Source organism: Mesorhizobium sp. M0954 (genome assembly GCF_040319155.1).
Classification (GTDB): Bacteria; Pseudomonadota; Alphaproteobacteria; order Rhizobiales; family Rhizobiaceae; genus Mesorhizobium.
Genome location: NZ_JAMYNR010000001.1, coordinates 225,761 through 283,431, shown reverse-complemented (window position 1 = coordinate 283,431; position 57,671 = coordinate 225,761). Strand labels below are relative to the sequence as shown.

The following is a 57,671-nucleotide window of genomic DNA, read 5'->3' as shown; positions in this document are numbered from 1 at the left end:
TTTCCCTGATATAGCGGTTGACGTCGTCTGAGCGCACCGGATGCCTGTTTCCGTCCTCGTCGAGATACTGGAACAGTTTTTGGCCCGGCAGGTCCTGCGCTCCACGCACGACCTTGGCAATCCGGCGATCGACAAGTTTCAATCTCCATTCCTTGCCGGATTTACCGATGAAGGCAAAGCGCAGGCTCGAGCCCTTGATGTCGACATGGCGGTCACGCAGCGTGGTCAGCCCAAAACTCTTGTTGTCGCGGGCATAGGCGGCATTGCCGACACGGATCATCGTGTTGTCGAGCAGCCAGACGATAGCCGCAACGACGCGTTCCAGCGGCAGGCCGTGACGGCGCAAATCGACCTCGATCTGCCGCCGCAGTTCGGGCAGGCTTTCGGCGAAGGCAATCAGGCTCGAATATTTGACGCCGTCACGCTCCTCCGCCCAGTGCGGGTGATAGCGGTATTGTTTGCGGCCGCGCTGGTCCCGACCGGTCGCCTGGATGTGACCGTCGGCATCCGGCGAGATCCACACATCCGTCCAGGCCGGTGGAATGGCGAGCGCCTTGATGCGTGCCAGCGCCTCCCCGTCGACAATCCGCCCGTCGGGTCCTTTGTACGAGAACCCCTTGCCCGAACGCAGCCGGCGAATACCGGGTTCAGTGTCGGTGACATAGTTGAGCGAGGCCCGAACGGCCGAGGCTTGCGCGCCGTTCTCCAGCGCTCCGTTGTGCGGCACCGCGTTTTTTGGTGCAGCTTTCCTCACAGCCGATTGGCCAGACGACGACCCGGATTTGTCCAGCATGTCCTCTCCACGGAATTTCCGTAGATAAGCCGCTTGCCGGCTGCGGGTTCCAACGCCTCTTGATCTCTTGGTCCCAGAACAGCCTATCGACGTCGCCGTGCGTCGAAGACGTGCGTCGTCACGCCTTTTCGAGCACGACCGGAACGACGTCGACCGCCTGCTCGCCGACCTGTCCACCGGTGGTTTTCAGCACGCCGACGATCGGCGCCACATCGGAGTAATCGCGGCCGTAGCCGACCGTGATATGGTCGTTGCTAGCCCGCATGCCATTGGTCGGATCGAATTCCTGCCAGCCGGCATCGCGCCCGCACCACACCTTGACCCAGGCGTGCATGGCGTCGGCGCCTTCGAGCCGCGGCTTCCCGCGCGGCGGGATGGTGCGCAGGAACCCGCTGACATAGCCCGCGGGAATACCGAGGCCGCGCAGGCCGGCGATCATGATGTGGGAGAAATCCTGGCAGACGCCGCGCTTCAGGCCAAAGGCGTCGCTGGCCCGCGTCTGCACGGTGGTCGCCTCGCCGTCATAGGTGAAATCGCGGTGAATGCGGTTGCACAGAGCCATGGCCGTGCCGACTGTCGAACCGCCGGCACTGCCTTTCGCATAGGCAGTGATTGCCGCGTCGATGCCGGCATGATCGCTGGCGGCCAGAAAGTGATGCGGCGAAGCCGGCGCCAGCGAGTGCACTGCGCCGAGTTCTTCCCTCAGCCGGCGTATGTCCGGCGATACGTCGAGCCCGGGTTCGGGCCGCGACACTGAAACACGCGCGCTCATCCTGATGTCGAGCGCATCATGCGCGTCACGAAAGGCGATCGAGGTGACACTGTTGCCGAAAAAGTCGGAAAAGTCGGAACGTTCGCTGGGCGCCGGCACAAAAGACAGTGAAGCGGCGATGACGCGCTGCACGCCAGGGATGGTCGGCGGCAGCACGCGCACCTGATGGCGGCCACCGCCGGCCGCCGCATCATAGTCGTAACGCAGGTGAAGCCTGATGTCGTAGAGCATGCTGTCTCTACCCGAAATAGGCTTTGGCGAGGCTGTTGTAGAGCCCGCCGATTTCATTGGCGAGATCGCCGAGGGCCTTGGCCGTCATGTCCGAGGGCTCCTTGATGGCGATCGACGTGTTGAGCTGCAGGATTTCCTTGGCCGCCGGCGACATATGGCCTTCAGCGCCGACAGCGGGCAGCAGCGCGATTTCGGCCTTCAGCCGTTCGAGCTGGAAAAGGATTGAGCGCGGGTTGAGCGGATCGAGCGCCAGAAGGTCGACCACGGTGCGCCGCCCCGCCTGCACCGGATACTGCCGACGGTGGGTCATGACGCTGTCGCCGATCTCCAGCACCATGTCGAGCGCACCTTCCGGCGCCTGGGCTCCGGTCAGCCGGGCGAGCGTGCGGGCGATCTGGATGCCGCGTTCGAGCCTGCGGCCGATTTCCAGGAAACGCCAGCCGGCAAAGCGGTACATGTTCTCGTGCAGCAGGCCGGAAAACCCGGCCAGCTTGCGCAGGATGACCGTCATTGCCCTTGTCGCGTCGTCGCCCGGCGCCACGGTCGCGGCAAATTGATGGATGGTCTTCGACAGATCCTTCAATGCCAGCCAGCCATCGGGCGAGAAGCGGTCGCGGATCTGCCCGGCGCTGTAAACGGCGCTGTCCAGCGTGCCGATGAGCCCCAATGGGATTGCCGTCTCGACGTCGATGCCGAACGGCGCGAGATAGTCGCTGATATCGGCGAGCAGCGGCATCTCGGGATCGGATGTCTCGGCCAGCCGCACATGGTAGGCGCGCAGGATGCGCACCGTGTCTTCCGATCGCTCGATATAGCGGCCGAGCCATGTCAGGTTCTCAGCCGCGCGGCTGGGCAGGCTGCCCGGCAGGGTTCGGGTGAAGCTGTCGTGCTCCTGCGGCAGCAGTGTCTCGCGCTCGACCGGCCTGTCGCTGACCACCCAGACATCCGCCGCCTGGCCGCCGCGCTGCATGGCGATGGCCGTCGGGTCGAGCGAAAAGCCGACACGGGCAAACCCGCCCGGCATCACGGTCCAGCCTTCCGGCGTCCGCGCCAGATAGACGCGCAGGCTTGCCGGCCGCGGCTCCAGCCAACCGCCGACATAGACAGGCGTGGTCGACAGCGTCACCGCTTCCTGGCCGACGAAGTCGCCGCCGTCCCGTTCGATCCTGGCGACCAGTTCGGCCCGTTCCTCGACCGACAGCGCCGACCCGAGCTTGGTCGAGCCGTCGTCCTCGAAGGCAAGCCGCGTCGACAGCGCCGGGCCGATCACCATGCTATCGATGTTGGCGAGCACATGTTCACGCTCCGTCTCCTGCCCGCACCACCATGTCGCGACCGTCGGCAGCAGCAGTTCCTCGTTGCGCAGGGCGCGCGAAATCTTGGGCAGGAAGGCGAGCAACGCGCGCGTCTCCATCAGGCCGGAGCCCAGTGCATTGACGGCCGAAACCGCCCCTTGCCGAACCGCCTCGACCAGCCCCGGCGTGCCGATCTGCGAGTCCGGCCGCAATTCAAGCGGATCGGCGAAGGCGGCGTCGAGCCGCCGCCACAAGACGCTCACCGGCATCAGCCCCGAAACCGTGCGCACCATCAGCCTGCCGCCGGAGACGGTCAGGTCCTCGCCCTCGAGCAGCATGATGCCGAGATAGCGGGCGATATAGGCATGTTCGTAATAGGTTTCGTTCAGCGGTCCCGGCGTCAGGATGGCGACACGGCCGCCGGCTTGCCTGGCCATGCCGATCAGCGCGTCGCGGAAGCGACGGAAGAAGCCGGCCAGGCGGTGCACATGCATTTCGCCGTAGATGTCGGACAGCGCCCTTGTGGTGGCGACGCGGTTTTCCAGCGCAAAGCCGGCGCCCGACGGCGCCTGTGTGCGGTCGCCAAGCACCCACCAGCGGCCGTCCGGGCCACGACCGAGCTCGAAGGCGCAGAAATGCAGGAAATGGCCGCTCGCCGGCCTGGTGCCGACGACCGGCCGCAAATATTCCGGGCTGGCCGCGATCAATCCGGCCGGCAGAATGCCTTTCTCGACCAGCCGGTTCGGCCCGTAAATGTCGGCGATGGTCTCCTCGAACAGATCGGCGCGCTGGACCAGGCCGGCGCTGATGTCAGCCCATTCCTGCTCCTCGATCAGCAGCGGCACATGCGCCAGCGGCCATTCCCGCTCGTTGGCGCCGGCTTTGTCATAGACGCGGTAGTAGACGCCGGCGTCGCGCAGGTACTGGTCGGCGCGGGCGAAGCGCTGGGCAAGCTTTTCCGGCCCCAGGTCCTCCAGTGCCTCGATGAAGTGCCGCCAGGCCGGCCGCGGATTGCCCGACGCATCGACCATCTCGTCGACGACGCCGTCGATCGGCTGGTAGTGCTCCAGCAGACTATGGGTCTGCGGCTTGCTGCGCAGCCTTTTGTGATTCCCCTTCGCCATGGCTGATCAGAGTCTTTGCGGCCGCCGAAGGTCAAGGGTCATCGGGAAATCTTCAGAGGCTTCTTCGTTGCGCAGCACGTAGCTGGACGGCGTATGGCCACGCGGCTCGAAGCGAGCGAGTCGCCGCGCCTCCGCTTCGTTGCCATTGACCGGGAAGGTGTCATAGCTGCGCCCGCCGGGATGCGCGACATGGTAGACGCAGCCGCCGACCGCGCGGCCCGACCAGCGATCATAGATGTCGAAGACCAGTGGAGTGTTGACCGGCAGCGCCGGATGCAGGCCCGACGCCGGCTGCCAGGCCTTGAAGCGCACGCCGGCCACCGCGATCTCGCGGTTGTCGGTCACCTTCATCGGCACGACGCGGCTGTTGCAGACGACGGCGTGACGCTCCGGGTTGAGCCCCTCGGTCTTCACCTGCAGCCTTTCGACGGAGGAATCGACAAAGCGTACGGTGCCGCCGATCGCGCCTTGCTCGCCCATCACGTGCCACGGCTCGAGCGCCTGCCTGAGCTCCAGCTTGACGCCGGCTTGGCTAACCTCGCCGCAGAACGGGAAGCGGAATTCGAGCTGGGCGTCGAACCATTCCGGACGGAATGCAAAGCCGTTCCGCTTGAGGTCGTCCAGCACATCGAGAAAGTCAGCCCAGACATAATGCGGCAGCATGAAACGGTCGTGCAGCGAAGTGCCCCAGCGCACGAAGCGGCCGTCGAGCGGGTTCTTCCAGGCCCGGGCGATGATGGCGCGCACCAGCAATTGCTGCGCCAGGCTCATGCGCGCGTTGGGCGGCATCTCGAAGCCGCGGAATTCGACCAGCCCAAGCCGGCCGGTCGGCCCGTCCGGCGAAAACAGCTTGTCGATGCAGATTTCCGAGCGATGGGTATTGCCGGTCACGTCGGTCAGAAGATTGCGGAACAGCCGGTCGACCAGCCACGGCAGGGGTGCCGCGCCCTTGTCCGGATGCGGCACCTGCGCCATCGCGATTTCGAGTTCGTAAAGCGAATCGTGGCGCGCCTCGTCGAAGCGCGGCGCCTGGCTGGTCGGGCCAATGAACAGGCCGGAGAACAGATAGGACAGCGACGGATGCCGCTGCCATTGCAGCACCAGGCTCTTCAACAGGTCGGGGCGGCGCAGGAACGGACTGTCATTGGGCGTTGCGCCGCCGACGACGACGTGGTTGCCGCCGCCGGTGCCGGTGTGGCGGCCGTCGATCATGAACTTGTCGGCGCCAAGCCGCGTCTGCCGCGCCTCTTCGTAGATCGCCGTGGTCGTCGCCACGCAATCCTGCCAATTCGCAGCGGGGTGGATATTGACCTCGATGACGCCGGGATCGGGTGCGACACGGATGACATTGAGGCGCGGATCGTGCGGCGGGCCGTAGCCTTCTATATGCACCGGCAGGCCGATCGCCCTTGCCGCGTTCTCAGCCGCCGCCACCAGTTCGAGATAATCCTCCAGCGCCTCGACCGGCGGCATGAACACACAAAGCCGTCCGTCGCGCGGCTCGACCGAAAGCGCCGTGCGCACGGCGCCGCCGATCTCGGTGATCTCCTGTTCGACGCGGTCCTGCTGGCCGGTAACGGCCGTAAAGGATACCGCCTGCTGGCGTCGTGCCATCTCGTCGGCGCCCTCCAGTTCGGCCGGAGAAGCAGAACCGGGCAAGATCGCCTCGCGCGCCGGCAATGGTCCGCGCGGCAGCGATGGATCGACCGGGACTATGTAGGGGAACTGCGCCGGCGGCACATAGGGCAGCGTGCCGAGCGGCAGGCGGTAGCCGACCGGCGAATCGCCGGGCACCAGGAACAGCCTGCCGCGCCGCGTCTTCCACTTCTCCGAGCGCCAGCGCGGTCCGGACGCCTGGCTGTTCCAGCGCTGGACAGGCAGCACATAGCCCGACGGCTTGGTCAGCCCGCGTTCGAACACCCGCGCCATGCGGCTGCGCTCCTCGGGGTCCTCCAGCTTCGAATTGGAAGGATCGACGTTGTCCGGCAGCTTGCCTTCCTTGAGCAGCCATTCGGCGGGATCCTCATAGGCTTCGCTGACCATCGTCTTGTCGATGCCGAGTTCGTCGGCGATCGCCGTCAGCAGGCCTTCGGCCTGCTTCGGTCCGACATCCGCCTCGCTCTTTTCATGCGCGATCAGCGACGGGTCGCTCCACACCGGCTCGCCGTCGGTGCGCCAGTAGAGCGAGAAGGTCCAGCGTGGCAGGCTTTCGCCGGGGTACCACTTGCCTTGCCCGTAATGCAGGAAGCCGCCCGGCGCGAAGCGTTCGCGCAGCCGGCGGATCAGGGCATCGGCCTTTTCCCGCTTGGTCGGCCCGACGGCGGCGGTGTTCCACTCTGCAGCCTCGAAATCGTCGATCGAGACGAAGGTCGGCTCGCCGCCCATGGTCAGCCGCACATCGCCGGCCTGGAGCGCAGCATCGACCTGGACCCCCAGCGCGTCCAGCGCCTGCCAGCTCTCGTCGGAGAACGGCTTGGTAATGCGCGGACGCTCGGCGATGCGGTCTACCCGCATGTCGAAGCCGAATTCGACATTGGCGAAGCTCGCCATGCCGGAGATCGGCGCGGCATTGCGGAAATGGGGCGTTGCCGCGAGCGGCACATGGCTTTCGCCGGTGAGCAGGCCGGAGGTCGGGTCGAAGCCGATCCAGCCGGCGCCCGGCAGATACACCTCGCACCAGGCATGGAGGTCGGTGAAATCGGTCGCCGTGCCGGGCGGCCCGTCGAGCGCAACGAGGTCGGGTTTGAGCTGGATCAGGTAGCCGGAGACGAAACGCGCGGCGATGCCGAGGTTCCTCAGTATCTGCACCAGGAGCCAGCTCGAATCGCGGCACGACCCCTTGCCGGCGGCCAGCGTTTCCTCGGGCGAGAAGACGCCGGTTTCCATGCGCACGATATACGCGATCTCGCGCTGTAGCCGCGCATTGAGGTCGACGACAAAATTGACGGTGTTGGTCGGGTGGCGCGGGATGGTTTTCAGGAATGCCTCCAACAGCGGCCCCGCCGGTTCCGGCGTTCGATAGATGGTCAGATCGTCCCGGATCTCTTCGGGGTATTCGAATGGAAACGTCTCGGCCGACGGTTCGACGAAGAAATCGAACGGATTGTAGACCGTCATGTCGGCAACGAGATCGACCTCGATCTTCAGTTCCGTCACCGGCTCGGGAAAGACGAAGCGGGCCAGGAAATTGCCGTAGGGGTCCTGCTGCAGATTGACGAAGTGATTTGCCGGCCCGACCTTCAGCGAATGGCTGAGCACCTTGGTGCGGGAATGCGGCGCAGGCTGCAACCTTATGACTTGCGGGCCTAAGACGACCGGCCGGTCGTATTTGTAATGGGTCAGGTGATAGACGGCTGCCAGAATTGCCATGGTGCCCCTGAAGTCGGCGTTTCAAAAGGAGTTCGCTGAACCCTGACACGAATGCTGACCATTCTCCAAGCAGAGATGTTGCGCTGCACCTAAATCAAGCAGCTTTCATAGCTCACGAAACGGAGCGCCGACCCCGGGATTCCGCAGTGTGGCGGCAAGACGTTGCAACGCTGCAGAGCCGAAGTCCGGCGGGTCAGCACCGGGCGCTTCCCGCCGATATCGATGATCGGCAGCACACGCGATGCTTCGTCGAAAAGAGCGGAAAAGAAAAACCCGCCTCGGCGGGCGGGTCGTTGGAGCCAATTAGCACCATACCCAAATTAGTAGCATAGCTGCCGGCACAAAGCAAGAACAAAATGTGGCATGGTCGACGAAAGTTGCCGATCTCCCGCTTTGCGAGGGGAGATACCAGGCACGGGCATCCTGGAAGCGGAGCCTGAACCCTAAAAGAATGCCTGCAACCCGGTCTGCGCCCGTCCGAGGATCAGCGCATGCACGTCATGCGTGCCCTCGTAGGTGTTGACGGTTTCCAGGTTCTGGGCGTGGCGCATGACGTGGTAGCCGATCTGGATGCCGTTGCCGCCATGCATGTCGCGGGCCTGGCGGGCGATGTCGAGCGCCTTGCCGCAATTGTTGCGCTTGACGAGCGAGATCATCTCCGGCGCCATCTTGCCTTCGTCCATCAGCCGCCCGACGCGCAGGCTGCCCTGCAGGCCGAGCGCGATCTCGGTCTGCATGTCGGCGAGCTTCTTCTGGAAAAGCTGCGTACCGGCCAGCGGCTTGCCGAACTGCTTGCGGTCGAGGCCATACTGGCGGGCGCGGTGCCAACAATCCTCAGCCGCGCCCATGGCGCCCCAGGAAATTCCGTAGCGTGCCCGGTTGAGGCAGCCAAACGGCCCTTTGAGACCCGAGACATTGGGCAGCAGCGCGTCGTCGCCTACCTCGACGCCTTCCATCACCACTTCGCCGGTGATCGAGGCTCGCAGCGACAGCTTGCCACCGATCTTCGGCGCCGACAGCCCGTTCATGCCCTTTTCCAGGACGAAGCCGCGAATCTGGTTGTCATGCGCGCCCCCACTTTCGTCGGACAACTTTGCCCAGACGACGAACACGTCGGCGATCGGCGCGTTGGAAATCCACATCTTCGAGCCGGAGATCCTGTAGCCGCTCGCAGTCTTCTCGGCCCGCGTCTTCATGCCGCCCGGGTCGGAACCGGCATCAGGTTCGGTCAAGCCAAAGCAGCCGATCCATTCGCCCGACGCCAGCTTCGGCAGGTATTTCTTGCGCTGTTCTTCCGAGCCATAGGCATGGATCGGATACATTACCAGCGACGACTGCACGCTCATCATCGAGCGATAACCCGAGTCGATCCGCTCCACTTCCCGCGCGACCAGCCCGTAGGTGACGTAGTTGGCGCCGAGCCCGCCATATTCCTCGGGGATGGTGATGCCGAGCAGACCGGCCTCGCCCATTTCGCGGAAGATCCCGGCGTCGGTCTTCTCCTCGAGATAGGCTTCCTCGATCTTAGGAGCGAGCTTGTCGGCGGCAAACGCCGCGGCGCCATCGCGCACCATGCGCTCGTCCTCCGAAAGCTGGTCCTCGATCAGGAAAGGATCATCCCAGACGAATGCGTTCTTGTCGGCGGCCATGGCTCTCGGTCTCCCAAACTCATGCATGTCGCCCAAAGCTTGCCCGCGGGCCTGACCCGAGGGTGTTCGGCAGCTTGGGGATAACGACATGCATCGAAACAGAAATCTTGAAACGCGCGGCTTATCGGCTCCCGTCCTGAAAAAATCAAACGAAATAGCTTCGCCGATCCATGAGCATTGGTGATGGATCATCAATGTCGAGCGCCGCCGTCTGACCTGCCACAGCCGGCTCGCGAAATTATTTCCGCTTCAACGCATCGGCCAAAGCGGCGCCGAACGCGCCCTGCTGCACCGGCCGCTCCGGCTGGCGTTGGGGCGCGGGCGCGCGCGGCACCGGCCTGCCGCCATTGTCGCGCGGCTTCGGTGCGCCACCGTCACCATCCTTGCGCATCGACAGGCCGATGCGCTTGCGCTTGATATCGACGTCGACGACACGCACCTTGACCACGTCGCCGGCCTTGACCACCTCATGCGCGTCCTTGATGAACCGATCGGCCAGTTGCGAGACGTGCACCAATCCGTCCTGGTGCACGCCGATATCGACGAAGGCGCCGAAAGCCGCGACATTGGTGACGGTGCCTTCAAGCTGCATGCCGGGCTTCAGATCCTTGATGTCGTCGATGCCGTCGGCAAAGGTCGCGGTCTTGAAGCCGGGGCGCGGATCGCGGCCGGGCTTTTCCAGCTCCGCCAGGATGTCGCGCACCGTCGGCAGGCCGAAGCGCTCATCGACGAAGACGCGCGGATCGAGCGCCTTGAGTGCGGCGCTGTCGCCCATCAGCGAGCGGACGTCGCGCCCGCAGGCCGCGACGATCTTCTTGGCAACGCCATAGGCTTCCGGATGCACGGCCGAGGCATCGAGGGGTTCGCTGCCGTTTGGAATGCGCAGGAAGCCGGCGCATTGCTCGAACGCGCGGGGTCCAAGGCGGGAGACCTTCAACAGTTCGCGGCGGCTGGCGAACGGGCCGGAGGCATCGCGATGCGCAACGATCGCCTCGGCCAGCGATGCGCCGAGACCCGAAACCCGCGCCAGAAGCGGCGCTGAGGCCGTGTTGAGATCGACGCCGACGGCGTTTACCGCATCCTCGACCACGGCTTCCAGCGAGCGGCCGAGGCGGTACTGATCGACGTCGTGCTGGTACTGGCCGACGCCGATCGACTTGGGCTCGATCTTGACCAGTTCGGCGAGCGGATCCTGCAGGCGCCGCGCGATGGACACTGCCCCGCGCAGCGACACGTCGAGGCCGGGAAATTCCGCCGCCGCCGTTGCCGAGGCGGAATAGACCGAGGCGCCGGCCTCGCTGACGATCACCTTGAGCGGCTTCGGCCCGGACCCGGCAGGCATGTCAGCCAGCATGTCGGCCACCAGCCTTTCGGTCTCGCGGCTGCCGGTGCCGTTGCCGATCGAGATCAGCTCGACCTTGTGCAGCCGGATGAGCTTGGCCAGTTCGGCCTGCGTGCCGCGCACGTCGTTCTTCGGCGGGAACGGATAGACCGTTGTCGTCGCCAGCAGCTTGCCGGTGCCGTCCACCACCGCCACCTTGACGCCGGTGCGAATGCCCGGATCGAGCCCCATCGTCGGCCGTGAGCCGGCAGGGGCGGCAAGCAGCAAATCCTTGAGATTGCGGGCGAAGACATGGATGGCTCCTTCTTCGGCCCGCTCGCGCAGATCGCGCATCAGATCGAGCGTCAGGTGCAGCGACAGCTTTGTGCGCCAGGTCCAGCCGGCGACCTCCATCAGCCAGCGGTCTCCCGGCAACTGGCGGCCGATGGCGTAGGCGTCGGCGATCATCCGCTCAACCGGTTTCACCGGAGAGGCGTCATCGGCATCGACTTCGATGTCGAGTGACAGAACCTCCTCGTTGCGGCCGCGCAACATGGCCAGCGCGCGATGGCTCGGCACGTTGGCCCAGCGCTCGACATGGTCGAAATAGTCGGAAAATTTCGCGCCGGCCTCCTGCTTGCCGTCGACGACGCGCGAGCGCAGAAAGGCGCGTTCCTTCATGTAGGTCCGCAATCTGCCGACCAGATCGGCATTCTCGGCGAACTGTTCGGACAGGATATCGCGCGCACCCTCGAGCGCCGCCTTGGCGTCGGCCACGTCCTCGCTGATGTAGGCCAGCGCCAGCTCGGCGGGTACAGCCGTACGGTCGGCGAGAATAGCTTCCGCCAGAGGCCCGAGCCCGCGCTCGCGTGCGATCTCGGCCTTGGTCCGGCGCTTCGGCTTGTAAGGCAGGTAGATGTCTTCGAGTTCGGCCTTGGTAGCGGCTGCAGCGATCTTTGCTTCGAGCTCCTCGGTCAGCTTGCCCTGCTCGCGGATCGAACCAAGGATGGTGTCGCGGCGCGCGTCGAGTTCGCGCAGATAGGCCAGCCGCTCGGCGAGGTCGCGCAGCTGCGTGTCGTCGAGGCCGCCGGTGACCTCCTTGCGGTAGCGCGCCACGAACGGCACGGTCGCGCCGTCGTCGAGCAAGCCGATCGCCGCCGCAGCCTGTTCGGGCCGCGCGGCGATCTCGGCGGCTATGATGGTTGCGATGCGCTTGATGTCGGCTGCCATGTCGTACCTGTCGCTAGTCGAAACGAGCAGCGACCATAGGCGCAGAGCACTGCCGCGCCAACCGCGCCATTTTCAACCCGGCGAGAGGTCCACAGGAAAGGTCGGGCTGTCTGGATGGATCAGACCATCCGGCTCAGCGCCTCGAAGAAGGAAATCATATCCAGATCGAGCGGATCGTCGACCGGTACCGGCTGCGACGACATCTTTGCGATTACCATTTCGGCCTTCGGATTGACGTAAAGCCACTGGCCGTGGATGCCGATGCCGCAGAAGGCGCCGCTTGCCGCGCCCGTCTGGTACCATTTGTTGCGATAGCGGCCACGCGGAAACAGGAACGCCATCGTGCCGCGCCGCCAGGCCTCGGCGTCGCCGCCAGTTTCGGTCGTGTCGCGCATCCAGGCTTCCGGCACGACGCGGCGGCCATTGGCCACGCCGCCTTGCCGCATCATCTCGCCGACGCGTGCAAGGTCGCGCGGCGTCACCGAAATGCCGCCAGCGGTGCGCGCCGTGCCTTCCATGTCGACTGTCACCGAGGCGTCGCCGACGGCGCCGAGCGGCTCCCATAATTTTTCGCGCATCAGATCGTCGAAACGCCGGCCAGACGCACGTTCGAGCAGGATGCCGAGCAGGTCGGAATTGGGCGAACGGTAGCGGAACGTCCGGCCATGCGGCTCGGCCAGACCCTGCAGCGTCATGAGGAAAGTGGCCAGGCTCTCGATGCCCCCGCCTGGATTCCACAGCATGGCGCGGCGGTAGCGGGCGAAGGCGCTTTCCGGATCGAGATAGGCCTCTTCGAAATCGAGGCTGACACTCATGTCGAGCACGTGCCGCACACGCGCATCGCCATAGGCCGAGCCGGCGGCTTCGGGCAGATAGCGGCTTACCGGAGCCTGCGGATCGAAAATCCCCTCGCCTTCCAATATGCCGGCAACAATGGCGGTCAGCGACTTGCTGATCGAAAAGACGATGTGGCGCGCCCCAAACTCCATATGCGGCGCGAACCAGTCGCCGACGAATTTGCCGCGTTTCATGATCGTCAGCGCGTCGGTATCGGAGCGCGCGAGAAACGCCGCGACAGTCTCCGCGCCGCCTGCAAGAGCGACTTTTTCGCCAAGTAGCCCGCCGAAATCCTGGGCCGACGCTTCGCTGCTGCCCGGCTGTGCCGCCACGGCAGCGCTCGGCACCAGCTCGCCGACATTCTGGAACGACCACCGGCTGAACGGGCTTTCCCGCCAATTGCCGAGCAGCACCTCCTTGCGGGCAAAGCCATATCTGGTCTCGAACGCGGTCTTGCCGGCCATAGCCGCTTCCTTCCGGGTCTTTGGCGTTCTAGGCGAGCGCCGCGGCGATGGCGTGCACGGCTTTCAGTGTCGCCACCGATAGGCGACGTTAAAAAAATGCGGACAAAACGGACCCGGCCGGCGCCTGCCGCCGGGTCCATCACGATGCGGTCACTTCTGCAGTTCGGTCCAGATCTTGCTGTAGATTGCCTGCACGTCCTCGGAACACAATTTTTGCAGCTCGCCATGCGCCTTGACGTCTTCCGGGATGATGACTTCCGGCGCATCCTTCATATCGGCCGGCATGTACTTGTCGGAACCGGCAATGCCGTTGGCGTAGCGGTGGAAGGCGGATAGGCCGGCGGCATTTTCCGGATCCATGATGAAGTTCTGGAACAGCTTGGCGTTCTCGACATTCTTGGCTTCCTTCAGGACCATGACATTGTCGCTCCAGAGGCCAAAACCTTCCTTGGGATAGAAATAGTGGATCTTGGGGTTCGCCAGCCGCTGGCGCAGGGCTGAGCCGTTCCAGTCGCTGGTCGCCTTGAAATCGCCGGCGCCCATTTTCTCGATGGTATTGTATTCCATTGCGATCCAGTTCGGCTTGGCAGCAACCAGCGTGTCACGCACCTTCTTCAGCGTTTCCTTGTCGCTGGCGCATTGCGCGGCGCCGACATATTTGGTCGCCGCGAACATGACGTCGTTCATTTCCGGCACGACGTTGACCTTGCCCTTCAGTTCGTCGGGCGTGTTGAAGATGATGCCCCAACTGTCCGACGGCCCCTTGTAGACATCGGTGTTCACCACGATGCCCACCGTGCCCCAGGCCCATGGCACGGAATATTTGCGGCCCGGATCGAAATCGGGATTGGCCCATTCCGGCGCCACGTTCTTGAAGTTCTCCATCTTGCCGGGATCGGTCTCCTGAACGAGGCCTTCCTTGATCCAGATCGGCACGAAGGTTTGCGAAGGCACCGCGATGTCGAAGCCGGTGCCGCCCTGGCGAACCTTGGCCAGCGCCGTATCGTTCGAATCGTAATCGGTGATGGTCACCTTGATGTTGTATTTCTGCTCGAACTTCTTGATCACGTCGGGGCTGGTGTAGTTGCCCCAATTGTAGATGTTCAAAACGCCGTCCGCGAAAGCGCCGCTTGTCGAGGCGAGCAGCGCCAACCCGACGGCGGTCGCTGATGTCTTCCAGTTCATGTTTTAGCTCCCATTTTCGATTTTCAGTCCCGTTTCCTGCTGATGAAGAAAAACAACGTCACGATGGCGACCGACAAGAGCAGGAACACGGTCGATATCGCGTTGATCTCCGGCGTTACCCCTCGACGTATCTGGCCAAGCATGTAGGTCGGCAGCGTGTCCTGGCCGCCCGATTTCACGAACTCGGTGATGACGACATCGTCGAGCGAGATTACGAAGGCCAGCATCAATCCGGCCAGGATGCCGGGCCAAAGCAGCGGCAGGGTGATGCGGCGGAACGTCTTCCACGGCGTCGCATAGAGATCGGCGGCGGCCCGTTCCAGCGTCAGGTCCATGTTCTCCAGCCGCGCCCGGATCGGCAGGTAGGCGAACGGAATGCAAAAGGCCGTATGCGCCGCGATTAGGTAGCCGAGTCCGGAATAGCCGGTGAATATCTTGATGCGCGAGAAAAAGATCAGCAGCGCCACGCCGGTGACGATCTCCGGCACCATCAAAGGTTGGTTGATGGCGGCATATTTGAAGGTCAGGCCGGGATAGGGCGGCGTGCGCGTGGTGGCGAGCGCCGCCATGGTGGCGAAGATCGTGGCCAGGATCGCCGCGATGGCGCCGATCTGGAAGGAGCGCACGGTGGCGTCGATGACTTGCGTGTTCTGCCACGCCGACTGGAACCATTTGAGCGAGAAGCCGCCCCATTCCGACGTCGAGGTCGCGGCGTTGAAGGCATAGACGACCAGCACGACGATGGGCAGATAGAGGACGACGAAGCAGGTCGCGGCGATCGCGGTGAATCCCGGCTGATGCTTGATTGCGAAGCTGCTAGCCATGACGCATCTCCGACCGGCCGGTGTTACGCACATAGGCGAGCAGCGCCACCATGACGATGACCATGACGGCGATCGACAGCGCCGAGCCGAGCGGCCAGTTGCGGCCTTGCCCGAACTGCAGCTCGATCAGGTTGGAAAGCATCATGGTCTTACCGCCGCCCAATAGGACCGGTGTGACATAGGCGCCGAGCGCCGGAATGAACACCAGGATGGAGCCGGCGATGACGCCCGGCTTGACCAGCGGGAAAATGATACGCCTGAGCACCTGGAAGCGTGTCGCATAAAGATCGTAGCCGGCTTCGACCAGCCGGAAATCGAGTTTTTCCATGCTGGCGTAGATCGGCAGCACCATCAGCGGCAGATAGACATAGGCCATGCCGATCAGGATCGCCGAATCGGTGAACAATATCTGGATCGGCCCCGAAATGATGCCGAGCTTGAGCAGCACCGTGTTAATCAACCCCTCGTTGCGGATGATCTGCAGCACGGCGAAGGTGCGGATCAGCAAGTTGGTCCAGAACGGTATGGTGATCAGGAACAGCCAGAGATCGCGCGTCTTCTCGCTGCGCGTCGCCATGAAATAGGCAGTAGGAAAACCAAGCGCCAAAGTAGCGATCGTGGTCACGATGGCAAGCTTGATCGAGCGCCAGAAGATAGTGACATGGGCGGCAGCAATGGAAAGCGTGTCGTCGAAGATGTCGCGTTCCATGAACACCGATGTCCAGGCCTCGGGCGAGAATTGCCACTTCACGTCGCCATAAGGGCCGGGCGTCAAAAACGAATAAACCAGCACGATCAGCAAGGGACCGGTTGCTGCAAGGAAGATGATCAGCAGGGCCGGCGCCGACAGCAGCCAGCGGTCGCGGATGTCGCGCCGTTCGGCCGCCTTGGCGACTTCTTCCGCGCTCGCCATCAATCCCTCAGCACTTGCGCGGCGTCGTTGCCGATCGAGACGCCGACCTTGTCGCCCCGCTCGAAACCGCAGCCTGCGCTGCGCGTGTTCTGCTGGCGCACGGTGAAGGCTTCGCCGCTGTCCAGTTGGACATGAATATGCGTGTCGGTGCCGAAATAGACGATGTTTTCGACGGTTCCGGAAAGATCGCCCTTGCCGCCGGTCAGCTTGGCGTGTTCCGGCCTGACCACCAGCGTCGCATTCTCCTTCGGCTGGAAGCCCTCAGCCACCGTCGCGTCGATCGTCGCGCCGGATTTTAGTGTCGCGCGCGCCTTGCCGTTGCCGATGCCGGTGATGGCCGCGGTCAGGAAATTGGTTTCGCCGATGAAGTCGGCGACGAAGCGCTCGGCCGGCTTGTCATAGATGTCCCAGGGCGTGCCGACCTGCAGGATCTTGCCGGCCGACATCACGGCGATGCGGTCGGACATGGTCAGCGCTTCTTCCTGGTCATGGGTGACGAAGATGAAGGTGATGCCGGTCTGGTGCTGCAGCCGTTTCAGTTCGATCTGCATTTCCTTGCGCAGCTTGTAGTCGAGTGCCGACAGCGGCTCGTCGAGCAACAGCACTTTCGGCTGCGGCGCCAGCGCGCGGGCCAGTGCGACGCGCTGCTGCTGGCCGCCGGAGATCTGGCTGGTGCGGCGGCCGCTCAGCGCCTCCATCTTGACCAGCTTCAGCATCTCGGCGACGCGTGCCTTGATTTCGGCTTTCGGCTTGCCCAGCATCTCCAGGCCGAAGCCGATATTCTCGGCCACTGTCATGTGCGGGAACAGCGCATAGGACTGGAAGACGGTGTTGACCGGCCGCTTGAACGGCGGCAGCGGCGCGATGTCGTGGCCGTGCAGCAGGATTTCGCCTTCACTGGGAAAATCGAAGCCGGCGATCAGCCTAAGCAGCGTCGTCTTTCCGCAGCCCGACGGCCCCAGCAGCGTGAAGAACTCGTTCTCGCGGATCGACACCGAAACCGTGTCGAGAGCGGCGACTTGTGCGTCCCCGGTACCGAACACCTTGCGGACGCCGCAGACCTCGATTGCACTCTTACCCGGTTGATCCGGCACGCATTACCCCATTTTCATGTCCGCTCTTGATGGCGGATCCAGTTCCCATTCGATTGTCAGCATATGCCGGTCGGCTTGGCAACCATGCATCTGGATCTCGGTTCAGAACGCAAGCCCCATGCCATAGTCAGCGCCATCATCAACCCCGGTAAGTGATCTTGCCGCCGCAGATGGTGCTGACCGGACGCACCTTGTGCAAGGAAGCCGGTTCAGTTGCCTCGATATCGGCCGACAGCACCACCAGATCGGCCAGATAGCCTGGTTTCAGCCGGCCCTTACGGTGTTCCATGAATTCGGCATAGGCGCCTTCGACCGTATAGCCCGCAAGCGCTTCCAGCAGCGAGAAGCTCTGGTCGGGGTCGCCCTCTGCCCAAGGCTTGCGCAGCACCGCCGCCCGAATGCCCAGGATCGGGTCGACCCGCGACACCGGCCAGTCGGAAGCGAAAACGACATGCGCGCCCGCCTGCTTCAGCGTCCGCCAGGCATAGCTGAGCGGCCATCTTTCGCGGCCAATGCGCGAGAGCGTCGGCTCCAGCGGGAAGTCCATGGCGCCGGGCGGGTGCGGCGGCTGCATCGAGGCGACGACGCCGAGTTCGGCAAAGCGCGGCACGTCGGCGGCAGTGGTGACCTCGATGTGCTCGACCCGGTGCCGGCTGTCGCGCCTGCCGTTCTTCCGCCGCGCCGCCTCGTAACCGTCGAGGACCGCGCGCACAGCGCCGTCGCCTATCGAATGCACGGCGATCTGCAGCCCGCGCCGGTCGGCCTCCACCGCTACCTCGCGAAATGCTCTGGCGTGAACAGCGGCTCACCGCGCCAGCCCGGCCGGTCGGCATAGTCGTCGACCATGACCGCGGTCCAGCCTTCCAGCACGCCGTCGTAAAACATCTTGACCATGCCGGACGACAGCCATTCCGATCGATAGGAGTTGGCCATGCTCGATGCCTTTTCCAGCTTGTCGAGCGTCATGAAGTTCTTGAAATGAAAAGGTATCTTGGTGCGGCAGAGCAGCCGCCCTTCCTGCTCCAAACCGGCAAGCAGTTCGAGTTGGTAGAGATTGCCGTCCATGTTCTGGATCGAGGTGATGCCGTGGCGGGCGCACCATTCCAGACCGCGATGCATCAGGTCGCGATCGGCCGCGACTTCGGCTGCGGAAGGGTACGGCTCGGGCTCGCCGCCTGTCGCAAGGCCGAGCCGCACGCGGTTCTGCCCGGAAAGCTCGAGGATCGGCCCGAACGCCTCTCCCTCGCGCAATTCGCCCGCCGCGAGGCCGTCGGCGCCCATGACGATCTCGTTGCCGGGGCCGAGTTGCTTGCCGTGCAGGATGCCAGCCAGCTTCAGCGCCTTGGTGTTGGCCCACATCGTGTGGTGATCGGAAGCCGACATCGCGAACGGCCGGTCGGCGATGATGCGGTCGAGATGATGGCGGGTGACCGGCTCTTCCTTGGAAAGGATAGTGTAGTCGACGCCGGCCCCAAGCAGCAATTTGGCGTTCGGCCGTGCCGCAGCGTAGGCGCGGATCGCGTCGCTCAGCGCATCGAAGCCATGCACGCCCTGAAGGTGCAGATTGTCCAGTTCGGCGGCGCCGCCGAAAAGGTGCATATGCGCTTCGATGAAGCCCGGCACCACCGAACCGCCTTGCGCATCGATAATCTTCGTGGCCGGCCCTTTCAGCGTCTCGATCGTCCGGCGATCGCCAACCGCCAGGATGTTGCCGTCCTTTATCGCCACCGCTTCGGCTGTCGGATTGCCTTCGTCCATGGTCAGCACACGGGCATTGGTGACGATCAGGTCGGCATTTGAACTCATGATTACCCGCAGGTCGGTTGCGCTGCCGGCAGGCTAGACGACCGGCTGCCGGGCCAGCAAGCCATGGCTGGTTGGCCCAGCGCCTTGTGAAAGGCAGTGCAGGACGGTTAGGGTCGCCGCGTCTCACCACGGAACAATTTCATGAAGACTGTTTTGTCGCCTTTCCATGCCGGCCATTCCGGCAATGTCGAATTGATCGCCGGCGCCATCGTGCCGGCCTTTGAAAAGCCGTCGCGCGCCGAGTTCATCAGGGCGCGGGTGGAGAGCGAGAAGCTCGGTCCGATCCTGCCGCCGGAAAGCCACGACCTCGCCGCCGCCAGGAAGGTGCATGCCAGCGACTATATCGATTTCCTGCCGACCGTGTGGCCGCTCTGGGAAGCATCGGGCCGCAGCGGTTCGGCCATTCCCTTCACCTGGCCGACGCGCGGCCTGCGCGGCGACGTGCGCCCGAAAGGCATCGATGCGCTGCTCGGCTTCTACTCCTTCGACGGTGGGGCAACGTTCGTCAAAGGCACATGGGATGCGATCAAGTCGTCCTATGACGTCGCGTTGACCGCCGCCGCGCTGGTCAAGGCCGGTGAGCCTTCCGCCTTCGCGCTGTGCCGCCCGCCAGGGCACCATGCGGGGGCGGCCTTCATGGGCGGCTATTGCTTCATCAACAACGCCGCCGTCGCCGCGCAATGGTTCCGCGACCATGGCGCCGGGCGCGTTTCGATCCTCGACATCGATTATCACCACGGCAACGGCACCCAGGAGATCTTCTATCGCCGAGGTGACGTTCAGGTGCTGAACCTGCATGGCGATCCGATGACGGAATATCCCTTCTTCCTCGGCCATGCCGACGAACGCGGCGAGGGCGACGGCGAAGGCTTCAACGACAATTACCCGATGCCCTTCGGCACCGGCTGGGACGTGTGGAACGCCTCACTCGAGGACGCTTGCACGAGGCTTTCGGCTTATGCTCCTGACGTCGTCGTGGTTTCACTCGGCGTCGACACCTTCGAGAAGGACCCGATCAGCCAGTTCAAGCTGAAGACCTCCGACTACCCCAGGATCGGCCGCCGCATCGCCAGGCTCGGCCTGCCGACGCTGTTCGTCATGGAAGGCGGCTACGCCGTCGAGGAGATCGGCATCAACGCCGTCGGCGTGCTGACCGGCTTCGAGGACCGCTAGAAGTGCCGCCGGTGCCTGCCAATCAGATGGCAGCGCTCGGCAAGCGGTACCGCCTGCCTGACCGATCGTTCAGCCTGCGGCGGCACGCGCTGACCCGCCCGCTATCTTGTTGTTGGACCATGATGTTTTTCCAGAATGCGTTCGCCCTTTGCGAAATGATGTTCTATTTTTTGAACCCACGGCTTGCAGGGCCTATTGATCGGAAGAACAAACGCATTTGAGCCCGGGAAAGCATTTATGAACGACGACACACCGGAAAGCGAAAGCGCCTCGGCGCTGGCGCCGTTCCGGCACGGCATCTTCCGGGCGGTGTGGTCCGCCAGCCTCGTCTCCAATTTCGGCGGCCTGATCCAGGGCGTTGGCGCCGCCTGGATGATGACGACGATCGCCACCTCGTCCTACCAGGTTGCATTGGTCCAGGCCTCGACCACCTTGCCGATCATGCTCTTCGCGCTGCTGGCCGGCGCTATCGCCGACAGCTTCAACCGGCGCAAGATCATGCTGATCGCGCAGATCTTCATGCTCGTCGTCTCGGCTCTCCTGACCGTCTTCACCTATCTCGACCTGATGACGCCGTGGACGCTGCTCGCCTTCACCTTCCTGATCGACAGCGGCACCGCGCTCAACAGTCCGTCCTGGCAGGCTTCGGTCGGCGACATGGTGCCTCGCACCAAGGTGCCGGCGGCGATCGCGCTCAACTCGATGGGCTTCAACCTGACGCGCAGCGTCGGCCCGGCGATCGGCGGCATCATCGTTGCCGCGGCAGGCGCTGCCGCGGCCTTCGCCGTCAACACGCTGAGCTATGTCGGCCTCATCGTCGTGCTGGCCCGCTGGAAGCCGGAACTGCCGGCCTCCGCCTTGCCGCGCGAGACGCTGGGCGCCGCAATGGGCGCCGGCCTGCGCTACGTCGCCATGTCGCCCAATATCGGCAAGGTGCTGGTCAGGAGCTCGGCTTTCGGCTTCAGCGCCGGCGCGGTCCTGGCGCTGCTGCCGCTGGTCGCGCGCGACGTCGTCAAGGGCGATGCCTTGAGCTACGGCATCATGCTCGGCGCCTTCGGCATCGGCGCCGTCGGCGGCGCGCTGACCAGCGTCAGGCTGCGGCAGCTGCTGTCCAGCGAAACCATGGTGCGCATGGCATTCGCCGGCTTCGCCGTCTGCGCCTTCAACGCCGCCGTCAGCAATCATGCCTGGCAGACGTCGCTCGGTCTGCTGCTCGGCGGCGCCTGCTGGGTGACCGCGCTGTCGCACTTCAACGTCACCGTGCAGATGTCGACGCCGCGCTGGGTGGTCGGCCGCGTGCTTTCGGTCTACCAGACCGCGACCTTCGGCGGCATCGCGCTCGGCAGCTGGGTCTGGGGTGTCGTTGCCGACGCGCATGGCGCCGAAGTCGCCCTGATGGCGGCCAGCGTCGCCATGCTGGCGGGAGGCGCCATCGGCCTGCTGCTGCCGCTGCCGCAGCAGGCCGTGCTCAACCTCGATCCGCTCAACCGTTTTCAGGAGCCGCATCTGGCGCTTGATCTCAAGCCGCGCAGCGGTCCCATCGCCATCATGATCGAATATGTCATCCGCAACGAGGACGTACCGGAATTCCTCGCCACCATGGCCGAGCGCGGCCGCATCCGCCGCCGTGATGGCGCCCGCAACTGGACCTTGGCGCGCGATCTCGAAAATCCCTCGATATGGATCGAGCACTACCACACGCCGACCTGGGTCGAATATATCCGCCACAATCGGCGCGCCACCTACGCCGACGCCGTCATCGGCGAGCGCATAAGGGCGCTGCACAGCGGCAACGAGCCACCGCGCGTCCGCCGCATGATCGAGCGCCCGACGACAGCAGGCACGGCGCTGGTGATGCCGAAGGGACCGATCGAGCATTAGTGGCTGGCGGTGCGTCCAGTTGGACGAGCAAAGGAAATTGCGGCGCCTGGCCCAATCCGCGAATGCACGAACAGGATGGCCATTGTGGAGAGACGGTTATATCAGTTGGTGTGACTATGACCACTAAGGGGAGACGATGCGTTACATACGTCCGCTTTCAATTGAAGACGCCGCCGGCCTGTTGGCCGGTTCAGCCGGCACGGCCGCCATCCTCGCCGGAGGCAGCGACCTCTTGGTGAGAATGAAAGGCGGCTTTATCGAACCCGACCTGATCGTCGACATCAAGGCGATCGACGGGCTTGGCGAGATCAGGGAAACAGCCGAGGGCTTCAGCATCGGCGCGGCGGTCCCCTGCGCCGTGCTGGGCGAGAACACGGCCCTGCAGAAGGCATGGCCCGGCGTCGTCGAAGCGGCCAAGCTGATCGGCTCGAAGCAGGTGCAGGGACGCTGCACCATCGTCGGCAATCTGTGCAACGCCTCGCCGGCCGCCGACAGCGTGCCGGCGCTGGTGGCCGCTGGCGCCAAGGCTGTGGTCGTCGGCCCGGGAACCAGGCGCACGATTGCCGTGCAAGCGGTGCCGACTGGGCCGGGCAAGACGTCGCTGGCCAAGGGCGAGATCATCGAGGCAATCCTGCTCGACAGCCGTCTACCGCGTTCGGGCGATGCCTATCTGCGTTTCATTCCGCGCACGGAGATGGACATCGCAGTGGTAAGCGCCGGCGTGAACTTGACGCTCGATGAGCAAGGTCGCGTCAAATCCGCCCGTCTGGCGTTGGGCGCCGTGGCGCCGACGGTGATTCTGGTCGAGGAGGCCGCCGAGGTTCTCATCGGCTCCAAGCTGGACGAAGCCACGCTGGACAGGCTCGCCAAGGTCTGCTCGGGTGCCTGCCGCCCGATCGACGACAAGCGCGGCACTATCGAATTCAGACGGAAAGTCGCGGGTGTGCTGGCCAAGCGGGCCGCCACGACCGCCTATGCACGCGCAGGAGGCAAATGATGGCTGGTGTGGCAGTATCAACGACAATCAACGGCGACAATGTCGAGTTCCTTTGCCAGCCGGACGAGACGCTGCTTGATGTCCTGCGCGATCGCCTGGGGCTGACGGGCGCCAAGGAAGGCTGCGGCACCGGCGACTGCGGGGCCTGCAGCATCATCCTCGACGATCGGCTGGTGTGCTCGTGCCTGGTGCTCGGCGCGGAGGCCGAGGGCCGGCGCGTCGAGACCATCGAGGGCATGGCGCATGGCGACAGGCTGCATCCGCTGCAGCAGAAATTCCTGGAGCACGCTGCACTCCAATGCGGCGTCTGCACGCCGGGCTTTTTGATAGCGGCGAAGGACCTTTTGGCCAAGAATCCCGATCCGACCGAGGAGGAGATCCGCTTCGGCCTCGCCGGGAACCTCTGCCGCTGCACCGGCTATGACAAGATCGTGCGTGCCGTTCAGGACGCCGCCAGCGTGATGAAGGGAGCATGACGATGAATTTCGATCCGCGTTACTCCGGACGCAATTTCACCGCTGTCGGCACGCGTCCCATCCGTCCCGACGGCGTCGACAAGGTGACGGGCCGCGCACGCTATGGCGCCGACTTCAACATGGCCGGGCAACTGGTCGGGCGCGTTCTCAGAAGCCCCCATGCGCATGCCACGATCAGGAAGATCGACACGTCGAAGGCGGAGAAGCTCGCCGGCGTCAAGGCCGTGATCACCGCGGCCGACCTGCCCGACCTCACCGACGGCGATGCCGCCATGTACGACATCCTCGACAACTGCATGGCGCGCAAGAAAGCGCTCTATGACGGCCATGCCGTGGCCGCGGTGGCTGCGGTCGATGCCCGCACGGCGAGGCAGGCACTGAAGCTGATCGAGGTCGACTACGAGGTGCTGCCGCATGTCACCGACGTCGACGAGGCGATGAAGCACTCCGCACCTCTGGTCAACGACGCCATCTTCACCGAGGGCCTCGAGCAAAAGCCCCTCAAGCCTTCCAATGTCACCAAGCGCACCCAGTACGGCCATGGCGACATCCATGTAGGTTTCGGCCAGGCCGACTTCGTCGTCGAACGCTCCTTCAAGACCGAGCAGACGCACCAGGGTTATATCGAGCCGCATGCCTGCGTGGCCAGTGTCAGCTCCGACGGCACCGCCGACCTGTGGGTCTGTACGCAAGGCCATTTTGTCTACCGCCAACACTGCGCCCAACTGCTTGGCATGGAAGCCTCGAAGCTGCGCGTCACCTCCTCGGAGATCGGCGGCGGTTTCGGCGGCAAGACCCATGTCTGGGCCGAGCCGGTGGCACTGGCGCTGTCACGCAAGGCCGGGCGGCCGGTCAAGCTGGTCATGACGCGCGACGAGGTGTTCCGCGCCTCCGGCCCGACCAGCGCCACCTCGATCGATGTTCGGATCGGCGCCCGCAAGGACGGCACCATCACGGCGGCCGAGGCGACGCTGCGCTATAGCTGCGGCCCCTATGCCGGCACGTGGGCCGAGATCGGCGCCATGACGGCCTTTGCCTGCTACAAGCTCGAGAACGTCAGGACGGTCGGCTACGAAGTGCTGGTCAACCGGCCCAAGACCGCGGCCTATCGCGCGCCGTCGGCTCCGATGGCGGCGTTTGCGGTGGAAAGTGCGGTCGACGAGCTGGCCAAGGAGATCGGCATGGACCCTGTCGAGTTCCGGATCAGGAACGCGGCGCAGGAAGGCACCAGATCGTCCTATGGACCGGTATATGGCCCGATCGGCATCGGGCCGACGCTGGAGGCGGTGAAGAACCATCCGCACATGAAGGCGCCGCTCGGCAGGAACCAGGGCCGCGGAATGGCCTGCGGCTTCTGGTTCAATTTCGGTGGCCAGACCTGCACCGACCTCAACATCGGCATGGACGGCTCGGTCTCGCTTGCCGTCGGCACGGTCGATGTGGGTGGTTCCCGCGCGTCGCTTTCGCTGGTCGCGGCGGAGGAGCTCGGCATCCCCTATGAGCAGGTCAAGGCGGTGGTCGCCGATACCTCCAGCCTCGGCTACAACGACATGACGGACGGCAGCCGCGGCACCTTCTCCTCCTCCATGGCGACGATCTCGGCCGCCCGCAACGCCATCAAGGTGTTGCGGGAACGCGCCGCACAGATGTGGGACATACCCGTCGACGACGTGGTCTGGGAAAAAGGTCACGCGATTGCCAAGGGCGAGAAATACGGCAACCTTGCAGCATTGTCGCTGAAGGAGATCGCAGCCGCGTCAGGGAAGACGGGGGGACCGATCGCAGGCCACAGTGAGCTCGTCGCCGACGGCGCCGGCGTCTCCTTCGCTACCCATATCTGCGATATCGAGGTCGATCCCGAGACCGGCTCCACCAGGGTGCTGCGCTACACCGTCGTCCAGGACGCCGGCAAGGCGGTGCATCCGACCTATGTCGAGGGGCAATACCAGGGTGGTGCCGCGCAAGGCATCGGCTGGGCGCTCAACGAGGAGTATATCTACGGCAAGGACGGGCGGCTGCAGAACCCTGGCTTCCTGGATTACCGCATCCCGGTCTGCTCGGACCTGCCGATGATCGACACGCAGATCCTCGAGATCCCCAACCCAAACCATCCCTACGGGGTGCGCGGCGTCGGCGAGACCTCGATCGTGCCGCCGCTGGCGGCGATCGCCAATGCGGTGTCGAACGCCGCGGGCGTGCGCATGACCCATATCCCGATGTCGCCGCCGCGCATTCTGGCGGCGATCGAGGCGGAACGGGGAGGCTGATGGTCGAAGTAACGCTCTGGGGGTCGCTCGGCGCGATCGCCGGAGGCAAGAGCAAGGTCGAAATCGAGGCGAAGGATATTCGGGAGCTGTTCAGGAAACTGGCTGAACAGTATCCCGGCCTCGAGCCATACATCGATCGCGGCATCGCCGTCGCCATCGACGGGACGATCTATCGCGACACCTGGTCGAAGGAACTGCCGGAAGGGGCGGAGATATTCCTGCTGCCGCGCCTTGCCGGGGGATGATTTGGGCTCGAGCTCAAGCCGCGCTCCGTGCGGCCAATGCTCGTTTATGAATTCGCGGCCCAGCAGGTCTATCATAACCCGAACACTACAGTGGAATTGCGGTCACTTCTTTGGCCGTTCGGATCACGAACATCGTGTGGTATCGCGCGACGTTGCTTCGGTCTCGGAACAGTCGCTCGCACAGTGCATCGAACTCTTCCATATCCGTCAGGCGGAGCATGAGGACGGCATCGGTTTCGCCGCTTACACTGTAGGCCTGAGTGACGGCCGGTTCCTGGGCGGCCAACTCGAGAAAGTCCCGCATATACTGCTCACCATGACGCTCCAGTTCGACGATGACGATCGCCTTCAAGCCCCGGCCAGCCTTTGCCGGTGCGAGAAGCGCGACGACGCGGCTGATGACACCACTTTTCTTCAGTCGTCGTATGCGGCGCAGGCAGCTCGAAGGGGAAAGCCCGATTAACCCCGCCAGTTTGGCGTTAGTTCGTGAGGCATCATCCTGGAGCAGGTTGAGAAGCCTTCTGTCGATCTTGTCCATGTTGGTCGCGCTCAGCGTCGGTGCGTTGCAATTTTATTGCACGGAATCGCAAACTTTGACCACAAATGCGAAGCGTCTCACGCTACTCAGATGGCTCCAGGGATGATGGAGCAGCATGATGGCAATTTGCGTCGCCTTCTATCGCAAGACATTGGAGACGCTTGAAATCTATTGGGAACTGGTTCGCGTGATCGTTCCGGTTGCGATTGCCACGCGGCTGCTGCAGGACCTTGGCGTCATCCAGGCGATTTCTCCGTTCTTCTCCCCGCTCATGTTGCAGGTGGGGTTGCCACCGGAACTCGCCTTTGCCTGGCTGACGGGATTGCTGGTCGGGATCTGGGGCGCGCTTGTGATCGTATTCACCTTGGTTCCGGTTTCGGCGCTCAGCACTGCCGACATGACGGTTCTTTCGGCTCTCTTGCTGTTTGCACATGCCATTCCGATCGAGCAACGGATCATTCAGAGGGCCGGGCCGAGCTTCCTGGTCACCGCGGCGCTTCGTATTGGCGGGGGTTTGGTCTTTGCTGTCCTTCTGCATCAGATATTCGCCGTGACCGGATGGCTGTCAGGACCGGTGAAGCCGGCGTGGATGCCGACGAATGAAAGCACCGACTGGGGCGGCTTTCTCCTGGGTACGCTCAAAACCCTGGGCATCATGCTCGTTGTTCTGCTTGCGCTGAGCTGGGTGATCGAGCTTCTAAAGATGTCGGGCATTTTGGAGTGGATGAACAGAGGGCTTGCACCGCTCTTTCGGCTCGCCGGCATCGAAAAGCAGACGGTACCTTTCGCCGCTGTCGGCCTGTTTCTCGGGATTTCCTATGGCGCAGGACTGCTGATCCGCGAGGCGCGCACGCCTAGCGCGGAGCCGCGTCAGATATTCCTTGCCTGCGTGTTCATGGGTTTTGCCCATAGCCTCATTGAGGATACGTTGGTCGTCGTCACGCTTGGCGCTGATGTTACGAGCGTGCTTCTCGGTCGCCTAGCGTTTGCCGTGCTCGCGATCGCCGTGATCGCAAAAGTAATCAAGGCGGTTCCCGACGCTTTTTTCTTCAAGACACTCTTCCACAAGGAAGAAGACAGTTCGCGCAATCGGATTTCGGAGCCGGCGATTAGCGGGCCGTTGACGTGAGCCCTCCTTACGCAGCAGCCGACATGTGTGTCGCATCGCTATCCGGACAGGACGCGGCTACCCCTCGCCCGACAGATCCGGCCGCGACTTGTCGAGTTCCTCGGCATAGCGCCGCATCAGGTGGCCTTCGGTCAGCAGCCCGACCACCTTGCGATCGGTGAAATCCTCGACCACCGCCAATTCCTGGGCGCCGGCGCGCTGGAAGGTCTCGGCCGCCGATTGCACGTTCATGCTCGGCACCAGCACAGCATCCCTGAATTTGGCGAAGGACAGCACCGGCAACCATGCCCGCGTGATGCTGCGGCGATAAAGCCCATCTTCACCTCGGGGAACTGCGTTGACGTAAACGTCAACCCGAAGCTATATGCGCCGGCGGCCGTGGCTGTAAAACCAGGCAAGCGGCTTCGGCCAGATCGAAGCGCCGGCGCGCGACAAACGCAAGCAGACGAGGAGAACCGCCATGAGCGTTCAGGAGATTGCCGACAACATCAGGTCGCGCGTGGCGAGTGCCGGGTTCGATCGCTCGGTGAAATTCGACACCGGCAGCGACGGCGTCATCGTTATCGACGGCGCCGATGTCTCGACCACCGATGCGCCGGCCGATTGCACCATAAAGCTGTCGCTCGACGATCTGGACTCGCTGATATCAGGCGACCTCAACCCGACGATGGCCTTCATGTCCGGCAAGATAAAGGTCGAAGGCGACATGAGCGTCGCCATGGCGCTGAGCCAGCTGATCGGCTGATCCACTCCGGTCAGGGATGAAAATAAGCCGCCGTGCAATGGGCGGCTTGTTTCTGATCCGTCACGCAGCGAGCGGCAGCCTCTGTGCCTTCAGCTTGCGCCCTGCCGCCTTCAGAGTGCCTTGCGCGCCGTCGAGCGCGCCGACAACCAGTTCCCGCGCCAGCAGGCGGTGCCGCTCGTAAGGCCCCGGCATGGCCATCGAGCCGGTCTTTGCGGCCGAAAAACCGAAGCGCTCGTAATAGGGCGCGTCGCCGACCAGCAGGATCGCCGCATGGCCAAGCCTCTCGGCCTCAGTGACCGCATGGCGCATCAGCGCCGAGCCGATGCCGGCATTTTTCAGCGCCGGGTCGACCGCAAGCGGGCCGAGCAGCAGCGCTGCCTTGCCGCCCTCGCCCAGCACCACGTCCCACAGCCGCACCGTGCCGGCAACAGTGCCCGACGCATCGCGCGCGACAAAGGCCAGGCCCTCCGAAGGCCGGCGGCCGCGCCGCAGCTTTTCCGACGACTTCTTCCGGCGCTTCGGCCCCATGGCGCGATCGAGCAAAGCCTCGCGCGCCGGGACGTCGGCGGCGCTTTCGGCGACGACCGCAATCTCCCCCCTCGAGGGGGAGATGTCGCCGAAGGCGACAGAGGGGGTTGTCGCGCGTGAAGCGCCGGCCTCCATCTGCGGCAGTAGGCCGAGTCCAGTCGAACCGACCCCCTCCGGCCGCTTCGCGGCCATCTCCCCCTCGAGGGGGGAGATTCCCACGCCTTCAACGATGAGATCTGCAATGTTCATTTCCGCGATCCTTCACAAGCGGATTGTTTCCACAGGCGAGCCCGGGCGGGCGACAGGGGCCCACCGGGGATGATCTGAGCAACTCTTGCGAGCCCTCAGATCACGTAGGATCGGAGAGGCTCGAAGCCGTTGAAGGCGACAGAGGCGTAGGTCGTCGTGTAGGCGCCGGTGCCCTCGATCAGCACCTCGTCGCCGATGGTCAGCGACAAGGGCAGCGGGTACGGCGTCTTTTCGTACATCACGTCGGCCGAATCGCAGGTCGGGCCGGCGAGCACGCAAGGCGCGGTCTCGCTGCCGTCATGCGCGGTGACGATCGGGTAGCGGATCGCCTCGTCCATCGTCTCGGCGAGACCGCCGAACTTGCCGATGTCGAGGAACACCCAGCGCACATTGTCGTTGTCGGCCTTCTTCGAGATCAGCACGACCTCCGATTTGATCACCCCGGCATTGCCGACCATGCCGCGGCCCGGCTCGATGATCGTCTCGGGGATGGCGTTGCCGAAATGCTTCCTGAGCGCCGAGAAGATCGCCTGGCCATAGGCCTGCGCCACCGGCACGTCCCTGAGATAGCGGGTCGGGAAGCCGCCGCCCATATTGACCATCTTCAGCACGATGCCTTCGTCGGCGAGCGTCGCGAACACCTTCTTGGCGTCTGCCAGCGCGCGGTCCCAGGCGGTCAGGTCGGTCTGCTGCGAGCCGACATGGAATGACACGCCATAGGCGTCGAGGCCGAGCGCCCTGGCATGGCGCAGCACGTCGACTGCCATTGCCGGCACACAGCCGAACTTGCGCGACAGCGGCCATTCGGCGCCCTCGCCATCGGTCAGGACGCGGCAGAACACGCGGGCGCCGGGAGCGACGCGAGCGATCTTCTCGACTTCCTCGACGCAGTCCACCGCAAACAGCTTGATGCCGAGCTGGTAGGCGCGCTGGATGTCGCGCTCCTTCTTGATGGTGTTGCCGAAGGAGATGCGGTCCGCCGGCGCACCGGCGTCCATCGCCATCTCGACTTCGGCAACGGAAGCGGTGTCGAAGGACGAGCCCATCGCAGCAAGCAGGCGCAGGATTTCCGGCGCCGGATTTGCTTTCACCGCATAGTAGATCTTGGAATCGGGAAGCGCCTTCTCGAAAGCACGGAAATTGTCGCGCACGACATCGAGGTCGACGACGAGGCACGGGCCGTTCGGACGTCGGGTGGCGAGAAAGTCAAGGATGCGCTGGGTAGCCATCGGGTCTCTCCATCAGCGCCTTTCGGCGCGCACAAAGGCTTGCGGACGCGGGCTCTCGGCCTCGCGAACACGCGGTGGACAAAGGCGGGACGGAAATCCATGGAACCAGCCGGTGGAGACCCCGGAACCATGAAGCGCCGTCTCGCGGCGGTGAACCTTGGCCTTGCCCGGCCTCGGTTCGCTTTGTCTGCCTTGGCTTGGATGGGAGACCCGTCCGCACTGCCGGCAATGAAGGTGTGCCTCTTCAGTAACCCCGATCTTTGGACGACCGGCAGAACACCAGAAAGGCCCGCACCGTCGTTGCTTCAAGGTGTCCTCGGTTGGCGGTTGGCCGCTAAACCGACTGGAGGGGTTGGCTCCAGTTACCTTACCGATTACCCTCACCATTCGAGGATCGGCGGACACCCACAGGCACGTGCGACTTTGGGCAAGCGCGATATAAGATCGAAAGATTTCACAATCAATAAAAATCGTATGGCAGGTTGTAAAATTTGTGGCATCGAACAATGCTGCGGCAACCAGAAGAAAAATGCTGCGGCAAGCACATCCGGATATCGAACGCATGACAGGCACTCGCGGCCCGCTGAACGCTTTTCTCGACCTTGATCAAACCCCTGTAGCCAATGCGAAATCCGGCCCGCTTGCCGGCTTGCGGCTTGCCGTAAAGGACATCTTCGACGTCGCCGGCTACCGCACCGGCTGCGGCAATCCGCAGAAATACCGGGACGCTTCACCGGCCATGGCGACCGCGCCGGCCGTCCAGGCGCTGCTTGATTCGGGCGCCCGCTTCGTCGGCAAGACGCAGACCGACGAACTCGCATTTTCCCTGCTGGGGCTGAACGCGCATTTCCCGTCGCCCATCAACCCGGCAGCACCCGACCGCGTCACCGGCGGCTCGTCCTCCGGTTCTGCCGCGGCAGTCGCCGGCGGGCTGGCCGACATTGCAACCGGATCGGACACCGGCGGCTCGATCCGAGCGCCGGCAAGCTTCTGCGGCCTGATCGGCCTCAGGACGACGCATGGCCGCATCCCGCTCGACGGCACCATGCCGCTGGCGCCTTCGCTGGACACGTTCGGCTGGTTCGCAAGCGACATCGTCATCTACGAAAAGGTCGGCACGGCGCTGCTCGGCGACGATCCGCATTCCCACGAACTGAGACGCCCCGTCGCTCTCGCTGCGCTGGACGGCCTCGTGCTCGGCCCGCACGAGGCCGACGAATATCGCGCCATGCTCCGCAGTGTCGCTTCGGTGCTGGGCGCACCGCGCAGCGTCGGCCCGCTGTCGCATTCGACCGACGATCTCTATTGGTGCTTCCGCAAGCTGCAAGGCTATGAAGCCTGGCAAAGTCACGGCGCCTGGATCGCCGGCGGCGACCGCATGCTGGGACCCGGTGTCAAGGAGCGTTTCGAGCACGGCGCGACAATCGACGCGGCAACCGCGCAATGTGAAACGGAACGTCGCGTTTCGTTTCGCCTCGAACTGGCCGGCCTGCTTGGCGACGACGGCGTTCTTGTGCTTCCGACCGCTCCTGGTGCCGCGCCGCTCAAGGCCGCGTCATTCGACGATTTGCAGACCTATCGCGAGCGGGCGCTGAGACTGCTCTGCCTTTCCGGCCTGTCCGGCTTTCCGCAAATCACGCTGCCGCTCGGCAAGACCGGCGGGGCGCCGTTCGGCCTTTCGCTGCTCGGTCCGAAGAACAGCGACCGGCAGTTGATTGCGCTGGCCGCCCGCATCCTTTCGGCCCACCAAGGAGGCGCATGACATGGATACGCTGACCCGCATGCGCGCCTTCATCGACGTGGTCGAGGCCGAAGGATTTTCGGCGGCGGCGCGCAAGATCGGCCGCTCGAAGGCGCTATTGTCGAAATATGTGCGCGAGCTGGAGGACGAGCTCGGCGCGCTGCTGCTCAACCGCACCACCAGGCAGTTTTCCCTGACCGAGGCCGGCCACACCTATTACCGGCGCGCCTCGGAGATCGTGCGCGAGGTCGACAGCCTTGCCGATGCGGTGCGCGAATCCTCCGGCGACGTGCGCGGCAGGATCAAGCTGTCGGCGCCGCGCACCTTTGCCGACGCGCCGATCGGCCAGTCGCTGATCGACTTCGCCAAGCAGCACCCCGACATCGTGCTCGACATCCATCTCGACGACCGTTTCGTCGATCTGGTCGAGGAGGGCTTCGATCTGGCGGTGCGCATTTCGCGGCTGGAAAATTCCTCGTTGATCGCCAGGCGCCTGGCGCCATTTTCGGTACGGCTTTGCGCGTCTCCTGAACTGATCGCCAGGCACGGCATGCCGGTCAGGCCGCAAGACCTTGCCCGCGTGCCTTGCATCATCGACACCAATGGGCGCTGGCTCACCAACTGGCCGTTCAAAGGCGACAGCGGCGATACGGTGAGCGTTTCGGTTTCCGGCCCGATCGAGGTCAACAGCCCGATGGCGGCAAGGGCCGCTGCCGTGGCTGGATTGGGATTTTCCGTCCTGCCGGATTTCATCGCCGCGCCCGACATCGAAAGCGGCAAGCTGCTGACTGCGCTGGATGACCGCATTCTGCCCGGCGGCGGCATTTTTGCCGTCTATCCGCACCGGCGCTATCTGCCTGCAAAAGTTCGCGTTTTCGTCGACTTCCTGGTGCAGTGGTTCAAGACGCTGGACAACGCATGAGCTTTCAGCCGCGTTGCGGTCCCATTTTCGCCCGCTTTCTGGTAACTGTCGGCAATTCACCGAAGCCGATTGAATCGCGACCGAGAATGCACCTGAAACGGCAAGCAATGATGCTGGCTTCGGCCTTGACCGCGACGTTTGCCGCCGTCGGACCGGCTGAGGTGCATCCCCACGTCTTCGCCGAAGCCCGCCTCGAAGTGGTCCTCGGCCCGGATCACCAAACTGTGAAGGCATTGCGCCATGTCTGGCGCTTCGACGATTTGTTTTCGAGCACGGTGATGATGGAGTTCGACAAGAATTCCGACCTGAAACTCGACGACAAGGAGCTGAAGGATGTCGCCGACACCGTCCATGCCTCGCTTGCCGAATTCAACTATTTCCAGCTCGTCACCGTCGACGGCAAGGACGTGGCAATGACCCCGCCGCCGCATTTGATGGCCAATTTCGACAATGACCAGTTGATCATCCTGTTTGAATCTGAACCGAAGGTACCGATCAAACTGAGCGGCAAGATAGATATCGGCGTCTACGACCCGACCTTCTACACCGCGATCGATTTCACCGAGGATGCCAATCTGCAGGTCGATGGGTTGCCGCCGACCTGCACCAGCAAGGTTGTCCGCCCGAACCCGGACGAGGCGATCGCCCAGAACCAGAAGACCCTGACCGAGGCCTTCTTCAACGATCCGACAGGCACCGACATGAGCAAGATCTTTGCCACCAAGCTTGAACTGACCTGTCAGCCGGAAGGATAGATCCAGTGACCAAACCGTCCCTGCGTTTGGCATTCGGTCTTCTGGCCGCCGCCTTTGTGATGACGCACTTTCTCGGCTCCGCCCACGCCCAGAGTTCACTCGGCATCGGCACCAATGACGGCATGGCTCCAACCGCCACCGGCCCGTTCGCCCACATCCTGATGTGGATCAATCTGCGCCAGCAGGAATTCTATCATGCGCTTGCCGGCGCGATGAAGGCGATGCGCCAGGACGGCAGCAAGTTGTGGCTGCTCATCGGCCTGTCCTTTGCCTATGGCATTTTCCACGCCGCCGGCCCCGGTCACGGCAAGGCGGTGATCTCTTCCTACATGGTGGCCAATGAAGTGGCGCTCCGGCGCGGCATCATGCTGTCCTTCGTCTCGGCCCTGCTGCAGGCGCTGACCGCGATCGTGGTGATGCTGGTCGCCTATTTCTTGCTGCGCGGCACTGCCGTCTCGATGACAGACGCCGCATGGTTCCTTGAAATCATGAGCTATGTCTTCGTCACTCTGTTCGGCGCCTGGCTGCTGTGGCGCAAGGCCGGCCCGGCCATCCTTCGCCTGTTCGGCGCAAATCCGGGCTACAGCCTCTCGGCTGCCCATGCCGGCCATTCACATGCCGGCCATTCACATTCCGCGCATGCCCATGCGGCACATTCCCACGCGCTTGATGCGCATGACCACCACGATCATGCGCATGACCACGGCGCCCACGACCACGCCCATGCTGCGCACGATCACCACAGCCATGCGGCGGGCGAGGTCTGCGAGACGTGCGGACACTCGCATGCCCCCGACCCGGCGCTGCTTTCCGGTGATCGCTTCGATTGGCGCACGGCCTGGTCGGCGGTCGCTGCCGTCGGTATCCGCCCCTGTTCCGGCGCGCTGATCGTGCTGAGCTTCGCCTTGCTGAACGGGCTATGGTTCGGCGGCATCCTTTCGGTGCTGGCCATGGCGCTCGGCACCGCAATCACCGTCTCGGCCCTGGCGACGCTTGCGGTGACCGCCAAGAACTGGGCGGTGTATTTCGCCGGCGACGGCCGCATGGGCAACCGCATCCATTCCTTCGTCGAGATCGGCGGCGCCGCCTTCGTCTTCCTGTTCGGCCTGCTGCTGCTTTCGGCCAGCCTGACTGGCGCCTGACCTCGTTGCGTCCGATCGGGGCGCTTTAACTAGGGATATTGCCCCCCAACTCGTCTTCGATATGGACGCGGATGATCTCGTCGAAGCTCGTTTCGGCGGCAAAGCCAAGCTCCCTCGAGCGCCGCGCCTCGAAGCGCGTCGGCCAGCCCTTGACGATCGCCCAGATCGTCTCGTCGGGCTCCTCGCGGATCAGTTTCACCGCCTTGGCGCCGGCGACACGTTCCAGCGCTTCGATCTGTTCGCCGACGCTGACGGCGACGCCCGGCATCGCCAGGTTGCGGCGCGGGCCGACGGCACTGCCGTCGATCTGAGCCGCATGGATCAGGAAATTCACCGCCGAACGCGGGCTGGCGTGTGTGTGGACGACTGAGCGCGGCACCGGCAGGATCGCTTCATGGCCGCTCAGCGGCTCGCGGATGATACCGGAGAAGAACCCTGAGGCCGCCTTGTTCGGCTTTCCCGGCCTGACGCAGATGGTCGGCAGCCTGATGCCGATGCCGTCGAAGAAACCGCGGCGCGTATAGTCGGCAAGCAGCGCCTCGCCGATCAGCTTCTGCGTGCCGTAGGAGGTCAGCGGCGTCGGGTGGAACTCGTCCGGAATGATGTCGGGAAACGGTGCGCCGAACACGGCGATCGACGAGGTGAAGACGACGCGTGGCGTATAGGCGGCCAAGCGGATGGCATCGAACAGCGCCCTTGTGCCGTCGAGATTGACGCGATAGCCGAGATCGAAATTAGCCTCCGCCTCACCCGACACCACGCCGGCGAGATGGAAGATCACGTCGGGGCGCGGCGCGACCAGATTTGCGGTCGCTCCCGGTGCGACAAGGTCGCCGGTGTGGAGGGTAATGCTGACACCTTCGAGCACCGGCGCTTGCGGCGGCACGATATCATGAAGGTCGAGCGCGGCGATCTTGCGGCCGCCGAGCGTCCCGTCCTTGGCCAACCTGGCGATGAGTTTGCGGCCGACCATGCCTGCCGCGCCGGTAATCAGAATGCGCATGTCACTTTCCCTTTTTGCGCTGGCTGCGGCTACGCAGCCAGAACACGACGAAGATTGCCACCATGAAGATCGCCGCGACGACACCGGCAAGCACCGTCGAGACCTTGCCGACCGCCAGCATCACTGTTGGAAGATAATAGGCTGCGATGCCGAACAGCAGCAAAACCCAGGCGGCGCCGATCGCCGCATTGCGGGTGTCGCGGTCCATTACGCGGCGCCAGGGTGGCGAGAGTTCATGTCGATCGTTGCCAATGCCCAGAACTCCCGAAGTCAGTGCTAATGGCCGCGGTGCGGTGCCGCATCATGCGCGTGATCGTGCTCGTCATCATGCTCATGGCTGTCCGCACATCGGCCGAATTCCGGTTCAACCGTGGCATGGGCTATGCCATGTTCCGCCGCAAGCCGCTTCTTGATCGCGCTGACCGCCATATGCGCGTCGACGCCGTCATTGAGGCAGGCATGCAACGTCGCCATGTTGCTGGAACCGTCGATCGACCAGACATGCATGTGATGCACCTCGCGCACGCCCTTGATTGTCGCCTCGATGTCCCTGGCGATCAGGTCGCGGTCGAGGCTTGCCGGCACGCCCTCGAGCAGGACGTGGGCGGCTTCGCGCATCAGCGACCAGGCCGTGGACAGGATCAGCAGCGAGACCAGGATCGACAGGATCGGATCGATGGGCGTCCAGCCCGTCGCCAGGATCACCAGCGCCGCGACGATCGCCGCTGCCGAGCCGAGCAGGTCGCCGAGCACGTGCAGGATGGCGCCGCGCATATTCAGGCTGCCGTGGTCGCCGCCATGCAGCACGTAGAACGAGCCGAGATTGACCAGCAGGCCGGCGATGGCAACGACCAGCATCGGCCCGCCGAGCACGGGCTCAGGGGTCAGCAAACGCCCCCAGGCCTCATAGACGATCCACAGCGCAATGGCGAAGATGGCGATGCCGTTGGTGTAGGCGACCAGTGTCTTGACCCGGCCGAAGCCGTAGGTGAGGCGCACGGTCGCCGGCCGGCTCGCAAGGTGAAAGGCATACCAGGCAAGGCCGAGCGCGACGCAATCGGCAAGCATATGGCCGGCATCCGCCAGCAGCGCCAGTGAACCGGTGAAGATGGCGCCCAGCGTCTCCGCGACCATGAAGCCGGCGGTCAGGCAGGCAGCGATCAGCACGCGCTTCTTGTCGGTCGAGCCGTGCACATGACCTGCGCCATGGCTGTGGTCGTGGCCCTGCGCAGCGTGGTCGTGGGTATGCGCCATCTATAGCCCCTGCTAGAGCCTGATCTATCCCGGCAGACTCGGGATGGAGGCTCTGTCTTCTCGTTTGACCATAATCCTATCCGAAAACCGGATACCACTTTTCGGGAGCATGGTCAGGCGCCGAACTCGGCGCGAAAATCCTCGAGCCGCCGCTTCTGCTGGCCATCGCTGTCGAAATTGGCCGGATCGAGCCACGCTTCATAGGCTCTGCGCAGATCAGGCCATTCCTTGTCGATGATCGAATACCACGCGGTATCGCGGTTTTCGCCCTTGACCACAAGATGCTGACGGAAAATGCCCTCGAACTTGAAGCCGAAACGTTCCGCCGCGCGCTTCGACGGCTCGTTGCGATTGTTGCATTTCCATTCGTAGCGGCGGTAGCCAAGCTCGTCGAAGACATACTTCATGAACAGGAACTGCGCTTCCGTCGCCGCCGGCTTTCGCGAGATCAACGGGCCCCAATAGATGTTGCCGATCTCGATGACGCCGTAGGCGGCGTCGATGCGCATCAGCGTCTGGCGCCCGGCGACCTTGCCGCTGGCCTTGTCGATGACCGTGAAGAACAGCGGGTCCTCGCTGGCTTCTGCCTTGTCCAGCCACGGCTGGAAGGCGGCACGGCTCTCCGGCGGGTAGTCTGGCAGCCAGGCGAAGCGGCCGCCGGCATCGGCCACCGACGAGGCCTCGAACAGGCCGTCACCGTGTTTTTCGGCGTTGAGCGGCTCCAGCCTGACAGTTCGCCCCTCCAGCACCTTGCGTTCGGGCCGCGGGCGCGGTTGCCAATTCTTGAGATTTTCCGACACCGAAAACTCCAATCCGTTTGACTTTTGCGGGCGGACGCTCACAAAAACGCACGCTCGCTGAAAGAACCACACGGACGGGAAAAATGCTCCACACGATTTCGGCCTTCGACCGCCTCGGCGAGGAAAATGCGTTCGCGGTGCTGGCGCGTGCCACGGCACTTGCCCACCAGGGCCGCGATATTGTCAATCTCGGCATCGGCCAGCCCGACTTCAAGACGCCGCAGCACATCGTCGAGGCCGCGATCAAGGCGCTGCGCGATGGCCATCACGGCTATACGCCGGCCAACGGCCTGCTGGCGACGCGCGAAGCGGTGGTACGCCGCACGCTGGCCACCACCGGCGTCGAAGTCTCGCCCGAAGCGGTGATGATCCTGCCCGGCGGCAAGCCGACCATGTTCGCGGCGATCCTGATGTTCGGCGAGCCGGGCGCCGAAATCCTCTATCCCGATCCCGGCTTTCCGATCTACCGCTCGATGATCGAGTTCACCGGTGCTGCCCCCATCCCGGTGCCGATGCGCGAGGAGAACGGCTTTGCCTTTTCGGCCGCGGAGACACTGGCGCTGATCACCCCGAAGACCAGGCTGCTGATCCTCAACTCGCCCGCCAACCCGACCGGCGGCGTCACGCCGCGCGCCGAGATTGAAAAGCTGGTCAAGGGGCTGCAAGCGCACCCGGACGTCGCCATCCTCTCCGACGAGATCTACGACGTGATGACCTATGACGGCGAGACGCACTGTTCGCTGCTCGCCTTCCCCGAAATCCGTGATCGGCTGATCGTGCTCAACGGCTGGTCGAAGACCTGGGCGATGACCGGCTGGCGCATGGGCTGGTCGATCTGGCCGAACGGCGACAAGGGCGCGCATCTCTATGACAAGGTGCGCAAGCTGGCGGTCAATTGCTGGTCCTGCGTCAACGCGCCGAGCCAGTATGCCGGCATAGCCGCCATCGACGGCCCGCAGGACGACGTCGACAAGATGATGCGCGCCTTCGACCGCCGCAGGAAGGTCGCGGTCGAGGGGTTGAATGCCTTGCCGGGCGTTTCATGCATCACGCCGAAAGGCGCCTTCTATGCCTTCCCCAATGTTTCCAAGACCGGCTGGAAGGCCAAGAAGCTCGCCTCGGCGCTGCTCGAGGATGCCGGCGTGGCGCTGATCGGCGGCCCCGATTTCGGCATTCTCGGCGAAGGCTATGTCAGGCTGTCCTACGCGAATTCCGAAGAGAACATCCTGCGCGCGCTGGAGCGGATCGAGGCGTTCCTGGCGAAGTGAGGACGACGAAAGGAGACGCCAGATGTTCTATGCCATTCTTGCCTATCACGAGGAAGAAGCGATCACGGCACTGACGCCTGAGCAGGATGCGGCGCTGATGACCGATCTTCTCCAGATCAACGATCGGCTCTACCGGCAAGGCACCCTTGGGCCGGCGGCCCGGCTCGGCGCGACACAAGACGCCTGCACCTTGCGCGGGCCAGGCACCGGAATGGTTATCGACGGCCCCTTTGCCGAGACCAAGGAACAATTGCTGGGGCTCTATGTCGTCGACTGCGCCAACCGTGACGCCGCCATCGACATTGCGCGCGACCTTCGCCGCGTCAATCCGACCGCCGTCTACGAAATCCGCCCGATTTCGCTCTATCTTCCCGGCGTGCCGCTTCCGGTCACCCGGCCCTAGGACGTAGACTCATAGCTACGTGGCCAGATGCGGATTGCGACCAGTTTTAGGGCGGCAAGAAAGTTCTCAGCCAGCTTGTCGTAGCGCGTCGCGATGCGACGGAACTGTTTGGCTTTGTTGAAGAAGCGCTCGATCAGGTTACGGGCTTTGTATAGGAAGGGCTGAAGCAGATCGGGGCCTTGCGATAGGCTTTGGGCGGGATATTGGCCCAAGTGTTCTGGTCGGTGATGGCAGTGCGCAATGCGTTGGCATCGTAGCCCTTGTCGGCGAGCAGCATCGCACCTTCAGGCAAATCTTTGATCAAGTCCGCTGCGGAGGCAGACATTTGGCTATGAAAGTGCCGTCCAGACCACACTCTCAAGATCGGGAGAGTAGCGGGCGATGATAGCCTCTTGATCATTTTCCTGCGTGAGAATTATCTGCTTCCCAGTAGCATCACCGAGCAATCGCATAAAGCGGTCAAGCTTCTCAACCTCGGTTTTTCCGCTGACTTGCCTTGGATCGAAGTCGAACTCAATTTCGACAGCGCTGAAGAAGTGACATGCAAGCTGGATTGGCCCGACGTAAAAAGACAGTAAGCTGCCAGTTTCGCTTTCCAGGGCCGCTTCGACGCCCAAAGGCATCGACTCGATCTTGCCGGAGACGCTGAAACTCGCAGGCGGGGTCCATTCGAGGAGGATGTCCCAGACGACCTGCCAATCTGCCTCAGACGTGTTCAGAACGTAGATGTCTCGCCAGTAGCCGTCCCAAGCGAAATCCGATGCTATCTGTTCCCAATTCATGCAGGAACCATTCTCTATGAATGCAGTTCTAGCATGACATACGCCATGAGCGCTTTCCACAAATCCCAAGCCCGCTTTCCACCTATCCCGGTCATTCCGCATTTATGAGTTTACGGCCTAGTCTTGTGCATGTCGCCCAAAAGTGCGCAGCGGTTTTGGGACAACGACATTTATGCAACCTGGACCGGTTGCCTACCCTCGCCCGACAAATGGCATCTTCGTCGCCATCACGGTCATGAACAGCACGTTGGCGTCGAGCGGCAGGCTGGCCATATGGAGGACGGCATCGGCGACGCGCTCGACATCCATCACTGCTTCGGCGGCAATGGTGCCGTTGGCTTGCGGCACGCCGACCGTCATCGCCTGCGCCATGTCGGTCAGCGCGTTGCCGATGTCGATCTGGCCGCAAGCAATGTCGAAGGGCCTGCCGTCCAGCGCCAGCGTCTTGGTCAGCCCGGTGATGGCGTGCTTGGTCGCCGTATAGGGCACCGAGCCCGGCCGTGGCGCATAGGCCGATACCGAGCCGTTGTTGATGATGCGGCCGCCCATCGGCTGCTGCCTGCGCATGGCGCCGAACGCGGCGCGAGCACACAGGAACGAGCCGGTGAGATTGACCCCGACGATGTCGTTCCACACTTCGACCGGGATGTCGTCGATCAATGTCGATTTGTAGCTCGTGCCGGCATTGTTGAAGAGCAGGTCGACGCGCCCGAAAGCCGCCGCCACCGTCTCGAACAGATCGTCGACCTGATCGGCCTTGCTGATGTCGCAGGCGAAGGCCAATGCCTTGGCCTGCGTCGGCCCGGCCGCGGCGATCGCATCCTCCAGCACCGGCTTGCGGCGACCGCAGAAGACCGTATTCCAGCCGGCCTTGAGCAGCGCCGTGGCGACGCTTTTGCCGATGCCCGTGCCGGCGCCGGTGACGATGGCGGTTTTATAGTCGGTCATGGCTGTACTCCCTGAAAGAGATGAGGCATCGCAAATGACGGGAACCATGGCAAGCCGGCCCAAAGCCTGTGCTCACAAAAAGGGCGGCCGTTGGCGACCGCCCCTGATCCGAACCGGGCATGGGAGGAGGAAAGCCGATCCGACTGACTGAAATCATGCGCTCACCGGATTAACGAGAAGCTAACGCCAACGGCGCCGAGCTCCGAGGCTTCCTCTTCGAGCTACCAGCGCGAGCCTGCGACCGGCTTGGCCGTGCTGCCCGCTACCGGCACCTTCGCCGCCGTCACCGTCGCCTCGACATGGTCGACCAGCGCATCCGGCAGGCCGAGACGGCCGGCAAGCAGGTCGAGATAGCCGCGTTCGGCCCGCGTGTCCGGATCGATGGCAAGACGCGAGGCGGTGTAGAGTTCCAGCTTTTGCGCATCGGTCTTGGCCCCGGCGATCAGCACATCCAGATCGAGCGGCGCCTCCAGTTCCGACATCAGGAATTTCTCCGCTTCGGCGCCGACGCCGGCGAGGCTGAGCTTGCCGGCGATCTTCTGCCGCTCTTCGTCATCGACGTGACCGTCGGCCTTCGCCGCCGAGATCATCGCCCTGACCAGCGTCAGCGTGAATTCGTCTTCGCCCTGCGGCGCTTGCGACGGATGGAAGGCGGTATCGGCCGGCGGCGGCAGCAATTCCGGTTCGCCTGCAGCTTGCGTCTCGGCCGGCGCGTTGCCGTTCTTGTAGTTCTGGTAGGCCTTGTAGGCGAGGCCGCCGATCGCAGCCAACCCACCAAGCTTCACCGCCGCACCGGTGACCTGGCGGCCTGGGCCGGTTCCGAGCAGCACCGCGGCCAGCGCACCGGCTGCAAGCGGATTGTCCTTGGCCATCTGCACCGCCTGCCCGGCCTTGTAGCGGACGGTTGATCCGGTGCCGGGGACTTGCGAGCCGAGCAGATCGTCGAGGAGCTTCTTGGGATCGAACATCTATGCCTCCAGAATTGGCCCGGCCGAAGGTGCGCGGGCAGGGTTTCGACGTCGAAGACCTAGGTCCCGCAGTTTGACATTACAATGACGCGGCGCGTCCTTTTGCCCGCTGCCACGCATGACCTCGCACCGACATCTGCTTGGATTTCACGCGGAAATTATAGTGCTGCAGCCTCCTTCCGCGTCAAAAAACGCGCGGTGCTGTGGACATCGGACGTGTCGAAACCAGCTTCGACTTCGAGTAATGTCCGGCATGTCGCTTGAGAGGAGCCTGGCATGACCGATGAGACAGACCGCCAGCCGGCACGCGATCCCCAGGAGCTGGAGCGCCTGTTGATTTCGCGGCAATGGGTCGGAGACATTGACGGCATGGCCGCGCTTTTTGAGCCGCATGCAGTCATCGACAGCGGTGGCGGACACCTGACGTTCGGCCGCGAAGCCATCCGGGCACTGTTCGCGGAGATCACCGCAACCGGCCGAAAATTTCAGTCCGAAGATCAGCGCCCGGCTATCATCAATGGCGACCTGGCGCTGACCTCGACCCGGCTTCCCGACGGCACCATCACCACCGAGGTCGCGCGCCGGCAGAGCGACTGGACATGGCTGTGGGTCATCGATCGTTTCTCTGTTGCTTGACGTGAAGTTGCTTAACGTGAAGCTAACTTCCGATGTGGCGGTCGCCGCGTGCTTGCGCCAGCTCGACCTGGTGCTGGCGCTCGGCGTAGCGGGCGCGATCTTCGTCCGAGCGGGCATCGAAGCAATGCGGGCATGAAACGCCGGTGGCATATTGCGGCGACAGCCGGTCTTCCGCGGCTAGCGGATGCCGGCAGGCGCGGCAGAGTTCGGCCTCGCCTTCGACCAGCCCGTGCGATACCGAAACGCGCTCGTCGAAGACGAAGCATTCGCCTTGCCAGAGGCTCTGTTCGGCGGGCACATCCTCGAGATATTTCAGAATGCCGCCCTTGAGGTGGAACACATCCTCCAAACCGAGCGACTTCACATAGGCTGTCGCTTTCTCGCAGCGAATGCCGCCGGTGCAGAACATGGCGACCTTGCGCCGGTCGAGCTCGTGCCGATGCTGCTCGACCCAGGCCGGGAATTCGCGGAAGCTGTTGGTGGCGGGATCGACAGCGCCCTTGAAGGTGCCGAGCGACACCTCGTAGGCATTGCGCGTGTCGATGACGATGGTGCCCGTATCCGAGATCAGTGCATTCCAGTCGGCCGGCGCGACATAGGTGCCTGCACCTGCCGCCGGATCGATATTCTCCACGCCCATGGTGACGATCTCGCGCTTCAACCGCACCTTCATGCGGTGGAACGGCATCGTTGCGGCGTTGCTGTATTTGATCTCGAGGCCGGCGAGACCGTCGATGGATTCGAGATGATCGATGAGCGCCGCGATTGCCGGTTCACTGCCGGCGACCGTGCCGTTGATGCCCTCACGCGCCAACAGCAGCGTGCCTTTGATGCCGCGTGCGCAGCAGAAGGCGGCGAGCGGCGCGCGCAGCGCCTCGAAGGTGTCGAGCCGGGCGAAGCGGTAAAGCGCGGCAACGCGGAAGGCTTGGCTGGGAAGTGTCATCACCAAGCCACTAGACGCTCACGACAGCCGGATCAAGGCAGAGCCGGGAGCGGTCTGACCGCGGAAGGTTTCGAACACCACGCGTGACATCGCGACACGCCGCGTTTCGTGGACAGAAAAACCGCCTTCTGCTAACCGGTCGACTTGATCAACAGAGGAGAGAGACGACGAATGCCCAGCACGACCGAAAAGCTCCTGTCGCTCCTCAACGGCCAGCCGGTCATACCGGTGCTGAAGATCGCCAATCCCGCCGACGCGGTGCCGCTGGCCCGGGCGCTGGCCCGCGGCGGCCTGCCGGCGATCGAGATCACGCTGCGCACCGCCGACGCGCTGGAGGCGATCCGCCGGGTGGCGGGCGAGGTTGAAGACGCCGTCGTCGGCGCCGGCACCATCCTGGACGCCCGGCAGTTCGGCGAGGCGGCGGCCGCCGGTTCGAAGTTCATCGTCAGCCCCGGCATCACCCGCGAGCTTCTCGCGGCAGCCAAGGACAGCGACGTGCCGTTGCTGCCCGGCGCCATCACGCCGGGAGAGGTCATGGCCGCCCGCGAAGCCGGCCTGCGCTTTCTGAAATTCTTCCCGGCCGAACAGTCGGGCGGCATCGCTTCGCTCAAGGCTTTCGCCTCGCCGCTTGCCGACGTGAAATTCTGCCCGACCGGCGGTATCACCGGCAAGAATGCCGCGGACTACCTCAGCCTGCCCAACGTCATCTGCGTCGGCGGTTCCTGGGTGGCGCCGGACGATCTGGTCAAGGCCGGCAAATGGGACGAGATCGAAGCCTTGGCGCGCGCGGCAAGCAAGCTCGGGCGCTAGCATCTTCTGCATCAAAAGCCGCCGCCGATCTGGTTCGCCGGGCTGGTTCCCGCTCATGGGCTCGAACCACGATTCACGCCTTCAAAGGGCGCTGTCCTACCATTAGACGAAGCGGGAGAATGCCGACCAGTGGTTAGCATCCCTGGATGAAGGAAGCCAGTGCCGGCGGTGGAGGCCGCGCGAGGTGCCCAGCGCGGCCTACTCGGTCTTGAAGCGGGCAACCGACATGAACTTGACGGCTTTGCCGGTGAACCGGTTTGCGTCGGCCATCTCGTTGCCCGGCTGGAAGCCTATCGTATAGACCTCGCTCGGTGCCGTACGGACGAAGTCGTAGGCGTAGCGCGGCGCCGTTGTCGCATCTGAAACAGCTGCGACATACTCACCGCTGTGCAGCGCCCACCGGGCGGCCTGCGGCGCGGCGGCGACCACCACCGGCTTGGGGCCGGGCTTCAGGTCGCGGGCGGTGGCCCTGGGTTCCTTGCGTGTGGTCTTCACGCCTGCACCGATGACGGCGGCCGGATCGGAGCCGGCCGGGCGGGCAACGATGGCCTCGCGCGGCGATGCCCCGTCGCTCGATGCCCCGTCGTCGCTCGCCGGTTCCTCGAACACCGATGCTTGCTCGGAAAGCGACGCGACCTTGTATTCGTCGGTCGCGCTGACCCTTTCCAGAACGGCCTTGACCTCGTCGGGCTGGGAACTGTCGGGCCGCGCCGACGGCAACACCGAGAATGCGTCGGTGGCGGTGTTGCTCCGCTCGGCCGCACTCGCCAGCGCCAGCAACACTTGCTTGTCCTGCGGCGCAAGACTAGCAGGCGAAAGATCGGCCGGCAGCGAATGATCGGGCCGCCAGCTCGGCACGGGAATGTTGTTTGCAGCGACCTGCACCGGGCCGGCCGCAGCAGACGGGTCTGCTATGCCGAACGGAACATTTGCCGGCGCCACACTTGCCGGCGCTTGCGCGGTCGCCACCGCCTGTTCAGTCGATCCAGCCGCATCCGCCACGCCGAACGGAACGTTCTCAGGCGGCTGGCCGCCGACGTCCGTCTTCGGGCGCGGAGCAAAATCCGGCAGCGGGATGCTGCGGGCAGGCAATGCCGCGATGATCGTCTCCGGCGTGTCATCCTCCGGTTCAGGCGCAGGCGCCGGAGCATCGGCGACTTCCGGAATCTGAGCGCGCTTGGCATCCTGAGGCGCGACGATGGCAATGCCAGGCAGGTTGCTGCTCTTGGCGGACGGCGCCGGCTTCACGTTACGGGGCTTTGGCGCCGGCTCGGCCATCGCCACGTCGGCGCTGTCGTCCGCCTCGTCGTCGCCACCGCCGAACAAGGCTGCCAGGAACCCACGGGATTTTTTGCCGCCGCCGCTTGCGCTGGCCAGTTCGATGGCCGGTGCGCCGGCGCCCTTGCGGGCCTTGTAGGAGGCGAGCGCCTGTTGATAACCAGGCAGCGGCTTGCCGTCGCTCGGCACATGCAGCGTCTTGCCGTTGGGGAACACGCGCGCCAGTTCCTGGCGGCTGATGCCGGGCCAGTGGCGCACATTGCCGACATCCATATGCACGAAGGGCGAGCCGGAGCTGGGGTAGTAGCCGACGCCGCCGCCCTGCATCCTGAGGCCGACGTCGCGCAGCTTCTTCAGCGGCACGCCGGGAATATAGAAATCCATCGCCCTGCCGAGCATGTGCTGGCTTTTTTCGGCGACGCCCCTGCTGCGGCTGCGCAGCATCGAATTCGTGGCCGGCGAACGATAGCCGCAGACGACCTGTATGTAGTCGGTGGCGCCGCTCTCCCGATAGGCCTCCCAGACCAGGTCCAGCAGGCGCGGATCCATCTTGGTCGGCTCGTTGCGACGCCAGTCGCGCAGGATGATGTTGATCTTTCGCAAGCCCGCCTGGTCGTAGCGGCCGTTGCGCTTGTAGACGATCTCCGCCTTTTCATGCGTGTGGAGATGATAGAGCTTCAGCGAACGTGTCTCGGCGCTGGCGCCGGTTGCCGCCGCTGCAAGGAACCCGACGGCAACAATCACCGCTGCCAGCCATCTCGGCCAGACGCTCATGTGATAATGCCGCCCGTTTTCGTGTCGTTCGATTCTGTTCAAATCAAAAGGCCTTGCAGGCTGCCGTTTTGTCCCCGGATTTGACCAAACGGATGCGTGGTGTGTGCATCCGAATATCGATCCTAATGGTTAATCATCGCTTATTGAAGCCGAAATGCGGTAACACGGTGGCGATATCCCGCCAAAAATATTGCGCAGGATATCTTGGTAAACCGCTGGTTTAGATCATGTTTTGGCGCCAGCTCGAAACACGATCTGTTACCGTCCGCCTTAATACGTGAACACTGTGGCGAACACATCATTTCGAGGCGCAGTTGCGTGGAATGATGTCCGGATGAGAACCGGCTTGGCCCTGTGACTCAGGAAGCGAGCCGTTCGACGCGGCCGGTTTCCGGGTCGATGCCGTATTCCTTGAGCTTGCGGTAGAGCGTCGACCGGCCGATGCCGAGGCGGCGGGCGACTTCGCTCATCTGGCCGTTATAGTGATCGATGGCGAGCTTGATCATTTCGAGTTCGACGTCGGCCAGCGCACGCACATTGCCGCGCTCGTCGAGCGCCCGCAGCGTGCCGAAACGAGGCTTGGCTGGTGCATCGGCGTCGGCGGCTGCGATGCCGCCAGCGGCCGATATGTTGTCGCGCGGCTGGCTGCCCGAACCCACTCCGGAAGCTGGCCACCCTGGAGTTGGCCCCCCTGAAGCTGGCCACCCTGGAGCTGGCAAGGCGATACCCGAATCGAGATTGACCGTGCCCTCGACTTGCGCCCGGATCTGCGGGAATTCTTCTTCGGTCAGCATGTCGCCGTCGGCGAGCACCGAGGCCCGGAAGACGGCGTTTTCGAGCTGCCTTATGTTGCCCGGCCAGTCATAGGCCTGCAGCATGGCAAGCGCCGCAGCCGAGATGCCTCGCAGGCGGTGGCGCGGATCGGCGGGCGCCACCTTCTCCATGAAGTGCTCGACCAGATAGGGGATGTCGTCGCGACGGTCGCGCAATGGCGGCACGAAGATCGGATAGACGTTCAGCCGGTAGAACAGGTCCTCGCGGAACTTGCCGTCCTTGACCTGCTGCAGCAGGTTGCGATGGGTTGCCGAGATCAGCCTGATGTCGACCCTGACGGTCAAGCGGCCGCCAACCGGATCGACCTCGCCGTCCTGTACGGCGCGCAACAGCTTGACCTGCACGTCGAGCGGCAGGTCGCCGATCTCGTCAAGAAACAGCGTGCCGGTGTGCGCTTCGACGAACTTGCCGGTATGTTTTTCGGTGGCGCCGGTGAACGAGCCCTTCTCGTGCCCGAACAGGATCGATTCGACCAGATTGTCGGGGATGGCGCCGCAATTGACGGTGACGAAGGGTTTCGAGCGGCGGTCGCCGCTGCCCTGGATGGCGCGCGCCACCAGTTCCTTGCCGACGCCGGATTCACCTTCGATCAGGATCGGAATGTTGGACGCCGCCGCCTTGCTGCCGAGCCGGATCACCCGATCCATCGCCGGACTGTGGGTGATCATGTCCTTGAACGTCAGATGGCCGCCGCGCTGCCGTGACGAGCGCTTCACTTCGCCTTCGAGCGCTTCGACCTTGAGGGCGTTGCCGATCGACGCCTGCAGCCTGTCGGGAGAGGCCGGCTTGACGACGAAGTCGAAGGCGCCGTGACGCATTGCCGAAACGACGGTTTCGATGCCGCCCTGTGCGGTCTGCACGATGACGGGAATGTGGATGCCACGCTCGCGCATCGCCTTCAGCACGCCGATGCCATCGAGGCCCGGCATCATCAGGTCGAGGATGATCACCGACACGTCGCGCGCATTGGGTCCGTCGACGAGATGGAGACCGGCCTCGCCGCCATCGGCGACGATCGCGGTGTGGCCGAATTTCGTCACCGCCGCCTCGAGCAGCCTGCGCTGCACGGGATCGTCATCGACTATGAGTATGGAAGCTGCCATGACTGATCCGACCGTGCCCGCCCGAGAATGCGCCCTATGGATCATCTTGGCACAGGGTTCTAAATAAGCTTTCAAAAAACCCGGTGAATGAATTCCTTAGGATTTGACCGGCTTCTCGTTTCCTCGAATTTTTGTGTCTGGAAGGATCGGCAATGCGCATGGTTTTTGCTCGAAAGCTGGCGGCGGCGCCCGGTCAGGGCGTGGCGGAGCTTGGCGACCTGCCGGAATGGAATCTAGCCGATCTCTATTCGGGCATGGAGGCGCCCGAGTTGAAGCGCGACATCGCCAAGGCCGCCGCTGATGCCATCGCCTTCGAGAGCCGTTGGAAAGGCACGCTCGCCGCCGAGGCCGGGCGTGGCGGCGCCGGCAGGCTTGGCGAGGCGCTTCAGGTCTATGAAGTGCTGGAGGAGCTGATCGGCCGCATCGTCTCCTATGCCGGGCTTGTCTATGCCGGCAACACGTCGGATCCGCAGCGCGCCTAGCTCTATGGCGACATCCAGGAAAAGATGACCGATGCCAGCGCGCACCTGCTGTTTTTCGCGCTCGAGCTGAATCTCATCGACGATGGTGCGATCGAAACCGCACTCGCCGCCGATCCGGCCTTCGCCCATTACCGGCCCTGGGTGCTCGATCTGCGCAAGGACAAGCCCTTCCAGCTCGAAGACCGCATCGAGCAGCTCTTCCATGAAAAATCGATCACCGGGCGCGGGGCCTGGAACCGCCTGTTCGACGAGACGATGACCGATTTGCGTTTCGACGTCGACGGCGAGGAGTTGACGCTTGAGCCGGCGCTCAATCGCCTGCAGGACGCCGACGGCGAGGTGCGCCGCCGGGCGTCCGAGGCGCTGGCCACGACCTTCCGCAAGAATTTGCGCGTCTTTACGCTGGTCACCAACACGCTGGCCAAGGACAAGGAGATCTCCGACCGCTGGCGCGGCTTCGAGGACATTGCCGATTCCCGCCATCTCGCCAATCGCGTCGAACGCAGCGTGGTGGATGCGCTCGCCGCCGCGGTTCGCGACGCCTATCCACGCCTGTCGCATCGCTATTACGCGATGAAGGCGCGCTGGCTCGGCATGGAGGTGATGAACCACTGGGACCGCAATGCGCCATTGCCCGAGACCCCACAGGCGGTCATCGGCTGGGACGAGGCCAAGAACACCGTGCTTTCCGCCTACCAGCGCTTTTCGCCCGACATGGCGGAGATCGCCAGAACTTTCTTCGACCGCAACTGGATCGATGCACCGGTGAGACCCGGCAAGTCGCCTGGCGCCTTCGCCCATCCGACCGTGCCTTCGGCGCATCCCTATGTGCTGCTCAACTACATGGGCAAGCCGCGTGACGTGATGACGCTGGCGCACGAGCTCGGCCACGGCGTGCACCAGGTGCTGGCCGGCGGCCAGGGCGCCCTGATGGCATCGACGCCGCTGACGCTGGCCGAAACCGCATCGGTGTTTGGCGAAATGCTGACCTTCCGCTCGCTGCTCGAGCAGACCACCGACAAGCGCGAACGCAAGGCCATGCTCGCCCAGAAGGTCGAGGACATGATCAACACGGTCGTGCGCCAGATCGCCTTCTACGAGTTCGAGCGCAAGGTGCATGCCGAGCGCAGGAGCGGCGAACTGACCTCCGACAAGCTCGGCCAGTTCTGGTTGGAAGTGCAGGCGGAAAGCCTCGGGCCGGCGATCAAGCTGCGCGAAGGGTACGAGGTTTTCTGGACCTATATCCCGCACTTCATCCACTCGCCTTTCTACGTCTATGCCTACGCATTCGGCGATTGCCTGGTGAACTCGCTCTACGCGGTCTACCAGAACGCCGAGCGCGGCTTTCAGGAGAAATATTTTGCCATGCTGCGCGCCGGCGGCACCAAGCATCATTCCGAGCTTCTAGCGCCGTTCGGCCTCGACGCGGCCGACCCTGCCTTCTGGCAGATCGGGCTTGGCGTGATCAGCGGACTGATCGACGAGCTGGAAACACTGGACAAGTGATGCGCAACACTGGGCGATGCGCAACACCGGATGACCGGGTTTTCCAGAACAGTTTAGCAGCAACGCATATTGGCGATGGTCTATTCTTGTCTTGGTTATTTGTTCTTAAATAACTTTCCATGGAAGTTTTCCGTTAGATTCCCGTAAGCTGTATGATAGCGTCCGCCCTCAAGCTCAGCCGGGCACGAATGGATCCGGTCGGAAAATCCCGACCGGCCATGGCGTGTCGGCGGATGCGACAACGGTTGTTGGCCAGGGGCAAACCGGTCGCCGACAGCTCGATCGAAGCCGGCTGTTCTGCAAATTGCGGAACCACCATCGAATGGTCCTTCGCCGAGGTCATGGCTCTACAGGCCAGGGCGGACGGATCGGACTGGAGAGAGAAAGACAATGGGCACTTTTTTCTACATGCTCCTGGCGTTCCTGGTAGGTGTGTTGGTTGGCTGGTTCATTTGGGGACGCCTGCGTGGCGAACTCGACAGTTTGCGCGGCGATCTAGACCGCACGCGCAGCGAACGCGACAGATTGCGGGCCGATAGCGACCGTCTGACCGGTGAGTTGGATGCATGCGGCCGCGCCCGCGCCGATCTCGAACGCCGGCTGGGCGAGGCGAAAACCACCCAGGCGCCAACCGCGAAGGCGGCAACAGCTAAGGCGCCAGCCGCCAAGGCCGGTGCGACCAAGGCGGCGATGCAGGCGCCGTCAACGCTGATTTCGACATCCGCACCGGCCAAACCGGCGCCGAAGAAATCTGCAACGGCGAAGGCCGCAACCGCGCCACGCGCAAATGCCGCGAAAACGGCAACGCCGAAACCGCCTGCATCGAAAGCGAGCGCCGCGCCGACGACCGCGCCGGCGGCAAGCAAGGCTGCGCCATCTGCAAAGAAAGCCGCGACCGGCAAGGCAACAGCCACTGCCCCAGGCAACGCCAACGATCTGCGTCGCCTGATCGGCATCGGCCCGACCAACGAGCGGCTGCTCAAAGGGCTTGGGGTCACGACCTATGCCCAGATCGCCGCCTGGACGCCCGACGATGTCAAGCGGATCGAGGCGACGTTGAATTTCGACGGCCGCATCGAACGTGAACGCTGGATCGAGCAGGCGAAACTGCTTGCCGCCGGCGACGAAAAGGAATTTGCGCGCCGCTTCCCGACCGCGGGAGAAGCCAGCAACACCTGATCCATCGCAAGGCGGCATCTGGAACAAGGCGGCGCCCTCTGGCGCCGCTTTTGTTTTTGCCGCCGCGCCTTTGCGTCTTGGGACGCCGTTCCCTCGATTGCGCACGGTCGAGCCCCCATATAGATCGATCGCTGGTGACCGCAGCATCCGAGCCTTATGTCCCTGCCCCTGCCCTTTGCAATTTTCAGGAACGACGAGACCGCGCGGCAGCTCGTTTTCGACCGGCCGGCCGAGATAATCGCAGCGCATGGCGAGGCGGATTTTTTACCGGCGCTGGAAGCCGCGCAGGCTGCACATGACGGCGGCAAATGGCTGGCCGGTTATTTCTCCTACGAGGCCGGTTACCTGCTCGAACCCAAGCTCGTTCCGCTGCTGCCGGCCGGCCGCCGCGCCCCGCTTTTTTGCCTCGGCGTGTTCGATGCGCCGGTCGAGCAGACGGTCGCGCCAGGCGATCCGCCGGCCAGCAACGGCCCAATCTTCGACGCCAAGGCAGCCTGGTCTTCGGACGACTACGCCAAACGCTTTGCCAGGCTGCATGACCACATCCGCAAGGGCGACTGCTACCAGGGCAATCTGACCTTTCCGGTCCATGCGCAGTGGTCGGGCGACCCGCTGGTCGCCTTCAACGCGCTGACCGAACGCCAGCCGGTGAAGTATGGGGCGCTGGTCGCGCTCGGCGATCCGATCGTCTTGTCGCGTTCGCCCGAACTGTTCTTCGAGGTGGACGCGGAAGGCATGATCGAGACGCATCCGATGAAGGGCACCGCGCCGCGCGGCGCAACAAAAGCCGAGGACGATCGCCTGAAAGCGTTCTTGCGCAACGACGAGAAGAACCAGGCCGAGAACCGGATGATCGTCGATCTCCTGCGCAACGACATCTCACTGATCAGCGAGGTTGGCACGCTCGATGTGCCGGAGCTTTTCCGCATCGAGAGCTACCCGACCGTCCACCAGATGGTGAGCCGCGTGCGGGCGAAACTCTTGCCCGGCCTCGCCATCCATCAGATTTTCGCCGCGCTGTTCCCCTGCGGCTCGATTACCGGCGCACCGAAGATCCGCGCCATGGAGATCCTGCGCGAGCTGGAAAGTGGCCCGCGCGATGTCTATTGCGGCGCCATAGGCTGGATCGCGCCCGGCGGCCGGATGCGTTTTTCCGTGGCGATCCGCACCATCTCGCTCTTTGCCAATGGCGAGGCGGTCTACAATGTCGGCGGTGGCGTCGTCTTCGATTCGACAGCCGAAGAGGAGTACCAGGAGTGTCTGCTGAAAGCCCGTTTCGCGACAGGAACACTGCCGATTTCGAACTGATCGAAACAATGCGCTGGGAACCCGGATCGGGTTTCCTCCGTTTCGACCGCCATCTCGCGCGGCTTTACGGCTCGGCAAGCGAACTCGGTTTCGCCTGCGATCCGACAAGGGTCGGCGAAGCGCTGATGAATGCGGTCGGCCACCAACAGATCGCGTTGCGCACCCGCCTCGTCCTGTCGCGCAAGGGCGAAATGGCGGTGTCGGTGCAGCCCTACGAGCCGCTCGCCGCAGACAAGGTCTGGACCCTGCAGCTGGCGCGCGTGCGGCTTGATTCGAGCGATATGCTGCTGCGCCACAAGACCAGCCGCCGACAAACCTATACGCGCGCGCGCGCCGAATATCTCGCCGGGCGCGCCGACGAGGTGCTGCTCGCCAATGAGCGCGGCGAAATCTGCGAGGGCACGATCACTAATGTCTTTGCCGATTTCGGCGACGGCGTGCTGGCCACGCCGCGGCTCGATTGCGGCCTGCTGCCTGGCGTCCTGCGCGGCGAACTGCTGGATCAAGGCCGCGCCGGTGAAGCGGTCTACACGTGGAACGAACTGAAATCGGCCAAGGCGCTGTTCGTCGGCAACTCGCTGCGCGGATTGATCCCGGCGCGGCTGGGCTGAAGCATCTGGAGACAACAATGTTCGTGGTTTCGCTGAACTACAAGGTGCCGCTGACCGAGATCGACCGCCTGCAGCAAGCGCATGTCGAGTGGCTGAAGGCCTGCTATGCGCAAGGTATCTTTGTCGCCTCCGGGCCAAAGCGGCCAAGGACCGGCGGCATCATCATCGCGCGTGGTCCACGCGAAGTGCTCGAAGCCAGACTGGCGGACGATCCCTTCGCCAAGGCAGGTGCCGCCGATTACGAAATCACCGAATTCACGGCGAGAATGGCCGCCGCCGCACTGGAAGCCTACAAAGAGGCATGAGCTTCCGCCCGCCGACCCACACACCCTATGACGGCTCGTCGAAACTGTTCACCATCGGGCTGAAGCCGCTCAATCTCGATAGCTGGATCGAGGTCGACGAATATCTGCTGCCCTATCTTGCCGAGAAACGCCGGCTTTATGCGGAAATTCCCGGCAAGGTTTTTGTCGAGGAGCAAACAACGCGCGACGCTCAGCGCGAAGTGCTCGATCTGCTCGGTGCGCATCTGGCGGCGAACTTTCCTGAGACCCACAGGCGTACCGACAATGCGATCGAGGTGATCGGCGGCATCGACAATCTCGAGGGCTCAGGCACCTCAGCTTCTTTCAGCGATGCGCCGCTTGTCGCGGCCTCGTTGCTCGTCCAGGAGGATTTGATCCTGATGCGTCGCGACGAGAGCGGCTGGCGTCTGGCGGCCGGCTCGCTCTGCTTCCCGTCGTCATGGTCGCTGATCGAAAAATTCGGCAAGCCGCTGCAGCAGATCCACGCGCCGGTACCGGGTTTCGGCCCGGGCACACGCCCGGCCGATCTCATCAACCGCATGTTCGACGGCCTCCAGGGCCAAGCCGTCGAGCGCTACAACTGGTCGATCCAGGCGGGCGACGCACTCTACCACCCGCTCTCCAACCTCGAACGCGTCGACCGCGCCAGCAATCGCCCGTCGAGATTCCCGGATGGCGACATCGACGCCCATGCCTTTATCCGCGTCGAGCGGCAGACGCTGAGAAAGCTCCCCGTTTCGGGCGACGTACTCTTCACCATCCGCATCCATCTCGACCCGCTCGCCGTGCTGGAACGCCACCCCGACCGCGCGGCGCTCGCGGCGTCCTTGGCCGAACAACTTCTGGCGCTGGACGAGGCACAACTCGACTACAAGGGGATGACCGCCGACCGTGACCGGCTGGTGGAAACACTGAAAATGATCGCTGGGGGGAACAATGATCCAGCATCTTAGCAGGCCGGTCACGTTCATGGCCGCGATCCTGGTGCTGTCGACAGCAGCCGAGGCGGAGCCGGTGACTTATGCCGGCAAGCTTGGAAAGGCCGATATCGTCGTCGAATTCACCGGCGACCCCGCGGCGCCCGGCGGCCCGCTGGCCGGCCGCTATTTCTACCGCTCGAAGGGCGTTGACATCCCGCTGCAGGCCCGGTCTCAAAGGGGTAGCAAGTTCGAACTGGCCGAGGAGGAGGCATGCGGCGCCGACAATTGCGATGACGGAAAGGCCGCGCCGATTGCCGCTGTGTGGCGCCTGGCCTCATCCAGTAACGGCAAGACCCTTGAAGGCAGCTGGAACGGAAAGAAGGCGCTGCCGCTCAGATTGGAACGGGTCGCAAGTCGGCAAGTGACCGGGAACGAGCCCGGCACCCCGCTCGATCTCTACGATTTCAGCTTCATGAAGTTCTTCGCCAATGACACGCCGCTCACTATGGAAACGTCCCCTTATGACTATCTGCGGATGGACACTCAGCTCGATAACGGCAAGACGACTGGTTGGCCGGACGCAACCTACCGCTATGTCGTCGACCCCCGCACCAGGTTTGCCACGCCGCGCATTGTCGAACTGTCCGGCGACGTTCCGATCGAGGCCGCGAATGCTCTGCTGCAAGAGAGGCACTGGCGCGCAAACATCGGCGCACTGGGCTGCGTGGCGGCGCAATATGCCGGTTTCAACGACGGCGGGCCAATTGACGGTATGAACGGCGGCACGCTCGGCGGCTATGAGGACAGCACATTCGAAGTGACGTCGCTGACTCCGCGGCTGATGAGCTGGCGGGAGTCCGGCAGCATCTTCTGCGGCGGAGCGCATCCGACCAACTATTCGGACGCCTACATCATGGATGTGCGGCGCGGCGTCCTGCTTGGCCTTCAGGACATTTTCTCGGATACGGTGGATGGCAAGCCCGGTCCTTCCCTGGCCTCCTTCGTCAAGCAGCGGCGCAAGAAACCGATCGATCAGACCGATATCGATCACGAAGCCGAATGCGGCATTGACGATCTCATCGGCGAATATCTAGCGGTCAGCCTCTGGCGTGAGGGCGACAAGCAGGTTCTGGTTTTCGGGCTCCAGACCCTGCCGCATGCCATCCAGGCCTGCGCCGACGATCTGCTGGAACTGCCGGTCTCCGAGGCACGTGACCTCTTCAAGCCTGCATTCGCAAGACTGGTCGAGCCGTAGCCGGGATGGCGCGGCGTGAGGCCGGCCGTCCGCTTTTCGCTTTATTGTGACAATGATCTATGGTTTGTCGCGCCGCGGCCAAGCCGCTGTTCCGAAGCGTTTTTTGAGGGAGTAATCGATAAATGGCGAATGAAAACTGGCCCGTTTACGGTGAGATCACCGGCCCTGTAGTGATGATCGGCTTCGGCTCGATCGGACGGGGAACGCTGCCGCTGATCGAGCGCCATTTCAAATTCGACAAGTCGCGCATGACGGTCATCGACCCGCGCGACACCGACCGTAAATTGCTCGACGAGCGCGGCATCACTTTCATGCAGGATGCGGTGACCAAAAACAACTACAAGAAGCTGCTGACACCACTTTTGACCAATGGCGGCGGCCAGGGCTTTTGCGTCAACCTTTCGGTCGACACTTCCTCGCTTGAGCTGATGAAGCTCTGCCGCAAGCTTGGCGTCCTCTATATCGACACGGTGGTCGAACCCTGGCTCGGCTTTTATTTCGACGAGAAGGCCGACAACGCCTCACGCACCAACTATGCGCTGCGCGAGACCGTGCGTACTGAAATCGCGAAGAACCCGGGCGGCACCACGGCGATCTCGTGCTGCGGCGCCAATCCCGGCATGGTCTCGTGGTTCGTCAAGCAGGCACTGGTCAACCTCGCCACAGATCTTGGCCTCGACTTCTCGGAACCCGCGCAGCACGATCGCGAAGGCTGGGCCAGGCTGATGAAGAAGGCCGGCGTCAAGGGCATCCATATCGCCGAGCGCGACACCCAGCGCACCAAGAAGCCCAAGCCGATGAACGTGTTCTGGAACACCTGGTCGGTCGAAGGCTTCATTTCGGAAGGGCTGCAGCCGGCCGAGCTCGGCTGGGGCACGCATGAGGCGTGGATGCCGAAGAACGCCAAAAGCCACAAGAACGGTTCGAAGGCCGCGATTTATCTGGAGCAGCCCGGCGCCAATACACGCGTGCGCACATGGTGTCCGACGCCCGGCCCGCAATACGGTTTCCTGGTGACACACAACGAAGCGATCTCGATCGCCGATTTTTTCACCTTGCGCGGCAAGAAGGGCAAGGTGCAATACCGGCCGACCTGCCATTACGCCTATCATCCCTGCAACGACGCAGTGCTGTCGCTGCACGAGATGTTCGGTGTCGCCGGCAAGGCTCAGCCCGTGCATCACGTGCTCGACGAAAATGAACTGGTCGATGGCGTCGACGAACTCGGCGTGCTGCTCTACGGCCACGCCAAGAACGCCTACTGGTACGGCTCGCAGCTGTCGCTGGCCGAGGCGCGCAAGCTGGCGCCCTATCAGAATGCTACGGGCATGCAGGTCACGTCGGCGGTGCTGGCCGGCATGGTCTGGGCGCTGGAAA

Annotated in this window: 47 protein-coding genes, 1 tRNA gene and 4 pseudogenes (2 of these 52 running past the window's edge); 24 read left to right on the top strand and 28 right to left on the bottom strand. The window is 63.7% G+C overall.

Annotation, left to right across the window (positions count from 1 at the left end; all coding sequences use genetic code 11):
- From NKH93_RS01350 to NKH93_RS01295, 12 genes and pseudogenes are all read right to left on the bottom strand, one after another.
- Positions 1-793, bottom strand: partial view of a DNA topoisomerase IB gene (locus tag NKH93_RS01350; RefSeq protein ID WP_352918202.1) — the 5' portion only. 326 nt of this gene lie to the left of the window's left edge; only the first 793 of its 1,119 coding nucleotides appear in the window; the start codon lies at positions 791-793; its stop codon lies off the left edge, out of view.
- Between the two features lie 118 nt (positions 794-911).
- Entirely contained in the window at positions 912-1,796 is an 885-nt protein-coding gene (locus NKH93_RS01345) for a transglutaminase family protein (protein ID WP_352833798.1), read from the bottom strand.
- Positions 1,797-1,803: 7 nt separating this feature from the next.
- Positions 1,804-4,215, bottom strand: a complete 2,412-nt coding sequence (locus tag NKH93_RS01340) for a circularly permuted type 2 ATP-grasp protein (protein ID WP_352918204.1) — start codon at positions 4,213-4,215, stop codon at positions 1,804-1,806.
- Positions 4,216-4,221: 6 nt separating this feature from the next.
- Complete coding sequence (locus NKH93_RS01335) at positions 4,222-7,584, bottom strand: transglutaminase family protein (protein WP_352918206.1); 3,363 nt, start codon at positions 7,582-7,584, stop codon at positions 4,222-4,224.
- 443 nt (positions 7,585-8,027) lie between these two features.
- The gene (locus tag NKH93_RS01330) at positions 8,028-9,233 is read right to left on the bottom strand and encodes an acyl-CoA dehydrogenase (RefSeq protein WP_352918208.1); all 1,206 of its coding nucleotides are present in this window, start codon (positions 9,231-9,233) and stop codon (positions 8,028-8,030) included.
- A 238-nt stretch (positions 9,234-9,471) separates the two neighbouring features.
- Complete coding sequence (locus NKH93_RS01325) at positions 9,472-11,784, bottom strand: Tex family protein (RefSeq protein WP_352777051.1); 2,313 nt, start codon at positions 11,782-11,784, stop codon at positions 9,472-9,474.
- A 119-nt stretch (positions 11,785-11,903) separates the two neighbouring features.
- The gene (locus NKH93_RS01320; protein ID WP_352918210.1) at positions 11,904-13,085 is read right to left on the bottom strand and encodes a serine hydrolase domain-containing protein; all 1,182 of its coding nucleotides are present in this window, start codon (positions 13,083-13,085) and stop codon (positions 11,904-11,906) included.
- A 150-nt stretch (positions 13,086-13,235) separates the two neighbouring features.
- Entirely contained in the window at positions 13,236-14,270 is a 1,035-nt protein-coding gene (locus tag NKH93_RS01315; protein WP_352539328.1) for an ABC transporter substrate-binding protein, read from the bottom strand.
- Between the two features lie 23 nt (positions 14,271-14,293).
- Complete coding sequence (locus NKH93_RS01310) at positions 14,294-15,094, bottom strand: ABC transporter permease (protein WP_352918212.1); 801 nt, start codon at positions 15,092-15,094, stop codon at positions 14,294-14,296.
- The gene (locus tag NKH93_RS01305; protein ID WP_352918214.1) at positions 15,087-16,007 is read right to left on the bottom strand and encodes an ABC transporter permease; all 921 of its coding nucleotides are present in this window, start codon (positions 16,005-16,007) and stop codon (positions 15,087-15,089) included. Before NKH93_RS01305 ends, NKH93_RS01310 begins: the two co-directional genes overlap by 8 nt.
- Positions 16,007-17,101: an ABC transporter ATP-binding protein gene (locus NKH93_RS01300; RefSeq protein ID WP_352918216.1), complete on the bottom strand. Its 1,095-nt coding sequence runs from the start codon at positions 17,099-17,101 to the stop codon at positions 16,007-16,009. Before NKH93_RS01300 ends, NKH93_RS01305 begins: the two co-directional genes overlap by 1 nt.
- A gap of 139 nt (positions 17,102-17,240) precedes the next feature.
- Positions 17,241-18,907, bottom strand: a pseudogene (locus NKH93_RS01295) (amidohydrolase).
- Positions 18,908-19,048: 141 nt separating this feature from the next.
- Between NKH93_RS01295 and NKH93_RS01290 the strand changes: the two are divergent.
- From NKH93_RS01290 to NKH93_RS01265, 6 genes are all read left to right on the top strand, one after another.
- Complete coding sequence (locus NKH93_RS01290; protein ID WP_352918220.1) at positions 19,049-20,080, top strand: histone deacetylase family protein; 1,032 nt, start codon at positions 19,049-19,051, stop codon at positions 20,078-20,080.
- 237 nt (positions 20,081-20,317) lie between these two features.
- Positions 20,318-21,961, top strand: coding sequence for an MFS transporter (locus NKH93_RS01285; RefSeq protein ID WP_352968932.1), 1,644 nt, complete (start codon positions 20,318-20,320; stop codon positions 21,959-21,961).
- A gap of 136 nt (positions 21,962-22,097) precedes the next feature.
- Positions 22,098-22,958, top strand: a complete 861-nt coding sequence (locus NKH93_RS01280) for an FAD binding domain-containing protein (RefSeq protein WP_352448181.1) — start codon at positions 22,098-22,100, stop codon at positions 22,956-22,958.
- Positions 22,958-23,434, top strand: coding sequence for a (2Fe-2S)-binding protein (locus NKH93_RS01275; RefSeq protein ID WP_352448182.1), 477 nt, complete (start codon positions 22,958-22,960; stop codon positions 23,432-23,434). The genes NKH93_RS01280 and NKH93_RS01275 overlap by 1 nt, the downstream gene beginning before the upstream one ends.
- A gap of 2 nt (positions 23,435-23,436) precedes the next feature.
- Positions 23,437-25,701 carry a xanthine dehydrogenase family protein molybdopterin-binding subunit gene (locus NKH93_RS01270; RefSeq protein WP_352918370.1) on the top strand — a complete coding sequence of 755 codons (2,265 nt, stop codon included), beginning with the start codon at positions 23,437-23,439 and terminating at the stop codon, positions 25,699-25,701.
- A complete protein-coding gene (locus NKH93_RS01265) occupies positions 25,701-25,946 on the top strand; it encodes a MoaD/ThiS family protein (protein WP_023675441.1) in 246 nt (81 codons plus the stop codon). Before NKH93_RS01270 ends, NKH93_RS01265 begins: the two co-directional genes overlap by 1 nt.
- A gap of 85 nt (positions 25,947-26,031) precedes the next feature.
- Here the strand turns inward: NKH93_RS01265 and NKH93_RS01260 are convergent, their stop codons facing one another.
- Positions 26,032-26,484, bottom strand: a complete 453-nt coding sequence (locus NKH93_RS01260) for an Lrp/AsnC family transcriptional regulator (protein ID WP_352918224.1) — start codon at positions 26,482-26,484, stop codon at positions 26,032-26,034.
- A gap of 118 nt (positions 26,485-26,602) precedes the next feature.
- Here NKH93_RS01260 and NKH93_RS01255 point away from each other — a divergent pair, with 118 nt between their 5' ends.
- Complete coding sequence (locus tag NKH93_RS01255; protein ID WP_352918372.1) at positions 26,603-27,613, top strand: nucleoside recognition domain-containing protein; 1,011 nt, start codon at positions 26,603-26,605, stop codon at positions 27,611-27,613.
- Between the two features lie 57 nt (positions 27,614-27,670).
- On the opposite strand, the pseudogene NKH93_RS01250 reads toward NKH93_RS01255, so the two are convergent.
- Positions 27,671-27,871 (bottom strand): annotated as a pseudogene (locus NKH93_RS01250) (chloride channel protein); the annotation flags it as partial.
- A gap of 202 nt (positions 27,872-28,073) precedes the next feature.
- Between NKH93_RS01250 and NKH93_RS01245 the strand changes: the two are divergent.
- The gene (locus NKH93_RS01245; protein ID WP_352448193.1) at positions 28,074-28,358 is read left to right on the top strand and encodes an SCP2 sterol-binding domain-containing protein; all 285 of its coding nucleotides are present in this window, start codon (positions 28,074-28,076) and stop codon (positions 28,356-28,358) included.
- Positions 28,359-28,418: 60 nt separating this feature from the next.
- On the opposite strand, the gene NKH93_RS01240 is transcribed toward NKH93_RS01245, so the two are convergent.
- Positions 28,419-29,021 carry a GNAT family N-acetyltransferase gene (locus NKH93_RS01240; RefSeq protein WP_352918374.1) on the bottom strand — a complete coding sequence of 201 codons (603 nt, stop codon included), beginning with the start codon at positions 29,019-29,021 and terminating at the stop codon, positions 28,419-28,421.
- A gap of 209 nt (positions 29,022-29,230) precedes the next feature.
- Positions 29,231-30,364 carry an ornithine/lysine decarboxylase gene (gene odc2 / locus NKH93_RS01235; protein ID WP_352612858.1) on the bottom strand — a complete coding sequence of 378 codons (1,134 nt, stop codon included), beginning with the start codon at positions 30,362-30,364 and terminating at the stop codon, positions 29,231-29,233.
- Between the two features lie 562 nt (positions 30,365-30,926).
- Between odc2 and NKH93_RS01230 the strand changes: the two genes are divergently transcribed.
- From NKH93_RS01230 to NKH93_RS01215, 4 genes are all read left to right on the top strand, one after another.
- On the top strand, positions 30,927-32,126 hold the full coding sequence (locus tag NKH93_RS01230) for an amidase (protein WP_352918225.1): 1,200 nt from the start codon (positions 30,927-30,929) through the stop codon (positions 32,124-32,126).
- 1 nt (position 32,127) lies between these two features.
- Positions 32,128-33,027: a LysR family transcriptional regulator gene (locus NKH93_RS01225; RefSeq protein WP_352469556.1), complete on the top strand. Its 900-nt coding sequence runs from the start codon at positions 32,128-32,130 to the stop codon at positions 33,025-33,027.
- Between the two features lie 86 nt (positions 33,028-33,113).
- Positions 33,114-33,782 carry a DUF1007 family protein gene (locus NKH93_RS01220; RefSeq protein ID WP_352564924.1) on the top strand — a complete coding sequence of 223 codons (669 nt, stop codon included), beginning with the start codon at positions 33,114-33,116 and terminating at the stop codon, positions 33,780-33,782.
- Entirely contained in the window at positions 33,779-34,924 is a 1,146-nt protein-coding gene (locus NKH93_RS01215) for a nickel/cobalt transporter (RefSeq protein ID WP_352539487.1), read from the top strand. Before NKH93_RS01220 ends, NKH93_RS01215 begins: the two co-directional genes overlap by 4 nt.
- A gap of 25 nt (positions 34,925-34,949) precedes the next feature.
- On the opposite strand, the gene denD is transcribed toward NKH93_RS01215, so the two are convergent.
- From denD to NKH93_RS01195, 4 genes are all read right to left on the bottom strand, one after another.
- Positions 34,950-35,927, bottom strand: coding sequence for a D-erythronate dehydrogenase (denD, locus tag NKH93_RS01210; protein ID WP_352918226.1), 978 nt, complete (start codon positions 35,925-35,927; stop codon positions 34,950-34,952).
- 1 nt (position 35,928) lies between these two features.
- On the bottom strand, positions 35,929-36,135 hold the full coding sequence (locus NKH93_RS01205) for a hypothetical protein (protein WP_352448198.1): 207 nt from the start codon (positions 36,133-36,135) through the stop codon (positions 35,929-35,931).
- Positions 36,136-36,203: 68 nt separating this feature from the next.
- Entirely contained in the window at positions 36,204-37,181 is a 978-nt protein-coding gene (locus tag NKH93_RS01200; RefSeq protein WP_352918227.1) for a cation diffusion facilitator family transporter, read from the bottom strand.
- A gap of 113 nt (positions 37,182-37,294) precedes the next feature.
- Positions 37,295-37,981 carry a GNAT family N-acetyltransferase gene (locus NKH93_RS01195; RefSeq protein WP_352918228.1) on the bottom strand — a complete coding sequence of 229 codons (687 nt, stop codon included), beginning with the start codon at positions 37,979-37,981 and terminating at the stop codon, positions 37,295-37,297.
- A gap of 83 nt (positions 37,982-38,064) precedes the next feature.
- On the opposite strand from NKH93_RS01195, the gene NKH93_RS01190 reads away from it, so the two are divergent.
- Positions 38,065-39,249, top strand: a complete 1,185-nt coding sequence (locus NKH93_RS01190) for a pyridoxal phosphate-dependent aminotransferase (protein WP_352918230.1) — start codon at positions 38,065-38,067, stop codon at positions 39,247-39,249.
- Positions 39,250-39,271: 22 nt separating this feature from the next.
- Complete coding sequence (locus NKH93_RS01185; protein ID WP_254816974.1) at positions 39,272-39,652, top strand: YciI family protein; 381 nt, start codon at positions 39,272-39,274, stop codon at positions 39,650-39,652.
- Here the strand turns inward: NKH93_RS01185 and NKH93_RS01180 are convergent.
- From NKH93_RS01180 to NKH93_RS01165, 4 genes and pseudogenes are all read right to left on the bottom strand, one after another.
- Positions 39,649-39,956 (bottom strand): annotated as a pseudogene (locus NKH93_RS01180) (transposase); the annotation flags it as partial. The gene NKH93_RS01185 and the pseudogene NKH93_RS01180 overlap by 4 nt on opposite strands.
- 25 nt (positions 39,957-39,981) lie before the next feature.
- A complete protein-coding gene (locus NKH93_RS01175) occupies positions 39,982-40,434 on the bottom strand; it encodes a hypothetical protein (protein WP_023680980.1) in 453 nt (150 codons plus the stop codon).
- A 192-nt stretch (positions 40,435-40,626) separates the two neighbouring features.
- A complete protein-coding gene (locus NKH93_RS01170; protein ID WP_352478254.1) occupies positions 40,627-41,382 on the bottom strand; it encodes an SDR family oxidoreductase in 756 nt (251 codons plus the stop codon).
- Between the two features lie 221 nt (positions 41,383-41,603).
- Complete coding sequence (locus NKH93_RS01165) at positions 41,604-42,350, bottom strand: tellurite resistance TerB family protein (RefSeq protein ID WP_352918231.1); 747 nt, start codon at positions 42,348-42,350, stop codon at positions 41,604-41,606.
- Positions 42,351-42,626: 276 nt separating this feature from the next.
- Between NKH93_RS01165 and NKH93_RS01160 the strand changes: the two genes are divergently transcribed.
- Positions 42,627-42,986, top strand: coding sequence for a YybH family protein (locus tag NKH93_RS01160; protein WP_352968924.1), 360 nt, complete (start codon positions 42,627-42,629; stop codon positions 42,984-42,986).
- Positions 42,987-43,008: 22 nt separating this feature from the next.
- Here NKH93_RS01160 and trhO read toward each other — a convergent pair whose 3' ends face one another.
- Positions 43,009-43,929 carry an oxygen-dependent tRNA uridine(34) hydroxylase TrhO gene (trhO, locus tag NKH93_RS01155; protein WP_502896418.1) on the bottom strand — a complete coding sequence of 307 codons (921 nt, stop codon included), beginning with the start codon at positions 43,927-43,929 and terminating at the stop codon, positions 43,009-43,011.
- A 171-nt stretch (positions 43,930-44,100) separates the two neighbouring features.
- Here trhO and NKH93_RS01150 point away from each other — a divergent pair, with 171 nt between their 5' ends.
- A complete protein-coding gene (locus NKH93_RS01150; protein ID WP_352469543.1) occupies positions 44,101-44,739 on the top strand; it encodes a 2-dehydro-3-deoxy-phosphogluconate aldolase in 639 nt (212 codons plus the stop codon).
- Positions 44,740-44,782: 43 nt separating this feature from the next.
- Here NKH93_RS01150 and NKH93_RS01145 read toward each other — a convergent pair.
- From NKH93_RS01145 to NKH93_RS01135, 3 genes are all read right to left on the bottom strand, one after another.
- A tRNA-Gln gene (locus NKH93_RS01145) sits at positions 44,783-44,856 on the bottom strand.
- A gap of 81 nt (positions 44,857-44,937) precedes the next feature.
- On the bottom strand, positions 44,938-46,791 hold the full coding sequence (mepK, locus tag NKH93_RS01140; protein ID WP_352918237.1) for a peptidoglycan L,D-endopeptidase MepK: 1,854 nt from the start codon (positions 46,789-46,791) through the stop codon (positions 44,938-44,940).
- A gap of 359 nt (positions 46,792-47,150) precedes the next feature.
- Complete coding sequence (locus NKH93_RS01135) at positions 47,151-48,728, bottom strand: sigma-54-dependent transcriptional regulator (protein WP_352918238.1); 1,578 nt, start codon at positions 48,726-48,728, stop codon at positions 47,151-47,153.
- Between the two features lie 152 nt (positions 48,729-48,880).
- On the opposite strand from NKH93_RS01135, the pseudogene NKH93_RS01130 reads away from it, so the two are divergent.
- The 8 genes and pseudogenes from NKH93_RS01130 to NKH93_RS01095 all read left to right on the top strand — a co-directional run.
- Positions 48,881-50,716 (top strand): annotated as a pseudogene (locus NKH93_RS01130) (M3 family oligoendopeptidase).
- Between the two features lie 390 nt (positions 50,717-51,106).
- Positions 51,107-51,895: a helix-hairpin-helix domain-containing protein gene (locus NKH93_RS01125; RefSeq protein ID WP_352818135.1), complete on the top strand. Its 789-nt coding sequence runs from the start codon at positions 51,107-51,109 to the stop codon at positions 51,893-51,895.
- A 156-nt stretch (positions 51,896-52,051) separates the two neighbouring features.
- Entirely contained in the window at positions 52,052-53,203 is a 1,152-nt protein-coding gene (locus tag NKH93_RS01120) for an aminodeoxychorismate synthase component I (protein WP_352539351.1), read from the top strand.
- On the top strand, positions 53,152-53,814 hold the full coding sequence (locus NKH93_RS01115) for an aminotransferase class IV family protein (RefSeq protein ID WP_352539352.1): 663 nt from the start codon (positions 53,152-53,154) through the stop codon (positions 53,812-53,814). Before NKH93_RS01120 ends, NKH93_RS01115 begins: the two co-directional genes overlap by 52 nt.
- A 17-nt stretch (positions 53,815-53,831) precedes the next feature.
- The gene (locus tag NKH93_RS01110) at positions 53,832-54,119 is read left to right on the top strand and encodes a YciI family protein (protein ID WP_352469536.1); all 288 of its coding nucleotides are present in this window, start codon (positions 53,832-53,834) and stop codon (positions 54,117-54,119) included.
- Entirely contained in the window at positions 54,116-55,072 is a 957-nt protein-coding gene (locus NKH93_RS01105) for a heme-dependent oxidative N-demethylase family protein (protein WP_352539353.1), read from the top strand. The genes NKH93_RS01110 and NKH93_RS01105 overlap by 4 nt, the downstream gene beginning before the upstream one ends.
- Positions 55,056-56,294: a hypothetical protein gene (locus tag NKH93_RS01100; RefSeq protein ID WP_352818139.1), complete on the top strand. Its 1,239-nt coding sequence runs from the start codon at positions 55,056-55,058 to the stop codon at positions 56,292-56,294. Before NKH93_RS01105 ends, NKH93_RS01100 begins: the two co-directional genes overlap by 17 nt.
- 122 nt (positions 56,295-56,416) lie before the next feature.
- Positions 56,417-57,671, top strand: partial view of a homospermidine synthase gene (locus NKH93_RS01095; RefSeq protein WP_352742062.1) — the 5' portion only. The gene runs 191 nt beyond the window's last position; 1,255 of the gene's 1,446 nt are visible here — the first part of the coding sequence; the start codon lies at positions 56,417-56,419; its stop codon lies off the right edge, out of view.

Excerpts from the sequence above, each read along its gene's own strand:
- NKH93_RS01345 (WP_352833798.1), bottom strand. The coding sequence starts at position 1,796 with ATGCTCTACGACATCAGGCTTCACCTGCGTTACGACTATGATGCGGCG.
- NKH93_RS01340 (WP_352918204.1), bottom strand. The coding sequence starts at position 4,215 with ATGGCGAAGGGGAATCACAAAAGGCTGCGCAGCAAGCCGCAGACCCAT.
- NKH93_RS01335 (WP_352918206.1), bottom strand. The coding sequence starts at position 7,584 with ATGGCAATTCTGGCAGCCGTCTATCACCTGACCCATTACAAATACGAC.
- NKH93_RS01330 (WP_352918208.1), bottom strand. The coding sequence starts at position 9,233 with ATGGCCGCCGACAAGAACGCATTCGTCTGGGATGATCCTTTCCTGATC.
- NKH93_RS01325 (WP_352777051.1), bottom strand. The coding sequence starts at position 11,784 with ATGGCAGCCGACATCAAGCGCATCGCAACCATCATAGCCGCCGAGATC.
- NKH93_RS01320 (WP_352918210.1), bottom strand. The coding sequence starts at position 13,085 with ATGGCCGGCAAGACCGCGTTCGAGACCAGATATGGCTTTGCCCGCAAG.
- NKH93_RS01315 (WP_352539328.1), bottom strand. The coding sequence starts at position 14,270 with ATGAACTGGAAGACATCAGCGACCGCCGTCGGGTTGGCGCTGCTCGCC.
- NKH93_RS01310 (WP_352918212.1), bottom strand. The coding sequence starts at position 15,094 with ATGGCTAGCAGCTTCGCAATCAAGCATCAGCCGGGATTCACCGCGATC.
- NKH93_RS01305 (WP_352918214.1), bottom strand. The coding sequence starts at position 16,007 with ATGGCGAGCGCGGAAGAAGTCGCCAAGGCGGCCGAACGGCGCGACATC.
- NKH93_RS01290 (WP_352918220.1), top strand. The coding sequence starts at position 19,049 with ATGAAGACTGTTTTGTCGCCTTTCCATGCCGGCCATTCCGGCAATGTC.
- NKH93_RS01285 (WP_352968932.1), top strand. The coding sequence starts at position 20,318 with ATGAACGACGACACACCGGAAAGCGAAAGCGCCTCGGCGCTGGCGCCG.
- NKH93_RS01280 (WP_352448181.1), top strand. The coding sequence starts at position 22,098 with ATGCGTTACATACGTCCGCTTTCAATTGAAGACGCCGCCGGCCTGTTG.
- NKH93_RS01275 (WP_352448182.1), top strand. The coding sequence starts at position 22,958 with ATGGCTGGTGTGGCAGTATCAACGACAATCAACGGCGACAATGTCGAG.
- NKH93_RS01270 (WP_352918370.1), top strand. The coding sequence starts at position 23,437 with ATGAATTTCGATCCGCGTTACTCCGGACGCAATTTCACCGCTGTCGGC.
- NKH93_RS01265 (WP_023675441.1), top strand. The coding sequence starts at position 25,701 with ATGGTCGAAGTAACGCTCTGGGGGTCGCTCGGCGCGATCGCCGGAGGC.
- NKH93_RS01260 (WP_352918224.1), bottom strand. The coding sequence starts at position 26,484 with ATGGACAAGATCGACAGAAGGCTTCTCAACCTGCTCCAGGATGATGCC.
- NKH93_RS01255 (WP_352918372.1), top strand. The coding sequence starts at position 26,603 with ATGGCAATTTGCGTCGCCTTCTATCGCAAGACATTGGAGACGCTTGAA.
- NKH93_RS01245 (WP_352448193.1), top strand. The coding sequence starts at position 28,074 with ATGAGCGTTCAGGAGATTGCCGACAACATCAGGTCGCGCGTGGCGAGT.
- NKH93_RS01240 (WP_352918374.1), bottom strand. The coding sequence starts at position 29,021 with ATGGAGGCCGGCGCTTCACGCGCGACAACCCCCTCTGTCGCCTTCGGC.
- odc2 (WP_352612858.1), bottom strand. The coding sequence starts at position 30,364 with ATGGCTACCCAGCGCATCCTTGACTTTCTCGCCACCCGACGTCCGAAC.
- NKH93_RS01230 (WP_352918225.1), top strand. The coding sequence starts at position 30,927 with ATGACAGGCACTCGCGGCCCGCTGAACGCTTTTCTCGACCTTGATCAA.
- NKH93_RS01225 (WP_352469556.1), top strand. The coding sequence starts at position 32,128 with ATGGATACGCTGACCCGCATGCGCGCCTTCATCGACGTGGTCGAGGCC.
- NKH93_RS01220 (WP_352564924.1), top strand. The coding sequence starts at position 33,114 with ATGCACCTGAAACGGCAAGCAATGATGCTGGCTTCGGCCTTGACCGCG.
- denD (WP_352918226.1), bottom strand. The coding sequence starts at position 35,927 with ATGCGCATTCTGATTACCGGCGCGGCAGGCATGGTCGGCCGCAAACTC.
- NKH93_RS01205 (WP_352448198.1), bottom strand. The coding sequence starts at position 36,135 with ATGGACCGCGACACCCGCAATGCGGCGATCGGCGCCGCCTGGGTTTTG.
- NKH93_RS01200 (WP_352918227.1), bottom strand. The coding sequence starts at position 37,181 with ATGGCGCATACCCACGACCACGCTGCGCAGGGCCACGACCACAGCCAT.
- NKH93_RS01190 (WP_352918230.1), top strand. The coding sequence starts at position 38,065 with ATGCTCCACACGATTTCGGCCTTCGACCGCCTCGGCGAGGAAAATGCG.
- NKH93_RS01185 (WP_254816974.1), top strand. The coding sequence starts at position 39,272 with ATGTTCTATGCCATTCTTGCCTATCACGAGGAAGAAGCGATCACGGCA.
- NKH93_RS01175 (WP_023680980.1), bottom strand. The coding sequence starts at position 40,434 with ATGAATTGGGAACAGATAGCATCGGATTTCGCTTGGGACGGCTACTGG.
- NKH93_RS01170 (WP_352478254.1), bottom strand. The coding sequence starts at position 41,382 with ATGACCGACTATAAAACCGCCATCGTCACCGGCGCCGGCACGGGCATC.
- NKH93_RS01165 (WP_352918231.1), bottom strand. The coding sequence starts at position 42,350 with ATGTTCGATCCCAAGAAGCTCCTCGACGATCTGCTCGGCTCGCAAGTC.
- NKH93_RS01160 (WP_352968924.1), top strand. The coding sequence starts at position 42,627 with ATGACCGATGAGACAGACCGCCAGCCGGCACGCGATCCCCAGGAGCTG.
- trhO (WP_502896418.1), bottom strand. The coding sequence starts at position 43,929 with ATGACACTTCCCAGCCAAGCCTTCCGCGTTGCCGCGCTTTACCGCTTC.
- NKH93_RS01150 (WP_352469543.1), top strand. The coding sequence starts at position 44,101 with ATGCCCAGCACGACCGAAAAGCTCCTGTCGCTCCTCAACGGCCAGCCG.
- mepK (WP_352918237.1), bottom strand. The coding sequence starts at position 46,791 with ATGAGCGTCTGGCCGAGATGGCTGGCAGCGGTGATTGTTGCCGTCGGG.
- NKH93_RS01135 (WP_352918238.1), bottom strand. The coding sequence starts at position 48,728 with ATGGCAGCTTCCATACTCATAGTCGATGACGATCCCGTGCAGCGCAGG.
- NKH93_RS01125 (WP_352818135.1), top strand. The coding sequence starts at position 51,107 with ATGGGCACTTTTTTCTACATGCTCCTGGCGTTCCTGGTAGGTGTGTTG.
- NKH93_RS01120 (WP_352539351.1), top strand. The coding sequence starts at position 52,052 with ATGTCCCTGCCCCTGCCCTTTGCAATTTTCAGGAACGACGAGACCGCG.
- NKH93_RS01110 (WP_352469536.1), top strand. The coding sequence starts at position 53,832 with ATGTTCGTGGTTTCGCTGAACTACAAGGTGCCGCTGACCGAGATCGAC.
- NKH93_RS01105 (WP_352539353.1), top strand. The coding sequence starts at position 54,116 with ATGAGCTTCCGCCCGCCGACCCACACACCCTATGACGGCTCGTCGAAA.
- NKH93_RS01100 (WP_352818139.1), top strand. The coding sequence starts at position 55,056 with ATGATCCAGCATCTTAGCAGGCCGGTCACGTTCATGGCCGCGATCCTG.